The organism is Nocardioides humilatus (genome assembly GCF_008373755.1).
Lineage (GTDB): Bacteria > Actinomycetota > Actinomycetes > Propionibacteriales > Nocardioidaceae > Nocardioides > Nocardioides humilatus.
In genome coordinates this window covers 168157-225490 of the sequence record NZ_VUJV01000001.1, presented here as the reverse complement: position 1 = coordinate 225490, position 57334 = coordinate 168157, and the positions used below count along the sequence as shown (strand labels likewise).

The 57334-nt window shown below is 70.1% G+C and carries 48 protein-coding genes (2 of these 48 running past the window's edge); 22 read left to right on the top strand and 26 right to left on the bottom strand.

Going from position 1 to position 57334, the window contains the following annotated elements:
• Both F0U44_RS22825 and F0U44_RS01040 read left to right on the top strand, forming a co-directional pair.
• Positions 1-903, top strand: the 3' portion of a protein-coding gene (locus F0U44_RS22825) for an Ig-like domain-containing protein (RefSeq protein WP_188113253.1). The gene continues 6897 nt to the left of window position 1, outside the view; only the last 903 of its 7800 coding nucleotides appear in the window; the start codon falls outside the window, past its left edge; the stop codon is at positions 901-903.
• Between the two features lie 15 nt (positions 904-918).
• Entirely contained in the window at positions 919-11556 is a 10638-nt protein-coding gene (locus F0U44_RS01040) for a tandem-95 repeat protein (protein ID WP_149726419.1), read from the top strand.
• Between the two features lie 20 nt (positions 11557-11576).
• On the opposite strand, the gene F0U44_RS01035 is transcribed toward F0U44_RS01040, so the two are convergent.
• From F0U44_RS01035 to F0U44_RS01025, 3 genes are read right to left on the bottom strand one after another with little or no spacing between them, the layout of a single operon-like run.
• Positions 11577-12902, bottom strand: a complete 1326-nt coding sequence (locus F0U44_RS01035) for a hypothetical protein (RefSeq protein ID WP_149726418.1) — start codon at positions 12900-12902, stop codon at positions 11577-11579.
• Positions 12899-13420, bottom strand: a complete 522-nt coding sequence (locus tag F0U44_RS01030) for a SigE family RNA polymerase sigma factor (protein WP_149726417.1) — start codon at positions 13418-13420, stop codon at positions 12899-12901. Before F0U44_RS01030 ends, F0U44_RS01035 begins: the two co-directional genes overlap by 4 nt.
• Before the next feature lie 39 nt (positions 13421-13459).
• The gene (locus F0U44_RS01025) at positions 13460-14089 is read right to left on the bottom strand and encodes a DUF459 domain-containing protein (RefSeq protein WP_149726416.1); all 630 of its coding nucleotides are present in this window, start codon (positions 14087-14089) and stop codon (positions 13460-13462) included.
• Between the two features lie 67 nt (positions 14090-14156).
• On the opposite strand from F0U44_RS01025, the gene F0U44_RS01020 reads away from it, so the two are divergent.
• The gene (locus F0U44_RS01020) at positions 14157-14585 is read left to right on the top strand and encodes a MarR family winged helix-turn-helix transcriptional regulator (RefSeq protein WP_149726415.1); all 429 of its coding nucleotides are present in this window, start codon (positions 14157-14159) and stop codon (positions 14583-14585) included.
• A gap of 163 nt (positions 14586-14748) precedes the next feature.
• On the top strand, positions 14749-15570 hold the full coding sequence (locus F0U44_RS23665) for a calcium-binding protein (protein ID WP_188113252.1): 822 nt from the start codon (positions 14749-14751) through the stop codon (positions 15568-15570).
• Here the strand turns inward: F0U44_RS23665 and F0U44_RS01010 are convergent.
• A complete protein-coding gene (locus F0U44_RS01010; RefSeq protein ID WP_149726414.1) occupies positions 15557-16447 on the bottom strand; it encodes a MerR family transcriptional regulator in 891 nt (296 codons plus the stop codon). The genes F0U44_RS23665 and F0U44_RS01010 overlap by 14 nt on opposite strands.
• A gap of 52 nt (positions 16448-16499) precedes the next feature.
• On the opposite strand from F0U44_RS01010, the gene F0U44_RS01005 reads away from it, so the two are divergent.
• The 3 genes from F0U44_RS01005 to F0U44_RS00995 are packed head-to-tail and all read left to right on the top strand — an operon-like array spanning position 16500 to position 19398.
• Positions 16500-17867: a cryptochrome/photolyase family protein gene (locus tag F0U44_RS01005; protein ID WP_149726413.1), complete on the top strand. Its 1368-nt coding sequence runs from the start codon at positions 16500-16502 to the stop codon at positions 17865-17867.
• Entirely contained in the window at positions 17864-18757 is an 894-nt protein-coding gene (locus F0U44_RS01000; RefSeq protein ID WP_149726412.1) for an NAD(P)H-binding protein, read from the top strand. The genes F0U44_RS01005 and F0U44_RS01000 overlap by 4 nt, the downstream gene beginning before the upstream one ends.
• A 23-nt stretch (positions 18758-18780) precedes the next feature.
• Positions 18781-19398: a CPBP family intramembrane glutamic endopeptidase gene (locus F0U44_RS00995; protein ID WP_149726411.1), complete on the top strand. Its 618-nt coding sequence runs from the start codon at positions 18781-18783 to the stop codon at positions 19396-19398.
• Here F0U44_RS00995 and F0U44_RS00990 read toward each other — a convergent pair.
• Positions 19395-20111, bottom strand: a complete 717-nt coding sequence (locus F0U44_RS00990; protein WP_149726410.1) for an enoyl-CoA hydratase/isomerase family protein — start codon at positions 20109-20111, stop codon at positions 19395-19397. The two genes, F0U44_RS00995 and F0U44_RS00990, sit on opposite strands and share 4 nt — an antisense overlap.
• Positions 20112-20150: 39 nt before the next feature.
• On the bottom strand, positions 20151-21542 hold the full coding sequence (locus tag F0U44_RS00985; protein ID WP_149726409.1) for an amidase: 1392 nt from the start codon (positions 21540-21542) through the stop codon (positions 20151-20153).
• 77 nt (positions 21543-21619) lie between these two features.
• Between F0U44_RS00985 and F0U44_RS00980 the strand changes: the two genes are divergently transcribed.
• The gene (locus F0U44_RS00980) at positions 21620-22279 is read left to right on the top strand and encodes a TetR/AcrR family transcriptional regulator (RefSeq protein ID WP_149726408.1); all 660 of its coding nucleotides are present in this window, start codon (positions 21620-21622) and stop codon (positions 22277-22279) included.
• Here F0U44_RS00980 and F0U44_RS00975 read toward each other — a convergent pair.
• Both F0U44_RS00975 and F0U44_RS00970 read right to left on the bottom strand, forming a co-directional pair.
• Positions 22243-23262: a hypothetical protein gene (locus tag F0U44_RS00975; protein ID WP_149726407.1), complete on the bottom strand. Its 1020-nt coding sequence runs from the start codon at positions 23260-23262 to the stop codon at positions 22243-22245. The genes F0U44_RS00980 and F0U44_RS00975 overlap by 37 nt on opposite strands.
• A 68-nt stretch (positions 23263-23330) precedes the next feature.
• Entirely contained in the window at positions 23331-24377 is a 1047-nt protein-coding gene (locus tag F0U44_RS00970; RefSeq protein WP_223163538.1) for an AraC family transcriptional regulator, read from the bottom strand.
• Positions 24378-24552: 175 nt separating this feature from the next.
• On the opposite strand from F0U44_RS00970, the gene F0U44_RS00965 reads away from it, so the two are divergent.
• Positions 24553-25455 carry a catalase gene (locus F0U44_RS00965; RefSeq protein WP_188113251.1) on the top strand — a complete coding sequence of 301 codons (903 nt, stop codon included), beginning with the start codon at positions 24553-24555 and terminating at the stop codon, positions 25453-25455.
• Here the strand turns inward: F0U44_RS00965 and phaZ are convergent.
• The gene (gene phaZ, locus F0U44_RS00960) at positions 25436-26296 is read right to left on the bottom strand and encodes a poly(3-hydroxyalkanoate) depolymerase (RefSeq protein WP_149726405.1); all 861 of its coding nucleotides are present in this window, start codon (positions 26294-26296) and stop codon (positions 25436-25438) included. The two genes, F0U44_RS00965 and phaZ, sit on opposite strands and share 20 nt — an antisense overlap.
• Positions 26293-27966, bottom strand: a complete 1674-nt coding sequence (locus F0U44_RS00955; protein WP_149726404.1) for a PHA/PHB synthase family protein — start codon at positions 27964-27966, stop codon at positions 26293-26295. Before F0U44_RS00955 ends, phaZ begins: the two co-directional genes overlap by 4 nt.
• A 103-nt stretch (positions 27967-28069) precedes the next feature.
• On the opposite strand from F0U44_RS00955, the gene F0U44_RS00950 reads away from it, so the two are divergent.
• Complete coding sequence (locus F0U44_RS00950) at positions 28070-29254, top strand: PucR family transcriptional regulator (RefSeq protein ID WP_149726403.1); 1185 nt, start codon at positions 28070-28072, stop codon at positions 29252-29254.
• Positions 29255-29266: 12 nt separating this feature from the next.
• Here the strand turns inward: F0U44_RS00950 and F0U44_RS00945 are convergent, their stop codons facing one another.
• On the bottom strand, positions 29267-30451 hold the full coding sequence (locus F0U44_RS00945; protein WP_149726402.1) for a lipase family protein: 1185 nt from the start codon (positions 30449-30451) through the stop codon (positions 29267-29269).
• Positions 30452-30531: 80 nt separating this feature from the next.
• Here F0U44_RS00945 and F0U44_RS00940 point away from each other — a divergent pair, with 80 nt between their 5' ends.
• Entirely contained in the window at positions 30532-31122 is a 591-nt protein-coding gene (locus F0U44_RS00940) for a TetR/AcrR family transcriptional regulator (protein ID WP_149726401.1), read from the top strand.
• Here the strand turns inward: F0U44_RS00940 and F0U44_RS00935 are convergent.
• Positions 31115-32725 carry an AMP-binding protein gene (locus F0U44_RS00935; protein ID WP_149726400.1) on the bottom strand — a complete coding sequence of 537 codons (1611 nt, stop codon included), beginning with the start codon at positions 32723-32725 and terminating at the stop codon, positions 31115-31117. The two genes, F0U44_RS00940 and F0U44_RS00935, sit on opposite strands and share 8 nt — an antisense overlap.
• Positions 32726-32852: 127 nt before the next feature.
• Here F0U44_RS00935 and F0U44_RS00930 point away from each other — a divergent pair, with 127 nt between their 5' ends.
• Entirely contained in the window at positions 32853-33749 is an 897-nt protein-coding gene (locus tag F0U44_RS00930) for an alpha/beta fold hydrolase (RefSeq protein ID WP_223163537.1), read from the top strand.
• 9 nt (positions 33750-33758) lie between these two features.
• Positions 33759-35489, top strand: a complete 1731-nt coding sequence (locus tag F0U44_RS00925) for an acyl-CoA dehydrogenase (protein ID WP_149726399.1) — start codon at positions 33759-33761, stop codon at positions 35487-35489.
• Between the two features lie 19 nt (positions 35490-35508).
• On the opposite strand, the gene F0U44_RS00920 is transcribed toward F0U44_RS00925, so the two are convergent.
• On the bottom strand, positions 35509-36453 hold the full coding sequence (locus tag F0U44_RS00920; RefSeq protein ID WP_149726398.1) for an enoyl-CoA hydratase/isomerase family protein: 945 nt from the start codon (positions 36451-36453) through the stop codon (positions 35509-35511).
• A 105-nt stretch (positions 36454-36558) separates the two neighbouring features.
• Between F0U44_RS00920 and F0U44_RS00915 the strand changes: the two genes are divergently transcribed.
• Positions 36559-38202 (top strand): acyl-CoA synthetase, encoded by a 1644-nt coding sequence (locus tag F0U44_RS00915; RefSeq protein ID WP_223163536.1) that lies wholly within the window; start codon positions 36559-36561, stop codon positions 38200-38202.
• Here the strand turns inward: F0U44_RS00915 and F0U44_RS00910 are convergent.
• Positions 38171-39052 carry a short-chain dehydrogenase/reductase gene (locus F0U44_RS00910; protein ID WP_149726397.1) on the bottom strand — a complete coding sequence of 294 codons (882 nt, stop codon included), beginning with the start codon at positions 39050-39052 and terminating at the stop codon, positions 38171-38173. The two genes, F0U44_RS00915 and F0U44_RS00910, sit on opposite strands and share 32 nt — an antisense overlap.
• Positions 39052-39996 (bottom strand): alpha/beta hydrolase, encoded by a 945-nt coding sequence (locus F0U44_RS00905; protein WP_149726396.1) that lies wholly within the window; start codon positions 39994-39996, stop codon positions 39052-39054. The genes F0U44_RS00910 and F0U44_RS00905 overlap by 1 nt, the downstream gene beginning before the upstream one ends.
• Positions 39997-40097: 101 nt before the next feature.
• Here F0U44_RS00905 and F0U44_RS00900 point away from each other — a divergent pair, with 101 nt between their 5' ends.
• The 4 genes from F0U44_RS00900 (at position 40098) to F0U44_RS00885 (ending at position 44662) form a co-directional block, all read left to right on the top strand.
• Positions 40098-41315 (top strand): PucR family transcriptional regulator, encoded by a 1218-nt coding sequence (locus F0U44_RS00900; RefSeq protein ID WP_223163535.1) that lies wholly within the window; start codon positions 40098-40100, stop codon positions 41313-41315.
• Positions 41316-41394: 79 nt separating this feature from the next.
• Complete coding sequence (locus F0U44_RS00895) at positions 41395-42885, top strand: flavin-containing monooxygenase (RefSeq protein WP_149726395.1); 1491 nt, start codon at positions 41395-41397, stop codon at positions 42883-42885.
• Positions 42886-43003: 118 nt separating this feature from the next.
• Complete coding sequence (locus tag F0U44_RS00890; protein ID WP_149726394.1) at positions 43004-43777, top strand: hypothetical protein; 774 nt, start codon at positions 43004-43006, stop codon at positions 43775-43777.
• A 108-nt stretch (positions 43778-43885) separates the two neighbouring features.
• Entirely contained in the window at positions 43886-44662 is a 777-nt protein-coding gene (locus tag F0U44_RS00885; protein ID WP_149726393.1) for a hypothetical protein, read from the top strand.
• A 27-nt stretch (positions 44663-44689) separates the two neighbouring features.
• Here the strand turns inward: F0U44_RS00885 and F0U44_RS00880 are convergent, their stop codons facing one another.
• Positions 44690-46417: an acyl-CoA dehydrogenase family protein gene (locus F0U44_RS00880; protein WP_149726392.1), complete on the bottom strand. Its 1728-nt coding sequence runs from the start codon at positions 46415-46417 to the stop codon at positions 44690-44692.
• 34 nt (positions 46418-46451) lie between these two features.
• Positions 46452-47630, bottom strand: a complete 1179-nt coding sequence (locus F0U44_RS00875) for a DUF2306 domain-containing protein (protein ID WP_188113250.1) — start codon at positions 47628-47630, stop codon at positions 46452-46454.
• A gap of 55 nt (positions 47631-47685) precedes the next feature.
• Here F0U44_RS00875 and F0U44_RS00870 point away from each other — a divergent pair, with 55 nt between their 5' ends.
• Entirely contained in the window at positions 47686-48336 is a 651-nt protein-coding gene (locus F0U44_RS00870) for a TetR/AcrR family transcriptional regulator (protein ID WP_149726390.1), read from the top strand.
• Here the strand turns inward: F0U44_RS00870 and F0U44_RS00865 are convergent.
• The 5 genes from F0U44_RS00865 to F0U44_RS00845 form a co-directional block, all read right to left on the bottom strand.
• Entirely contained in the window at positions 48326-49495 is a 1170-nt protein-coding gene (locus F0U44_RS00865) for an FAD-dependent monooxygenase (RefSeq protein ID WP_149726389.1), read from the bottom strand. The two genes, F0U44_RS00870 and F0U44_RS00865, sit on opposite strands and share 11 nt — an antisense overlap.
• A 76-nt stretch (positions 49496-49571) precedes the next feature.
• A complete protein-coding gene (locus tag F0U44_RS00860; protein ID WP_149726388.1) occupies positions 49572-49973 on the bottom strand; it encodes an arsenate reductase ArsC in 402 nt (133 codons plus the stop codon).
• Positions 49970-50656 carry an aquaporin gene (locus F0U44_RS00855; RefSeq protein ID WP_149726387.1) on the bottom strand — a complete coding sequence of 229 codons (687 nt, stop codon included), beginning with the start codon at positions 50654-50656 and terminating at the stop codon, positions 49970-49972. Before F0U44_RS00855 ends, F0U44_RS00860 begins: the two co-directional genes overlap by 4 nt.
• Positions 50653-51012, bottom strand: a complete 360-nt coding sequence (locus F0U44_RS00850; RefSeq protein WP_149726386.1) for an ArsR/SmtB family transcription factor — start codon at positions 51010-51012, stop codon at positions 50653-50655. The genes F0U44_RS00855 and F0U44_RS00850 overlap by 4 nt, the downstream gene beginning before the upstream one ends.
• A 58-nt stretch (positions 51013-51070) precedes the next feature.
• Positions 51071-51316 (bottom strand): hypothetical protein, encoded by a 246-nt coding sequence (locus tag F0U44_RS00845; protein ID WP_149726385.1) that lies wholly within the window; start codon positions 51314-51316, stop codon positions 51071-51073.
• Positions 51317-51412: 96 nt separating this feature from the next.
• On the opposite strand from F0U44_RS00845, the gene F0U44_RS00840 reads away from it, so the two are divergent.
• Positions 51413-52039: a histidine phosphatase family protein gene (locus F0U44_RS00840; RefSeq protein ID WP_149726384.1), complete on the top strand. Its 627-nt coding sequence runs from the start codon at positions 51413-51415 to the stop codon at positions 52037-52039.
• A gap of 14 nt (positions 52040-52053) precedes the next feature.
• Here F0U44_RS00840 and F0U44_RS00835 read toward each other — a convergent pair whose 3' ends face one another.
• Together F0U44_RS00835 and F0U44_RS00830 are read right to left on the bottom strand one after the other, a co-directional pair.
• Positions 52054-53562, bottom strand: coding sequence for a cellulase family glycosylhydrolase (locus tag F0U44_RS00835; RefSeq protein ID WP_149726383.1), 1509 nt, complete (start codon positions 53560-53562; stop codon positions 52054-52056).
• 54 nt (positions 53563-53616) lie between these two features.
• Positions 53617-54840: a PucR family transcriptional regulator gene (locus tag F0U44_RS00830; protein WP_149726382.1), complete on the bottom strand. Its 1224-nt coding sequence runs from the start codon at positions 54838-54840 to the stop codon at positions 53617-53619.
• 126 nt (positions 54841-54966) lie between these two features.
• Here F0U44_RS00830 and F0U44_RS00825 point away from each other — a divergent pair, with 126 nt between their 5' ends.
• Both F0U44_RS00825 and F0U44_RS00820 read left to right on the top strand, forming a co-directional pair.
• Entirely contained in the window at positions 54967-55197 is a 231-nt protein-coding gene (locus F0U44_RS00825; protein WP_149726381.1) for a hypothetical protein, read from the top strand.
• Positions 55198-55286: 89 nt separating this feature from the next.
• Positions 55287-56108, top strand: a complete 822-nt coding sequence (locus tag F0U44_RS00820) for an oxygenase MpaB family protein (protein ID WP_223163534.1) — start codon at positions 55287-55289, stop codon at positions 56106-56108.
• Between the two features lie 12 nt (positions 56109-56120).
• Here the strand turns inward: F0U44_RS00820 and F0U44_RS00815 are convergent, their stop codons facing one another.
• Both F0U44_RS00815 and F0U44_RS00810 read right to left on the bottom strand, forming a co-directional pair.
• The gene (locus F0U44_RS00815) at positions 56121-56576 is read right to left on the bottom strand and encodes a PaaI family thioesterase (RefSeq protein WP_149726380.1); all 456 of its coding nucleotides are present in this window, start codon (positions 56574-56576) and stop codon (positions 56121-56123) included.
• A protein-coding gene (locus F0U44_RS00810; protein ID WP_149726379.1) for an alpha/beta hydrolase crosses the window boundary here: on the bottom strand, positions 56573-57334 show its 3' portion. 126 nt of this gene lie beyond the right edge of the window; only the last 762 of its 888 coding nucleotides appear in the window; its start codon lies beyond the right edge, outside the window — the gene reads right to left on this strand; its stop codon occupies positions 56573-56575. Before F0U44_RS00810 ends, F0U44_RS00815 begins: the two co-directional genes overlap by 4 nt.

The following is a 57334-nucleotide window of genomic DNA, read 5'->3' as shown; positions in this document are numbered from 1 at the left end:
AGCCTGACGAAGGCCACGATCGCGACCAACACGATCAGCGGCGTGCCGAGCGGCAACGGCATCCGGTTCGAGGGCGGCAACGGCGCGACCTCGGGCGGCCCCTCCGGCACCTACGGCACACCGGGTGGGGTTGACCTCGTGGCCATCACCGGCAACCTGGTGACCGGTGACCCGGCCAACCGGGCGGGCGGGTCCGCGATCGTGACTCGGATGATCGGTCGGGGCCAGGGCAGGTTCTCGGTCACCAGCAACGGCACGGTGGCCAGCCCGCTCTCCAACACCGCGCTGGTGACGATCCTGCTCGAGAACAAGGGCAGCGGGACCGTCTGGTTCAACGCCAGCGGCAACCGGGTCACTGCCAACAACACCGGTGTCGACCCGGGCATCGGGCTCGCGACCGGCCCGACCACGCAGGGCGACGCCAGCACGCTGGCCGCTCCGGTCACGGTGGCCACCATCAACACCAACACGGTGACCAACACGGCCGGTCCCGGCATCCAGGTGTACCAGGCCGACTCGAACGGCAGCCTGGACCTCCGGGTCCAGGACAACGTGACCAGCAACATCAACAGCGGCCAGTCCTTCGCGGGCATCGTCGTCAACAACGGCAGCAACGGCAGCGGAAGCTTCAACCCGCGGGTGTGCGCGCAGATCACCGGCAACGACGCTGCGAGCGCCAACACCGCCATCAAGCAGGCGGGGATCAACCTCTCGCGGATCAGCACCACCGCGCCGTACGCCTTCGGGCTGGTCGGCCTGGCGCCCTCCCCGGCCACGAACGCCACGACCGAGTCCTACGCGGCCGGCCTGAACCCCCTGAGCGACGCGAACCCCGGCGGCAAGAAGGCCGAGGTTCGTCAAGGCGACAACTACACCAGCTGCACCCTCCCTGCCATGCCCTAAGAGTCCGGACCCCCCATGAACGCTCGGATCAACCTCGCCACCGTCACCTCCATTGCGCTGCTGTTGCAGGGCATCGTCGGTACGGCGGCCGCCACCCCGCCACCGCTCAACAGCGCCTGCACGATCACCGGCACGGTCCGTGACGACACCTTGACCGGTACGGCCGAGAGCGACGTCATCTGTGGTCTGTCCGGCAACGACACGATCTACGGGCTCGGCGGGGACGACCTGATCCTGGGTGGTGTCGGTGCGGACACGATCGAGGGTGGCGACGGCGACGACGACGTGCGTGGCGGCCCGGCCGACGACAACATCCTCGGCGACGCCGGGGCGGACAAGCTCTACGGCGACGGTGACAACGACACGATCGAGGGTGGCGACGACGCCGACGTGCTGGTCGGCAGCGGTGGCAACGATGTGCTGACCGGTGGTCTCGCGAACGACGTGCTCTGGGGGCAGGGCGGCGCCGACCAGGTCAATGGTGGCGACGGCGACGACAAGGCCGTCGGCGGTGGCGGTGACGACGTGGTGCACGGCGACGCGGGCGTGGACCGGGTGTTCGGCGAGCCGGGCGACGACCAGCTGTACGGCGACGACGACGGCGACACGCTTCGCGGTGGCCGAGGAAGCGACACCCACTCCGGTGGCGTGGGTGACGACACGGTGCACGACCGCGACGGGGCCCCGTTCATCGACACCGTGTCGTGCAACGAGGGTCTGGCCGACCGGGTCTTCGTCGACTTCCGCGACCTGGTGGGAGGCGACTGCGAGCAGGTCGAGGTGCTGGACGCCGAGGACCCCGTGGCGGTGGCCGACGCCAAGACGGTGGTGGAGGACGCGGCGGCGCGCGCGATCGACGTGTTGGCCAACGACACCGACGCTGACGGCGGCCCGAAGAAGGTCGCATCGGTGACCCAGCCGACCAACGGAGCCGTGACGGTCGCCGGCAACGGGTCGCGGGTGTACTACCAACCTGACGCTGACTACTGCAACGCGCCCGGTCGAGCCGCGGACACGTTCGACTACACCCTCGCTCCGGGCGGCTCGACCGCGACGGTGTCGGTGAAGGTGGCCTGTCGCGACGACGCCCCGGTGGCGGAGGACGACACGAAGACCGTCGTCGAGCGCGACCCGGCGACCACGATCGACGTACTCGCGAACGACTCCGACGTCGACGGCGACTCCTTCACCGTCGACCAGGTGACCCAGCCGGCCAACGGCACCGTGGTGATCACCAACGCCGGAGCAGACCTGACCTACGAGCCGGACAACGGCTATTGCAACAGCGACCCCGTGGGCAGCCCGACGGACGACTTCACCTACACGCTCGCGCCCGGTGGCGACACTGCGACCGTCGCGGTCACCGTGACCTGTGGCGATGAGCCCGCGGTCGCCGCGGACGACACGAAGACCGTCGACGAGGACGACCCGGCGACCACCATCGACGTGCTCGCCAACGACGACCCGGGCGACCACGCGCCGATCACGATCGACTCGGTGACCCAGCCGGCCCACGGCACGGTGGTGATCACCAACGCGGGCGCGGACCTGACCTACGAGCCGGATGCGGACTACTGCAATGACGGCACCCCGACCGACGACTTCACCTACACCCTGACCCCCGACGGCGACACCGCGACCGTCGCGGTCACGGTCACCTGCGTCGAGGACGACCCTGAGGCGGTCGACGACACCAAGACGGTCGACGAGGACGACCCCGCGACGACGATCGACGTGCTCGGCAACGACTCCGACGCCGAGGGCGACGGCTTCACGATCGACTCGGTGACCCAGCCGGCTCACGGCACGGTCGTGATCACCAACGCGGGTGCCGACCTGACCTACGAGCCGAATGCGGACTACTGCAATGACGGCACGCCGACCGACGACTTCACCTACACCCTGACGCCGGGTGGCGACACCGCCACGGTCGCGGTCACGGTCAGCTGCGTCGACGACGACCCGACCGCGCTCGCCGACTCGGCGAACCTCGTCGAGGACGACCCGGCGACCACGATCGACGTGCTCGCCAACGACACCGATCCGGAGAACGACCCGTTCACGATCGACCAGACCACCCAGCCCCTCAACGGCACCGTGGTGGTCACCAACGCCGGCGCCGATCTGACCTACGAGCCGGACCCGGACTACTGCAACGACCCGCCGGGCCTGGCGCTGGACACCTTCACCTACACGCTCGCGCCGGGCGGCGACACCGCGACCGTGACGGTGACCGTGGCGTGCTCGGGCAACGACGCCCCCGTGCTCGCAGGCATCGAGGGCAGCACGTTGGCCTATGTCGAGAACGACCCGGCGACCCAGATCACGGCGACGGTGACGGTCTTCGACGTCGACTCGGCGGACTTCGACGGTGGCACGCTGAGCGTCTTCTATCCCACCAGCGGCTCGGCCAACGACCGGACCGAGATCCGCAACGAGGGCACGGGCGCCGGTCAGATCGGTGTGTCCGGGGCAGACGTGACCTTCGGCGGGACCGTCATCGGGAGCTTCACCGGCGGCACGACGTCGTTGACGGTCACCTTCACGAACGCCGCGACCCCGGCTGCCGTCCAGGCGTTGATCCGCGCCGTCACCTACCGCAACGTCTCCGATGCTCCGTTCACCGCCAACCGGAAGGTGCGGTTCGTCGTGACCGACGGCGACGGTGGCACGAGCAACGCCGTGGACCGGACCGTGTCGGTCACGCCCGTCAACGACGCTCCGGTGATCGGCAGTGTCGAGTCGTCGGCGCTCGCGTATGCCGAGAATGCTGCGGCCACCGTGATCACGGCAGCCGGCACTGTTGCCGATGTCGACTCGGTCGACTTCGCCGGGGGCACGCTCACGGTCGACTTCTCGGCCGGTGGCCTGGCCGAGGACCGGCTCGAGATCCGCAACCAGGGCACCGGTGCCGGTCAGATCGGCGTCTCGGGATCGAACGTCACCTACGCCGGCTCGACGGTCGGATCCTTCACCGGCGGCAGCGGCACCACGCCCTTGGTCATCACCCTGTCGTCCAACTCCAACCCGACCGTCGGTCAGGCGCTGCTGCGCAACATCACCTACCGCAACGTCTCCGACACCCCCTCGACGACCAACCGCACGGTGCGGTTCGTGCTGACCGACGGCGACGGCGGCACGAGCAACGCGGCGACCCGGGTCGTGATGGTGGCGTCGGTCAACGACGCCCCGGTCGTGACCCTGGACAGCGGTGCCGTCACCTACACCGAGGACGGTGCACCGGCGATCATCAGCCCGAACCTGACGATCACCGATCTCGACAACGCCAACCTCACCCAGGCGGTGATCACCTTCAGCGCCTCGGTGCCCGGGGACCACGTCACGTTCACCGGGGCAGGCACCCTGTTCACCTCGTCGTTCAATTCCACGACCGGGGTGGCGACGATCAACCCGATCGGCACCCGCACCGTCGCCGAATGGCAGACCATGCTGCGCACGTTCGCGTTCTACAGCGACCTCGACCTGTTGGCGAGCCCGAGCACGACCGCGACGTTCACCGTCAACGACGGCGCCACCACCTCGGCGCCGCAGTCGCGTGTCATCAACCTGACCAACGTCAACGACGCTCCGGTCGTCGCGAACATCGAGGGAGCGACGCTCTCCTACACCGAGAACGCAGCGGCGCTGCCGATCACCGCCACCGGCACGGTCGCTGACGTCGACTCGACCAACTTCGGGTTCGGCAACCTGACTGTCGACTTCTCGGCCGGAGGCCTGGCCGAGGACCGGCTCGAGATCCGCAACCAGGGCACCGGTGCCGGCCAGATCGGCGTATCCGGCACCGACGTCACCTACGGCGGCGTCGTCTTCGCCAGCTTCTCGGGCGGCACCAACGGCAGCACCCCACTGGTGATCAGCCTCCGGGGCGCGGCGATCCCGTCGTGGACCGAGGCTCTGCTCCGCAACATCACCTACCGGGACATCGCGGACAAGCCCACCACGGCCAACCGCACCATCCGGATCGTCCTCGTCGACGGCGACGGCGGCACCAGCGCGGCGGTCACGCGCACCGCGGCCGTGGTTGCCGTCAACGACCCCCCGGTGGTCAACAACTTCGAGTCGACCGCTCTCGCCTACGTCGAGAACTCCCCGGCGACGGTCATCACCGCCACCGGCCAGGTCGTCGAGGTCGACTCGACGGACCTCCTCGGCGGCAGCCTCACGGTCGACTTCTCCGCCGGTGGTCTCGCCGAGGACCGCCTCGAGATCCGCAACCAGGGCGTCGGGGCCGGACAGATCGGCGTCACAGGCGCCAACGTCACCTACGGCGGCATCACCATCGGGAACTTCTCCGGCGGCACCGGGACCACGCCGCTGGTGGTCAACCTCCTGGCGACCTCCAACCAGCAGAACGTCTCGGCGCTGATGCGCAACATCACCTACCGCAACGTCTCCGCCAACCCCTCCACCGCCAACCGCACGGTCCGGTTCGTCGTCAACGACGGCGACGGCGGCACCAGCGGACCCGGCACCCGCGTGATCACCGTCGCCGCCGTCAACGCCGCACCGGTGATCGCGGCGATCGAGAGTGCGTCGCTGAGCTACACCGAGAACGCAGCGGGGACCGTCATCACCGCAACGAGCACCGTGTCGGACGTCGACTCGGCCAACTTCGACACCGGCGCCCTGACCGTGGACTTCTCTGCGGGTGGCAAGACCGAGGACCGCCTGGAGGTCCGCAACCAGGGCACGGCAGCAGGCCAGATCGGGGTCTCCGGATCCAACGTCACCTTCGGTGGCGTGACGATCGGCACGTTCACGGGTGGCAGCGGTACGACGCCCCTGGTGATCACGTTCAACGCGAGCACCACGCCGGCGGCTGCTCAGGCGCTGGTTCGCAACATCACCTATCGCAACGTCTCCGACAACCCGGCGACGACCGACCGCACCGCTCGATTCGTCGTCACCGACGGTGATGGTGGGACGAGCGCAGGGGTGACTCGGGTGATCACCGTCACCGCGGTCAACGACGCGCCGTCGCTCTCGTTCCAGGACGTCGGGCCCGCCGCGTTCACCGAGAACTTGTGGGTCTTCGTCAGCAACGTCCCGACCGTGGCCGACGTCGACTCCACGAACTTCGACACGGGCACGCTCACCGTGGACATCACCGCAGGTGGCAACACGAGCCAGGACGTGCTCCGCATCCAGACCCCGAACAGCACCGGGATCACCGTGGTGGGCTCCGACGTGCGTTACAACGCCACCTCGATCGGCACCGTCGCCGGAGGTACGGGCGGCGCCCCCCTGGTTATCACCTTGAACGCGAACGCCCTCAGTTCGAACCTGGCGGTCTACGCCCTGGTCCGTTCGATCGCGTACGCGAACAGCTCCGACAACCCGTCGACGACGGACCGCACGGTGCGCGCCGTGCTCAAGGACGGCGACGGTGGGACCAGCGCCCCGGCGACGCGGACGGTCACGATCACGGCCGTCAACGACCCGCCGATCCCGACCTACGACGCGGGTTCGCTGACCTACACCGAGAACGCATCGGCGGTCCTGGTGGCGCCGAACGGCACCGTCACGGACCCCGACTCGGCGGACTTCGCGGGCGGCAGCATGACCGTGAGCACGTCCACCGGCGCGCAGACGGCCGACCGCTACGAGGTGCGTAACCAGGGCACCGGCGCCGGCCAGATCGGCGTCTCGGGCACCACAGTGACCTACGGCGGAGTCACCATCGGCACCATCACCGATGACAGCCCCCTGGTGGTCAGCTTCAACGGCTCCGTGACTCCGGCAGTGGCTCAGGCGCTGTTCCGCAACCTGACCTACCGCCACGAGGGCGACAACCCGGTGAGCAGCAAGGTCGTGGTGACCGCGTTCAACGACGGCGACGGTGCTGCCTCGGGCAGTCGCACGCGCACCCTCACGGTGACCCCGATCAACGACGCGCCCGTGCTCGACAACATCGAGAGCAGCGCTCTGGACACCGGGGCCAACGGCGCGGGCGTGCTCATCACCGCGAGCACGACCGTTTTCGACGTCGACTCGACGAGCTTCGCGCTCGGTGAGCTGACCGTCGACTTCGCCTCGGGCGGGCAGCCGGAGGACCGGATCGAGATCCGCAACCAGGGCACCGGGGCCGGTCAGTTCGACCTGATCAACCGGAGCCTGCGCTACCAGGGTTCGCCGATCGGCTCGATCAACGTGAACGGCGGCGTCGGCACCACGCCGCTGATCGTCTCCTTCGGCAACGTCACCCCCGCCATCGCGCAGGCGCTGATCCGCAACATCACCTACCGCAATGTGGTCCCCAACCCCTCCACCGTGGACCGGACGGTGCGGTTCGTCGTCAAGGACGGCGCCGGCGGGACGAGTGGGCCCGAGACCCGTGTCATCCACCTGGTCGGGGTCAACGCGGCGCCCGTCGTGGGCAGCATCGAGGGCACCCCCCTCAGCTACGTCGAGAATGCGCTCGCGTCGCCGATCACGTCGACCGGCACCGTGGCGGACGCCGACTCGGCCAACTTCGACACCGGCTCACTCACCGTCGACTACTCCGCCGGCGCGCAGGCGGAGGACCGGCTCGAGATCCGCAACCAGGGCACCGGAGCCGGCCAGATCGGCGTCAGCGGTGCCAACGTCACCTTCGGCGGCGTGACGATCGGCACCTTCGCCGGCGGCAGCGGTACGACGGCCCTGGTGATCACGTTCAACGCCAGCGCCACGCCCGCCGCCGGCCAGGCGCTGTTGAGGAACGTCACCTACCGCAACGTCTCGGAGGCTCCGAACACTGGCGCGCGCACGGTGCGGTTCATCGTCTCCGACGGCGACGGCGCGTCGAGCGCCGCCGTGACGCGGCAGGTCACGCCGACCGCGGTCAACGACGTACCGACTCTCAGCGATCCGTCGTCGCCGACGGCCTTCGTCGAGAACAGCACCGCGGTCAGGGTGTCGAACGGCCTCCTGGTGGCAGATGTCGACAACGCCAACCTGGCCAGCGCCACGCTCACGATCAACAGCCCGGTCTCGGCCGACCTGCTCTCGTTCACCAACCAGAGCGGGATCACGGGTTCGTTCGCGTCCGGCGTGCTGACCCTGACGGGCTCAGCCTCGGTCGCGACCTACCAGGCGGCACTGAGGACGATCACCTTCAGCAACCCGACCAGCAACACCCCGGGCACCAGCCGCACGATCACCATCGTTGTCAACGACGGCACGGCCTCCTCGGCGGGTCTCAACCGAGTCATCCCGATCACGTTGGTCAACGACCCGCCGGTGATCTCCGACGTGACCGCGGGCACGGGCTACACGGAGAACAGCCCTACGCCCGCGCTCGTGAGCCCGGCCCTGAATGCGTCGGATCCCGACGATGCCAACCTGGCCAGCGCCAGTTACACCATCAGTAGTCCGGTCGCTGGTGACCAGCTCCTCTTCACCAACCAGGCAGGAATCACGGGCAGTTACGCGTCGGGGGTACTCACCCTGACGGGCACGGCCCCTGTCGCCACCTATCAGGCAGCGCTGCGGACGGTCGGCTTCACGAACACCTCGGATGCTCCCGGGCCCAACAGCCGAACGATCGTCGTGCGGGTCAACGACGGCAGCGGTGGTTCGGCGCAGATCAACCGCACGGTCAGCGTCGCCAACGTCAACGACGCGCCGACCCTCACCGGGATCGAGTCCGCGCCGCTCGGCTACACCCAGGGCGATCCCGCCACGCCAGTCACCACCGCGGTGACGGTGACCGACCCCGATTCCGCCAACTTCGACAGCGGCGCGTTCGCGGCCGAATTCTCTGCCGGCGGCATGGCCGAGGATCGACTCGACATCCGCAACCAGGGCACGGGCGCCGGTCAGATCGGCGTCTCCGGCGCCACCGTCACCTACGGCGGCACATCGATCGGGACCTACTCCGCGGGCAACGGGTCGCTCCCGCTGACGGTGTCCTTCAACGCGAGCGCCACGCCCGCCGCAGCGCAGGCACTGGTCCGCAACGTCACCTACCGCAACATCGGCAGCCCGCCGTCGACCGCGACGCGCACGGTTCGTTTCGTGCTGACCGACGACGTCGGCGATTCCAGCGCTCCGGCGACCCGCAACGTCACCGTGACGAGGTCCGGCGCCACGCCGGTCGCCGTGGCCGACACCTACTCGGTGACCGGTAATACCGCCCTCTACGTCGGCACCACGAAGCCGGCCACCCAGGCCGGCAAGGTCGTCACGGGGTCGCTCCTCGACAACGACACCGATGCGGACACCGCGCACGCCAGTCTGGTCGCCGAGCCGGTCACCAATGCCGCGACCACCCAGGGCGGCTCGATCACGATCGAGGCCGACGGCAACTTCACCTACGTGCCCGACGACGGCGACACCGGCATCACCGACACCTTCACCTACCGGGTGTGCGACGCCACGCCCTGCAACAGCAGCACGAGCCACACCGCGACCGGCACCGCGTCCTTCTCGATCACCGGCCGGGTCTGGTACGTCAACAACGCCCTGCCCACGAACGGTGACGGGCGCTCGAGCTCGCCGTACAACACCTCGGTGGGGCTGGGAGCCGGCGGCATCGACCCCGACGCCGCTGGCGACACGATCTTCCTGTTCCAGGGATCGGGGAGCTACGCCGGTGTGATGGCGCTCGAGGCGAGCCAGCGGCTCATCGGTCAGCCCGAAGGCCTCGTGGTGGGCGGCACGACCCTGTTCCCGGCCTCCGGCACCAACCCGACCATCACCAACCCCTCGGGCTATGGCATCTACCTCGCCAACGACGTGGTCGTCCGCCGGGTCAACGTGGCGAACACCAGTGACGCCGGGATCATCGGCTTCGGCGTGACGAACGCCGACATCGGGCCCAACCTCTCGATCACCGGCACAGGAGACTCGAGCCTCTACCTGACCGGGGGATCGGGGACGATCACGATGGCCGGAAGCATCAACCATTCCTCTGCAGCGGCGAATGTAGTGCTCATCCAGGGCCGTGGCCCGGGTTCGTCAGCCGTCTTCAGCGGCCCGATCGCCAGCACCGGGGGTGGCGTCCAGATCTTCAGCAGTCCTACGACGACGACGAGCTTCACCGGAGGTCTCACCCTGTCGACGGGGTCGGCCCAGGGTTTCGGCCTCGACAACGGGGGCACGGTCACGGTGACGGGCGCGAACAACGTGATCGCGACCACGACCAGCGTCGGCGTCTTCGTCAGGAACACCGAGATCGGCGCTGCCGGCATGACGTTCAAGAGCGTCTCGGTCAACGGTGCCGGTCAGGGCATCGTCCTGGACAACACGGGTTCGAGCGGCTTCTTCACGGTCACCGGTAGCGGCACCGCGGACAGCGGCGGCACGATCCAGAACACCCTCGACACCGGGATCTCCCTGGACAACGTGGCCCACGTCTCCTTCAACTACATGAGGATCAGTGGGACCGACCGCAGCGGGGTGAGAGGCGCCGGCGTCACGGACTTCACCTTCACTCACGGATCGATCATCAACGCCGGGGATTTGCACCAGGTCGACACGGACTCGGCGTTCGAGTTCAGCTATGACACCGGTGGGGACAACAACATCGACGGTGCTGTCACGATCACCGACAACACCATCACCAACCCGTACGGCTCGGGCATCGCGATCAGCAACTACGCCGGCACCATCACCGACGCGAACATCTCGAACAACACGATCACCAGTTCCGACGACTCGAGCCTGTCGCAACACAGCGGCATCGCGCTCCAGCTCCTCGGGTCGTCCACGACGGTCGCCAGCCTCACCAAGGCCACCATCAGCGGCAACGTGATCACCGGCTTCCCGTCCGCCGACGCCATCGCGGTGCAGGGCGGCAACAAGTCGACGTCGACCGCTCCGGCCGGGACCTACGGGGTGCCGGGGTCGGCGACCGACAAGATCACGATCTCGTCCAACCGGATCCTGGGCCACACGACCAACCCCACCACCGGCTCTGCCATCGCGGCTGGCGTGATCGGGCGAGGGCAGGGCAACTTCGACATCGCGAACAACGGGTCGACAGCGAACCCGATCGCGTTCTTCAGGGGTACGGTGATCGCCCTCACGGCCACGGGGAGCGCGACCGTGGACTTCCGCGTCTACCGCAACACGATCCTCGCCCTCACCCCGTCGCCGGGGAGTCCTGGGATCTCGCTGGTCACCGACAAGAGCGTCCAGACGAACGCCACGACGCTCGCGACGCCGACGGTGCACGCGACGATCGAGTCCAATTGGGTCCGGCAGACCGGCGCTTCGAGCCTGCTGGTGCTGCAACGCGACTCCAACGGCGCCGCCGCGATCAATGTCGATAGCAACATCTTCAACGAGATCGGAGGCGACACCCTCTCGGGGATCATCGTGCAGAACGGCAGCACAGGAAGCGGGTCCTTCAACCCGACGATGTGCGCGCGCATCGTCACGAACACCTCCGGCAGTTCGAACCCGTCGGTCGGCAGCACCCGGAACGCGGGGATCAACCTCTACAAGGCGACAACCTCGTCGTCGACGTACCGGTTCGGGATCGTCGGTCTCGCCCCGTCGCCTTCGACGGCGGCGCAGACCGAGACCTACGTCGGGGGCCTCAACCCGTCGAGCATCACCGGGGTGGGGTCGATCTTCGACGGCAAGCGGGCCGTGGTGCGCCAAGGCGACCAGTTCACCAGTTGCACGCTGCCGACCATGCCCTGAGCCGGAGGCCAGGCGATTCCTCAACGCCGGCGGCGCCGGATGGTCAGGACGAGTCCGCAGGTGAGAAGGAGCGCGCCGAGAACGTTCGAGATCGTCACCTCGCGCCAGTGCCAGGAGAGCCAGGACTCGCTCGTGCCGAAGAGTCGGCCACCGATGCCCCGGTGCTCGGGCCCCTCGAGGGCAGTGCGGGCCCAGAACGAGCAGGAGATGTCGAGACGAGGGTCGGCGAGGATCGGTGTACCGCCGTTGGCGCGGGTCAGGATCGCGCTCGCCCCGGTGTCACGATCCGTGGCCGTGGGCACGTAGAGATCTGTCCCCGTCCAGGTCAAGGGACAGGAGCCTGCGAAAGTCGCCGGGGTGGTCATCGATCCGCGGAGACGTCCCTGGCGAGGTCCTTGCAGCGAGTAGTAGCGGATCCGCCGGTCGCTCACGGTCGCGAGCACCTCGCCGTCAGTGGAGATGGTCCCGAACCACTGGCTGACCCTGGAGTAGTCCACCTTGCTCAGGAGTCGCACCTCGCGAACCGGAAATGTGGTCCGGATGTCGACGACGTAGACCCGTAGGTCGTTGGTGGTGTCGCTCTGCCCGATGACCGCGATGTGGCGGTCATCGATCCATCCCAGGGGGAACGAGCTGGAGCCGGCAGTGTCGGGTGTCGTGATCGCGGAGAACGAGCCGTCGACGCCGAGGACCGCCGCCGTCGGCTCAGGGTCCTCGTCGGGATCCATCGCGCCGATGTTGACCAGGACCGCCGAGCCGTCGGGCGACCAGTACGACGGGGACTGCGCGGCTTGGAAGTAGCGGCGATCCAGGTCGGAGTCGACGCCTGTCCCGATCTCGGGGAACGTCACCTCGGTGCCGTCCACCTGGTCGGAGACCACCCACTCCGCGTCCTTGTAGCCGCCGCGCATGTAGGCCAGGTGGGAGCCGTCCGGGGACAGTGACGGCAAGACGTCGACATCGGTGTCGACCAGCCATAGGTGTCCCTCGGGTGAAGCGGCGTACCACCCGTAGATGTCAGGGCCGCTCCGCTCGACGAGGCCGGCCAGCGGACCCGTCCTGCTCGGCAGGTCGTCGTCCCAGTAGAGGTAGTCGAGCCGGAGCGGATGCGAGCTCGCCACCGGGTCCGTGCTCGCGGGGTCGAGCGGCCGCGGTGGGTCGGTGATGACCGCGACCGAGGTCGCGACGATCCCGATCGCCGCCACCGCGGCTGCTGCTACCGCCACGCGGCGTCGGAGCCGCCGCCGGCGACCTTGCTGCCACGCCGCCGAGGCATCGACGTGGATCGCCGCGGCCTCTTCTCGTACGACGACGTCCAGTGCGTCGCGGAGCTCGGATCCGGTCATCGGGTGCTCGCCTCCTCAGGGTCGCCGAGCTCGGCGAGGACGTCGGGGGCCAGCGCTCGGAGTCGGGCGAGCGCCGTACGGACTTGGGTCTTCACCGTGTTGGGGGAGCACCCCATGGCCGCGGCGGTCTGGGTCTCGGTGAGGTCCTCGTAGTAGCGCAGCACCAGCACCGCCCGCTGCTTGGGTGTCAATCGCGCCAGGGCTTCACGGAGGAGGAGTCGCCGATCGGGGTCGGCGTCCGGGTGCATCGGTGCGTCGGGAGAAGCGTCCACGCCGCTCACCTCGCGCGGCCTGCGTTCGCGCCGGCGCCAGGCGTCGATGGCTGCGTTGTGCAGCGCGCGATGGGCGTAGGCGTCAGGATCTCCGCGACGAACCAGTCGCGGCCAGTGCTGAGCGACCCGGGTGAGGGTCTCCTGGACCAGGTCCTCGGCGTGGTGGACGTCGCCGGCCAGCAGCAGCGCGGACCGGGCGAGGCTGCCAGCGCGAGCACGAGCCCACGCCTCGAATTCCTGGTCCACACCCGTATTCACGCACGGCACCCGTTCAGCGGGTGGGGGTCAGGCGAGATCGGCCAGCAGCGGGCGCAGCACCTCGGCCCAGGCGAGGTAACCGGTCGGGGTGAAGTGGAGCCCGTCGCGGGAGTACTCGGGCTTGATGACGCCCGACTCGTCGGCGAAGGTCGGCCAGAGGTCGACGTACGTCGCACCGTGTCGCGCTGCGGCTGCCTGGGTGAGCCGGTTGATGTCGATCAGCCGGTCGCGGAAGTGCTCGGTGCGCGGCGGGATGCTGTGGACCAGGAGGAGGGCGTCGGGCGCCTTGGCCCGGATCCGGGCGATGATCTCCTCGGTCCGTTCGGCGATCTGGGTGATGCCGCGCAGCTCGCGCGGACCGTGCAGGTCGTTGGTGCCGATCAGCAGCGAGACGGCGAGCGGGTCGTTGATCGCTCCGTCGATGCGCTCGAGCAGGTCGTAGGTCGCCTCACCGCCGATGCCGCGGTTGGTGGTAGGCAGCTCGGGCAGCAGGTCGGTCCAGAGGCCACCTTCGGTGAGGCTGTCACCGATGAAGAGCACCCGTCGCGGTGGCACCGCGACGATCTCGAAGTGGCGTCGGCGGTGGGCGCCCATGCGCCCCTTCACCAGGGGTCGGAGCATCGGGATCAGGACGCTGTAGACCTTGTCGGAGTTCATTGGGCGTCGCCCTCACGTGAGTGTTGCCTTGCTGGCATCTCGTCCGACTTGGACGAATGATGGTCCTATGTCCGGGAACCGCATCGAGCAGCTGCCCACGCGCCTCCTGGCGCGGGCCTACGCCCGATCACAATCTATTCGCATCGAGGCCTACGCGGAGGCCGGCACGACCGGCTACCAGGCGAGGTTGTTGGCGTCGCTCGCCGACGAGGGGAGTGCGTCGCAGGCCGAGCTCGGGCGGCGGACGGCCATCGACCCGTCCGATGTCGTCGCGGCCGTCAACCAGCTGACCGACCGCGGGTTCGCGCTGCGGGCACGCGACCCGCAGGACGCGCGCTGCAACATCATCTCGGTGACCCGCGCCGGCGAGCAGGAGCTCGCGCGCCTGGAGAAGATCGCGAGCGCGGTGCAGGACCGGGTCCTTGCTCCGCTGACGGCCGCTCAGCGCACCCAGCTCTCGGGCTTGCTGAGCAAGCTCGCCGAGCAGCCACGATGACGCTGCCGAGGTGAGGGGCAGGGACTTGGGTCCCAGGGGTCCTAGGACGTCGGTGACCGAGCGGCGGTGGCCGGCTAGCGCGACCTGACCACCTGCCCGAGGAGGTCGGTCAGACCCTCGGCGAAGTGCCCCGCAGGCGCCCCCGGCGACGCAGCCTGGGCCGATGTCCTACCGTCTCGGGCTCGTCCTCGCCGCCGCACTCGTCGTCGCAGCCGTCGCTGCCCCCGGCTCGGCAGTCGCCGACGACGTGCCGCCCGACGGCCCGGGGACGGCGGGCCCGCCGTACGACTACGAGACGGCGCTGATGGGGCAGTACTCCCTCATCCCGCTGCCCGACCAGGCGATGATCAGCAAGACCGAGCACGGCTACGTCTACCGGGCCGGCCAGCAGGACAGCCACCTCGAGATCACCCTGACCGCCGACGGCCTGGAGTACGCCGACACGGGCACCGAGCGCTTCAAGAAGCTCGCGCGGCGCTGCCACCGGGTCGACGCCGAGGTCGGCGTCGCGGCCGTGTGCCGGGTGCCGCGTTGGGTGACCACCGAGCAGCCCCTCCTGCTGGAGGTGTGGCCGCGGCTGGGCGACGACTACGTCGACGGATCGACCCTGCCGGACAGCGTGGCGATGACCGTCCTCGGCGACGCGGGTGACGACATCGCGATGTTCGGCTCGGGTCCGGACTTCTTCAACGGTTTCACCGGACGCGACCAGGTCTGGGGTGGTGACGGCAACGACTGGATCCGCACCGGTCCCGACAACGACCTCGTCTTCGGTGGCGGGGGTGAGGACCAGCTCGTCGGCACCGACGGTCGCGACGTCTTCTACGGGCAGGACGGCGACGACCGGCTCGGCGGGGGCGCCGGCAACGACCGGCTCGAGGGCGGCCCGGGCACGGACCGGGTCCTGTGCGAGGCCGGGCGCGACACGGTGCTGACGGACCTGCTCGACCTCCTCCGTGCCTGCGAGGACGTCAGCTCGGGGTGAGGCGCTGCTCCATCGCGTGTGCGAGCAGGGCGGCGGCCGTCCCGATCCGGTGGCCCAGCCGCAGGCAGCCGTCGGGGGCGAGGTCCTGCGCCGAGCCACCGACCGCGATCAGCAGCTCGGGATCGACCTCGCGGATCGCCGCGACCGTCGCCGCGGTCGCCTCGACGTCGTCGGCCATCGGTACGGCGAGCACGACGCAAGCCGGTGACTGCGCGCCGACGGCGGCCTGCCAGGCCGCCACGGGGACGTCGGCACCGAGATAGGTCGTCGGCAGGCCGGCCCGTCGGGCGGCTGTCGAGAAGGCGAGCAGCCCGATGTCGTGGCGAGCGCCCGGGGGGAGGCCGAGCAGCGCTCGCCGCGCGGACGAGGTGGAGGCCGCGGCGTCATGGACCAGCGCGACGCGGTGGGCAGCCGCCGTGGCAGCCAGGTGCTCGGCGGCCACGCTCACACGGTCCGACGCCCAGCCCTCGCCGAGCGCCACGAGCGCGGGCATCAACCAGCCGTCGACCACGGTCTCGAAGCTCGCCGCGCTGAAGCGCGTGTCGAGGACGTCGCCGACCGCCCGGGCGTCGTAGTCGGCCGCGGCCGCGACGAAACGCTCGATGTCGTCCTCGGGCGCACTCCTGCTGATGTCTGCGGGGGAGGCCGACGGTCCGCGCGCACTGCGACGGAGCACCTCGGTCGCCGCTGCCCGCACCGACCAGCCGGCGTCCACCAGCTCGCGCATCGCCCGCAGGGTGCGGATCGCCTCGTCGTCATAGACCCGGTAGCCGGACTCGGTCCGCAGCGAGCTGCCGACGCCGTACCTCGTCTCCCAGGCGCGCAAGGTCGCGGCATTGACGCCGATCACCTCGGCGGCCCGCTTGATCGTGTACATGACCTTCACCGAACCTTTGACAGACCTTTGACAAAGACTCTACCGTCAAGAGATGCGGACGGCGATCCTCTGGCTCCGACGCGACCTGCGTGTCGGTGACCACCCGGCGCTGGTCGCGGCAGCCGAGGACGGCGCCGTGTTACCGCTCTTCGTGCGCGATCCTCGCCTCGCCCGGGCAGGCGAGGCTCGCAGCGCACGGCTCGAAGCATCACTCGCGGCGTGGGACGCCGCGAGTGACGGGGCACTGGTGGTCCGCGCCGGTGACCCCGTGGCGGTCGTGGCCCAGGTGGCTGCGGAGGTCGGAGCAGGCAGCGTGCACGTGTCCAGGGAGTTCACGCCGCACGCCAGCTCGCGGGACAACAGAGTCGCGCGGAGCCTCGACCAGTACGGCGTGTCGCTCGTCGCAGGCGGCACGCCGTACGCCGTCGCACCAGGCACGGTGCTGACCGGCGGTGGCACTTCTTATCGCGTCTTCACGCCCTTCGCCCGCGCCTGGCGTGAGCAGCTGATCGAGCCGCCCTTCGCGCGACCGGCCTCTCTGCGTTGGCGCCGCACCGTCGACAGCGATGGTCTGGACGCCGGCCTCGTCGAGCGCGGCCGGTCCTTCGGCCCCGTCGGTGAGGAAGCCGCGCTCGAGCAGTGGCACCGCTTCCTCGACGAGGGCCTGCACGACTACGCCGACCACCGCGACCGGCCCGACCTCGACGGCACCAGCCGCCTCTCGATCCACCTCAAGCACGGGGAGATCCATCCGCGCACCCTGCTGGCCGACCTGCGTCGCGGACGACGCGGGCAGACCGAAGGTGCGCGCCGGTTCATCGACGAGATCGCCTGGCGGGAGTTCTACGCCGATGTCCTGTGGCACCGCCCGGACTCCGCGTGGGGTGACCTGCGGGGCGAGCTCGCCACCATGCGCTACGACGGCGGCCGCTCGACCGAGGAGCTGGTCGACGCCTGGCGTGAGGGACGCACCGGCTTCCCCCTCGTCGACGCCGGGATGCGTCAGCTGCTGGAGACCGGCTGGATGCACAACCGGGTGCGCATGGTGACGGCGAGCTTCTTGGTCAAGGACCTGCACGTGTGGTGGCCGGTCGGCGCCCGCCACTTCCTCGACCACCTCGCCGATGGCGACCTCGCCTCCAACAACCACGGGTGGCAGTGGGTCGCCGGCACCGGTACCGACGCGTCGCCGTACTTCCGGGTCTTCAACCCGGTCAGCCAGGGCAAGCGCTTCGACCCCGACGGCGACTACGTGCGCCGGTGGGTGCCCGAGCTGCGCCACCTGCCGGGTTCGGCGGTCCACGAGCCGTGGCGCCACGACGAGGGCTACGCCCACGACTACCCGAAGCCGATCGTCGACCACGACGAGGAGCGCCGCGAGGCGCTCGACCGCTACCAGCAGGCAAGGGGCACCTCGTGAGCGCCGACGTGCTCGTCGCGGGCGGCACCGGCTTCGTCGGGAGCCGGCTCGTGCCGGCCCTCGTCGAGAGCGGCAATGCCGTGCGCGTGATGACCCGTCGACCGGTCGCCTACGACGGTCCGGCGCTCGCCGTGGGTGGCGACGTGTCGGCGCCCGAGACCCTCGGCGACGCCCTGGAGGGCGTCGCCGCGGCCTACTACCTGGTCCACTCGCTGGGGTCCGACGACTTCGAGGAGCGCGACGCCGGCGCGGCGAAGTCCTTCGGCGCGGCCGCGGCTGAAGCGGGAGTGCAGCAGATCATCTACCTGGGCGGGCTCGGCGACGACGGCGACGCCCTGTCGAAGCACCTGCGCAGCCGGCGGCAGGTCGAGTCGCTGCTCGGCGAGGCGGGAGTGCCGGTCACCGTGCTCCGCGCCGGGATCGTCGTCGGTCACGGCGGGCTGTCCTGGGAGATCACTCGCCAGCTCGTCGAGCACCTGCCCGCGATGGTGGCCCCGCGCTGGGTGAAGACCCGCACCCAGCCGATCGCGATCGCGGACGTCGTGCGTTATCTCGTGGGGGTCCTCGACCATCCCGAGGCGGTCGGCCGGACGTTCGAGATCGGTGGGCCCGACGTGCTCGCCTACGTCGACATGATGAAGCGGGTGGCTGCGATCGAGGGGCGGGTGCTGCCCATCCTGCCCGTGCCGTTGCTGACGCCGGGGCTGTCCTCGCGCTGGCTGTCCCTGGTCACCGACGTCGACGTGCGCGCCGGGCGCACGCTGATCGACTCGATGGTCAACGAGGTCGTCGTCCGCGACCCGGCGATCCGCGAGGTGGTGCCGTTCGAGCCGATGAGCTACGACGACGCCGTACGAACTGCTCTCGAGGAGCGGCTGGAGATCTGGTGACGCCTGCTGTCAGGAAGGGCGTCGTGGCTGCGACCTGGTGTGCCGGGACGGCACTGCTGCGCCGGTCGCTCGCGACCGAGCCCGGATCGCGTGAGTTCTACGTCTCCACCGCCGTCGTGGCCGGGGTCTGGGGGACCGGTCACGCGGTGGCGGGGGGCGAAGCGCGACCGGGCGGTGGGCTCCGGCACTCGGTCGTCACGCCGCTGGCGGTCTCGGCCGGCGCGTTCGCGACCTTCTACGGAGGTGCCCTCGTGGCCCGCCGGATCCCGCCGCTCGACGCCGCGATCGGTCGTGTGCTGGCCTACGCCGTCGAGGGCGACACGCGGCTGGTCCTGGTGACGACCCTGGCCAACGGCGTGGGGGAGGAGCTCTTCTTCCGCGGTGCCTGGTACGACGCCCTCGGCGGACGCCACCCCGTGCTCTCCTCGACGCTCGCCCACGCGGCCTCGACCTCGGCGACCGGCAACCCGGCGCTGACCCTGGCCGCCGTCGTGATGGGTGGTCTGTTCGGGCTGCAGCGCCGCTCCTCGGGCGGCGTGGTCGCTCCGGCGATCACCCACCTGACCTGGTCGGCACTCATGGTGCGCTTCGTGACGCCGCTCTACCGGCGCCGTGGCCGGGGCGAGCTCGCTGCCGGCTAGCCCTGGGGCAGTCCGGTGCCGTGCCGCTGGAAGTCGATCAGGTGCTCGTTCTCGTAGGAGATCCGCTGCTCGGAGCTCTCCAGCTCACGGAACATCCCCTTGATCCGTCGTACGCCGGCCGGCGACTGCCGCACGATCGCTGCGGCCAGGTCCAGGGCGGCCGCCTCCGCGTCGTCGGCGGTGGCCGTGCGCTGGAAGAGGTCGTAGGAGGCGGCCTCCTCGAGACCGATCGCCCGCCCGGTGTAGATGAGGTCCTTGGCCCGCGAGAGGCCGATCAGCTGGGTCAGCCGGGCCGGGCCGACGGGCACGCCGAGGCGCGCGCCGGCCCACGCGAGCTTGAGGTTGTCGCCACCGACGCGCAGGTCGACGCCCGCGACGATCTCGGCGCCGGCGCCCACGCAGTTGCCGACGCAGACCGCGATGGTCGGCACCGGCACCTCGTCGATGCGCCGGTACATCTCGGCGAACGCCTCCATCCGGGCCACCCCGCCCGCGGCGTCGAGCTCCTCGCCCACGTCGGCACCCGCGCAGAGCGCGGTCGTCGAGGTCGTCGAGATGACGACGACGCGGACGTCGTCGTCGGACGCGAGCTCGGCCAACGCCGCGTTGATCAGGTGCAGGGTCGCGGTGTCGAGCGCGTTGCGCTTGTCCGGACGGTTGATCCGGAGCACCTCGATGCCGTCGGGCAGGCGTTCACGCAGCAGAGCAGTCACGGACCGCGATCGTAGTGCTTCCCGCCGATCGCTCCGGGCTCAGTCCTGGATGCGTGCGAACGGCTGCTCGGCCTCCAGTAGGTAGGCCAGCTCGAGCAGGGTGCGCTCGTCACCGTGCGCGGCCGACAGGTGGATGCCGACCGGCAGGCCCTCGGGGGAGAGCCCTGCCGGCACCGAGATCGCCGGCGCGCCCGCCACGTTGTGGAGCGGCGTGAACGACACGTAGTTGGTGAGCCGCTCCATCAGGTCCTCGAACGGCTGGGCCGGGGTGAGGTGGCCGAGCCGCGGCGCGGTGTGCGCGAGCACGGGGGAGAGCACGACGTCGTACTCCGTGAGCCAACCGGCGTAGCGGCGCCGGACCTGGCGGAGCCGGACGAGGGCGGCCGGCGTGCGGTGCGCGGAGCGCCGATGCAGTGCCTTCAGGCCCAGGGTGAGGCCGTCGGCCCGGGTGGTGTCCCAAGACCGGTCGAGGTGGATCCGGCCGGTGGTCGTCACGAGGTCGGCGAGCATCGCCCAGTACTGCAGGAAGTCGGCGGCGAACTGCTCCCCGACCGGCACGGTCGCCGGCTCGATGGAGTGGCCCGCCTTCTCGAGGATCGACGCGGTGCGCTCGACGGCCGCCGTGGTCGCCTCGTCGATCGGGGCGCCCGTCGGGCTCTCCAGGAGTACGCCGACCCGCAGTCGCCGCTGCGCAGGACCGATCACCTGCCCGACCGCCGGCAGGCGCGGGTTGCGCTGGTGGCTCTCGGCCGCGGCGAAGAAGGCCGCGGTGTCGCGGACCGTGCGGGTGACGACGCCTTCGCCGATGATGTTGATCGGCAGGGTGCGGGTGTCCTCGCTGTCGATGAAGCGGCCGACGGTCGGCTTGAGGCCGACCAGGCCGGCGCAGGCTGCGGGGATACGGATCGAGCCGCCGCCGTCGTTGGCGTGGGCGATCGGCACGACGCCGGCGGCGACGAGCGCGGCGGACCCGCCGGAGGAGGCGCCGACGGAGTGGTCGGTGTGCCACGGGTTGTGGACCGGCTCGTCGACCATGTATTCGGTGCTGGCGTTGAAGCCGAACTCCGGCAGCCGTGACTTGCCGATGACGGTCACGCCCGTCGACAGGAGCTGCTGGGTGAAGCGGCCGTCCTTCTTGGCGGGAGCGCCGACGTAGGCGGTGCTCCCGTTCTGCGTGGGCAGGCCGGCCAGGGCGATGTTGTCCTTGATGTAGGCCGGCACGCCAGCCAGAGCGCCGCTCCCGGTGGGGGCGTGGCGGGGCTGGTCATAGGTCGCCACCACGGCGTTGAGCTCGGTGACCCGGCTCGCCCGCTCGGCTGCGGCGAGCGCGAGCTCGGCGGCGCTGACCTCGCCGGCAGCGACCTGGCGCGCCAGCTCGACGGCGTCGTGGTCGGCGAGGGCGTCGTCGGTGAAGGCGTGGACTCGGGTCATCGTGGCTCCTGCGGAAGTCTGGAAGAACTTCCAGAGACTGTAGAAGATCTTCCAGACCTTGTCTAGGATGAGGTCCCATGAGTGCTCGGCGTCACGGACCCAGTGCCCAAGCGCGCCGCGAGGCGCTGCTCCGGGCGACCGTCGAGGTGACCGCGGAGCAGGGCGTCGCGGGCGTGACCCACCGAGCGGTCACCGAGCGCGCCGGCCTGCCCCTGGCGACGGTCAGCTACTTCTTCTCCTCCATCGACGAGCTCGCGGGGGAGGCGCTGCGCACGTTCATGACCGAGGAGCGGGAGACGCAAGCGGCTCTGGCCGAGGGCCTGGTCGCCGCGGAGATGACGACCGACGAGGCCGGCCGCGCCTTCGCGCTCGCCGCTGCTCCACGGCTGCCGGAGACGCTGGCGCTGTTCGAGGCCTTGCTGCACGCGGCACGCCACGCAGAGCTCCGTGCGCCGGTGGCCGATGCGCTGGAGGCGGCTCGGTCGGTCGCGAGCGCAGGTCTCACGGCGCTCGGCACCCCCGATCCCGAGATGCTCGCCCCGGCGATGACCGCGCTGGCGCACGGCCTGGCACTCCACCGGCTCGCCGAGCCGGGTTGCATCGACGAGGAGGGCACCTACCGCGCGCTGCGCGCGCTGCTCCTCGGCCACCTTCTCGACAACGGCCACGAGGAGCTGGCCCTCGAGCTCGCCCGCGAGGCTCAGCCGAGCAGCGCGGCGACCTCGGCCGAGGAGTAGAACGGCTCGAGCCGGGCCCGCAGGATCCGCTCGAGGTCGCCGCTCTCGTCGAGGAGGCCGATGATGCCGGGTGCCGCCTTGACGACGTCGTCGCGCAGGTCGGCCTTGTCGATCTCGAGCTGCTCGAGGAGCTCGGCGCCGGTGTAACCGCCGAAGTGGTCGAAGAAGGCGTCGACGAGGACGCCGGCGAGCACGCGGGCGTGCTCGCTCTCGAGCGCGGCGGCAGCGAGCTCGTGAACCGCGTCGACGACCTCGCCGATCTCCTCCCGGCTCACGTGCCGGTCGAGGCCGGAGACGGGCTCGGCGGCCACGACGTCCCAGGCCTGCAGGATCGCGTCGCGGGTCGTCGGGTCCTGCATCGTCTCGGTGATGATCCGGCTCAGTCGCTTGACGGCGAAGGCGCCGCTCTTGCCGACGGTGTCGCCGAGGATTCCCTCGAACTGACGGTCGGCCGCGCCCACCACCTTCGAGGCGGCGCTGGTGCCGAAGGACATCAGCGTCCCGAGCCCGGGCACCTTGTCGGCCACGGCCTTGTTGGCCTGGAGGACCTCGCCGACGATCCGGCCCATGAAACGGGTCGCGACCGTGCCGATCAGCGGGCTGTCGGCGAGCTGGGTGAGCGCGCGGTCGAGGACCGGGCTCAGGGCGAGCAGCGCGTCGACCAGCTCGGCCACCCGGTCGCGGTCGACGAGCTCGCCGAGCGGGTAGGGCTGCTCGGGGCCGGCCTGGACGACGTCGAGGACGAGGTCGATGACGCCGGCGACGGCGGGGCTGCGCGGCACGGTCGTCAGCACCCGGCCGATGACGTCCTTGGCCAGCTCGCGGTCCACCAGGTCGGCGATCTGGTGCTTGCCGACGGCGTCGATGATCTCGTCGGCGATGGTCGCGGCGTTGTCGGTCAGCAGGTCGCCGCGCAGCTGGTTGAGGTGGAAGGCCACCTGGGCGTCGAGGAGCTGCTGGGCGAGTTTCGAGGGGGCGGGCACACAGGGGAGCGTATTGGTACGCGACCGTCGTGGCTGTAGCAGCGGTTGTGGCGTCGGTTACGCAGCCATCAGGGGGCGTGCTCGGCCAGGTAGGTCCGCGCGCTCACCCCGTGCCAGCGACGGAAGGCCTGGGAGAAGCTGGAGACCTCGACGTAGCCGAGGCGGTCGGCGATCTCGGCGACGGTCAGGCTGCGCGAGACGAGCAGCTCGGCGGCCAGCCCGGCCCGCACCTCGTCGGTGAGGATCCGCACCGACGTCTCCTCGGCCGCCAACCGGCGGCGCAGGGTGCGCTCGCTCAGGTTGAGGGCGGCGGCGACCTCGAGCACCGACGGTGGTCGGCGCAGCCGGGCGATGATCAGGTCGCGCACCTGGCCGGCCAGGCCCGCCCGCTGCTGGCGCCGGTCGAGCAGGTCGCGGCACTGCGCCTGGGCCAGCGCTGAGGTGTGCTCGTCGGCCTGGGGCAGCCGCTCGCCGAGCAGGCTCGGGTCGAAGACCACCGACGTGCGCTCGGCACCGAACTCCGGCTCCACCCCGAACGCCTCGGCGTAGCGCGCCGCGGTGCCCGGCGTGGGGTGGTGACTGAAGGTCACCTGTTTGAAGCGGGCGCCGCGCCCGACCACCTCCTCGAGGATCGTCTGTACGGCGGTCACGTCGCGCTGCACGATGAACCGCGCCACGTCGTCGGGCTCAGCCGGGTCGTGGAAGACCATGCGCAGGTCGCCGTCCTCGTCGACGTCGGCGTAGGGCGCGGTCAGGGCCGAGGTGAGGTCGATGAACCGCAGGCCCACGTCGACGGCCTCCTGCACGGTCGCCGCGCTCACGAGGGCGAAGCCCCAGATCCCGAAGGTCGTCAGGTGGTAGCGCCGGCCGGCGTCGAGGCCCCAGGTGGTGCCCGGAGGAGCGGCGGCGACCAGGTTGCGGATCACCTGCTGCTCGGCGGCCGTCGTGGACTCGCTCCGCCCTGACTCCAGGTCGTCCATCCCGAGCCGCGCACCGGTGAGCACCTCGTCGGCGGTCAACCCGTGCTCGACGCCCAGCCGGACCAGCAGCAACGTGCCCATCGCCGGTCGCGGCGAGTCCGGATCAGGGAGGTACGGGCCCTCGTCGACGGTCACGTGGCCGAATCTAGTAACTCTGTGGCCATTGGTCACCTGTGGGACACCGTGTCCCGGGTTCTACGTTCGCGACGTGCCCCGTCTCTACCTCGCCTCGGTCCGCGACCTCGTCGTCACCGTCCTGAGTCGCCGGCAATCGCCCCGCGCGCTCGGCTGACCCCCTATCGTCTCCGAGGTGAGCGCCCTCTCTCCCTCCAAGGCGATCGATCGGATCCGCGCGTCCTTCGGGCGACCCGCTGAGCACGACTCGAACCATCGCTCCCTCCATGCCAAGGGGGCCTTCTACTCGGGCACCTTCACCGCGAGCGCGCGTTCGAAGGAGCTGAGCCGCGCCGGACACCTCCAGGGCGACGCGGTGCCGGTCGTGCTGCGCTGGTCCAACGGCGGCGGCAACCCGCGGGTGCCCGACAAGGCGCCCGACGTGCGGGGCATGTCGGTGTCGTTCAAGCTCGCCGACGGCACCTCCACCGACATCCTCGGCCAGACGGCACCGCGCTTCGTCGTACGTTCGCCGGAGGCCTTCGTCGAGTTCACCGAGGCCGCGCGCAATCCCAAGAAGATGCCCGCGTTCCTGCTGCGGCACCGCGACGCCGTCGTACCGCTGCTGGCCAACGGCAAGGCCGGCGCGCTCGCCTCGCCGAAGTCCTACGCCGTCGCGACCTACTACGCGGTCCACGCCTACAAGTGGGTCGCCGCCGACGGCAAGGAGAGCTGGGTGCGCTACACGCTGCGCCCGGCCTCGTCCACGGAGCCGGCCGGCACCTTCGCAGGCAAGGACCGGCTCTTCGAGGAGATCACGGCTCGGCTCGGCGCCGGCCCGGTGACCTTCACCCTCGAGGTCCAGGTCGCGGCCGAGGGCGACGACCCGCACGACCCGATGTCGGTGTGGAAGTCCAAGGACGTCTTCGACGCCGGCACCTTCACCTTCACGTCCGTGGCCGAGGACCCTGAGGCCGACGGGGGCGTCGTGGTCTTCGACCCGACCCGCATCGTCGACGGCATCGAGCTGTCCGAGGACCCGATCCTGCTCTACCGGCCCAAGGCCTACTCGGAGTCGGTCAAGCGCCGGATGGGCTGACCCGCTCCTCGTTTCTCAGCAGGAACCGGGAGACCTCCGGGCCGAGCGTGTCGGCGGAGGTCACCAGCCCGAGGTGCCCGTCGTCGTAGACGCGGAGCCGCGCGCGCGGGATGAGCCGCTGCATGATCCGCGCGTTGACCAGCGGGATGATCGGGTCGTCGAGCCCGGCCAGCACCAGCGTCTCCTGGCGGAGGAAGGGCAGCGCCGGGAGGCTGGACCAGCCGGCGCCCGCGAGCAGCTGCAGCAGGTAGCCGCGGCGCGAGCCGACGCGTGAGCGGTCGTGCATCAGCTCCCGGACCCGCGCCGGGTCCTCGCGGAGGCGGCCGCCGTACAGCTCAGCAGCCACCCGTACGGCGTAGTCCGGGTCGCGGTAGCGCTTGGGCGTCACCATCTTGCGCAGCACCCGGGGCGAGGCCGGCACCATGAGCGAGCCGGTCGCTGTGCTCACCAGGACCAGGCGCCGGCAGCGCCGCGGGTTGTGGAAGGCGAGCTGTTGCGCGAGTCCGCCGCCCCACGAGATGCCCAGGACGTCGTACGTGTCGTGGCCGAGGCGGTCGAGCAGCTTGCCGACGAACCAGGCGAGGGCGGCGAAGTTGTAGGGCACCAGCGGGTCCGGTGAACCGCCGACCCCGGGCACGTCGAACGAGATCACCTCGATGCGCGGGTCGACCTCGTCGACGAAGGGCTGCAGCAGGTCGAGGCTGGCGCCGATCCCGTTGCACAGCAGCAACGGGATCCCGGGCTCGGTGCCCGGTTCTCGAACGGCGGGCCGGACCGAGACCCGGACGTCGTGGCCGACGACGCGGACCTGCCGCACCTGGGGGCTCGCAGCGGTCGTCACTTGTCGAACACGTAGGTGCCAGGGGCCTCGGCGAGGACCGGGTGGGTGAGCGTGCCGAGCTCCTTGGGGGCCGGGACGAGCTCGCCGCAGCGCTCGTCGAGCCAGGCCGCGACGTCGGGCCACCAGCTGCCCTGGTGGGTCTCGGCTCCCTTGAGCCAGGCCTTCGGGTCGCTGGTCGGGTCGTCATTGGAGTGGAAGGTCGCCTTCGGGTTGCCCGGCGGGTTGACCAGGGCGGCGATGTGGCCACTCGTCGAGAGCACGAAGCGGGTCGTGCCGCCGAAGAGGCTCGTCGTCTTGAAGCAGGCCTCCCACGGCGTGATGTGGTCGGCGATCCCGGCCGCGACGTAGGAGTCGACGGTGATCTTGCCGAGGTCGATCGGTACGCCGAGGACGGTGATCGCGCCCGCACGGGTCAGCGAGTTGCCGACCGCCATGTCGACGAAATCGGCGTGCAGACCGGCGGTCATCCGCGTGGTGTCGGCGTTCCAGAAGAGGATGTCGAAGGCCGGGGGCCGCTTGCCGAGGAGGTAGTTGTTGACCCAGTAGTTCCAGATCAGGTCGCCGGGTCGCAGCCAGGCGAAGACCTCGGCGAGCGAGCGGCCGTCGAGATAGCCCTTGCGGGCCGACCGCTGCTTGGCCAGGGTCGCCAGGCGCGGGTCGGTGATCGCCGAGACCGTGCCGGCGTCGTGGTTGTCGATGACGGTCACGGCCAGGCACACTGCCGCGAGCCGGTCCTCGCGACCGATGCCCGCGAGGTAGGCCGCCGTCATGCTGGCGAGGATGCCGCCCGAGCAGATGCCGGCGAGGACCGTCCGGTCGGTGCCGGTCACCTCCTCGACAGCGGCGAGCGCGTCCAGGATCGCGCCGACGTAGGTGTCGAAGTCCCAGCCCGCGTGCCGGGCGTCGGGGTTGCGCCAGGAGATGACGAACATCTGGCGACCCTGCCGCACGCTGAACTCCACCAGGCTCCGCTCCGGCGCCAGGTCGATCGCGTAGAACTTGTTGATTGTGGGCGGCACGATCAGCACCGGCACCTCGTAGACCTCGTCGGCCTGCGGTGCGTACTGGATCAGCTCGAGCAGCTCGTTGCGGAAGACGACGGCGCCGGGCGTCGCCGCGACGTTGGAGCCCAGCTCGAAGCCGCTGGCGTCGACCATCTCCGGCACGCGCGGTGAGGCCGCGAGGTCCTTCACCAGCTGGGTGCCGCCCCGGACCAGGCTGAGCCCGGCGGTGTCGATGACCGCCTTGGCCGACGCCGGGTTCACCAGCGGCACGTTGCTCGGGGAGAACGCCTCGACGAGGTTCTCGAGCAGGAAGCGGACCCGCTTGCGGTCGCGCGGGTCGAGCTCGGCATCAGCCACCAGTTGCTCGACCGTCCGGCCGCCGGCGAGGTAGAGCTGCACCAGGCGCTTGAGCAACGGGTTGTCGGTCCAGCCGTCGTCGGCGAACCGACGGTCACCGCGTCGGGGCTCGAGGGTCGAGCTCCCGGCGACGATCCGTCCGGCCTCGGCGCCCAGGTCGGTGAGCCGCCGCGCGGTCTGCCGCGGCTTGCGGGCCAGCGACACCGCCCACTTGGCCGTGGACAGGTCGGGGAGGAAGCGGCGGACCGGGCCGAGGGCAGCGTCCACGAGGAGGGAGTCGAGCGGTGCGGCGAGCTGGGCGGGGTTCATACCCCTACGGTCGCCGCTGACGGGGCTCGCGGGCATCGGCCAGCGGCACCGAACTGCGTGGTCCCTGGCTGTGCGCGCGCACAAATGCCGCTACCTTCGGCGCATGGCTGCTGCTGAGGTCGCACCCGAGGTCCGTGAGCTGAGCCGGGCGCTCCTTCCCGATAGTGACGCGCTCGGAGCGCGGATGGCCGAACGCGTCGCGGCGGCGGTGCCGTCGTACGCTCGGGAGCAGTTCATCACCCGCGACGAGCTCATCGCTTCGTGCGCGAGCAACATGCGCTACGTGCTCGGACAGCTCTCGGGGGAGCCGGGAGCCAACGCCGAGGGGCCGCGGACGACCGGGATCTCGCGCGCCGAGCAGGGCGTGCCCTACGCCGCCGTGCTCGAGGCGTTTCGCGTGGGCGGGCGCTTCATCTGGGAGGTGCTGGTGGAGAAGGCGTCGTCGGACTCCCGCGACGTCCTGCTGCTCGCCGCCGCCGACATCTGGGCCGTCAGCGACGACCTCGCGGCGCAGGTGACCGATGCCTACCGGTCCTCGCTCGCCGACCAAGCCCGCCGCGACGGCCAGCGCCGCGCGGTGCTCGTCGGCACCATCCTCGACGGCGACTTCGAGCGGGCCGAGGAGCTGTGGCAGTCGGCCGGGGCCTTGAACCTGCAGGGCGACGGCGCTTACGTCGTCGTGTCGGCTGAGTGCGAGTCGGCGGGCGCGGAAGGACTGAACGACATCGAGCGCGTGCTGCGCAAGCACAACGTCGCCTCGGCCTGGCGCCTCGACCACGACCGGCAGGACGGCCTGGTCGCGCTCCGCTTCGGCTTCGACGTCGACCGACTGGTCGAGTCGCTCGCCGCGGCCGCGACCGGCCGCGTCGGCGTCAGCGCGCCCTTCGAGCGGATCACCGGTGCGGACGGCGCGCTCCGCGCCGCGCGGACCGCCTGCCTCGCCGCGACCCCGGCCAGCACCGAGGTCGTCCGCTTCGACGACCGACCCCTCCCTGTCCTCGTCGCCACCGCGCCCGAGCAGGCGCGATCCCTGGCGATCACCGTGCTCGGCGGCGTGCTCGACCTGCCGGCCGAGGACCGTCGGCTGCTGGTGCAGACCGCCCGGGTCTGGCTCGACGCCGCCGGTTCCAGCTCGGCCGCCGCGCGCGACCTGCACGTCCACCGCAACACCGTGCGCTACCGGCTGCGCCGGCTCGAGGAGCTGAGCGGGCGCGACCTGGCCCACCCGGTGCAGGCCGCCGAGGTCCACGTCGCGCTGGAGTGCGCCCGGATCCTCGACCTCGTCTGATCGGTCGGCGACTCAGCCTGCGAAGAGCTTGCGGACGAAGGGCAGTGTGTCGGGGAGCGAGGCCTTCATCGTGCCGCTGTGCGTCGTCGGATAGGTCTTCCAGGTCAGCGGCTGGTGGTTGCGCCGCAGTGCGGACACGTAGGGCTGGGTGAGCACCAGCGGCACGTCGGTGTCCAGCAGGCCGTGGCCCATGAAGAAGGGTCGGTCGAAACCGGACTCCGGCATCGCGAGGTAGTCGAAGAGCGCGTCCCGGAAGCCGGGGAGCGAGCTGAGGCGCTTGCTGAAGAACGTGCCGATCGGCGCTGCGGCGGTCCTGGTGATCATCCCGGCGAGGCATTCGGTCTCGGCCAGGGCGAGGTAGCGCTCGCCCGCGGGCGTCAGCAGGCTGTCGACGTCGACCTCGGGGTGCGCCCAGCGGAAGCCGGCCAGGATGTAGATGACGTAGGCGTTGAGGGCGCCCGGCAGCGGGACGGGCGGCACGTTGGCGCCGATGCGCTGCACCAGCCGCTCGATCCGGGCCGGGGTGCCGGTCGCGACGGCGCCGCGGAAGTCCAGAGCCGCGCCGCCGTCCTCGGTCGCGTAGCGCGCAGCCTGGATGGCGGCGCCCGCGCCCTGTGACTGCCCGATCACGACCCACTCGTCGTCGAGGCGTGCCTGCGGCGGGAGCCCGGCCGCTGTCGAGCGGGCGGCGAGCACGAGGTCGGTGATGTTGGCCGCGGTGGATCGCCCGTCGAGGTAGGCCATCAGTCCCGGGGTGCCGAGTCCGGCGTAGTCACTGGCGAGGACGGCATGGCCCTCGTGCATCCAGGTGGCGAGGTAGGTGGCGTCGCGATCGCTGCGAGGATGCGCCGAGGGCGCGCACTCGTCGCCGAGGCCGACGGTCCCGTGGGCCCAGGCGACGACCGGCCACCCGTCGGCGGGCGGGTCTCCCTGCGGGACGAAGAGGGCGCCGGTGCTGAGCGCCGACTGCCCGTGGGCGTCGACGGTCCGATAGGTCAGGCGATAGGCCGAACCGGTGGCGTCGGGGATCCAGAGCGACTCGTCCAGAGGCTCGACGGCGACCACGTCGCCTGCCGTGTCGAGGGTCGTCGCGACTTGTAACGCCTGGGCGTCGCGAGCCGTCGTGGTGACCACAGTCAGCGCGAGGCAGAGCGCGAGCGCTGAGGGAAGGGTGCGGCGGGTGCGGAGCGGGAGCATGGCGGACCTCAGGTCTTGTACGAGTGTGCAAGTCGCAGTATCGCCAGCGGTTGTACAGTTGTGCAAGTGAGGGAGATGCGATGACGGTGGATCCGGCGATCCGGTCGCGCCGTGACGAGCTGCTCGACGCGGCCGTCGAGCACGTGGTCGAGCACGGCTACGCCGACCTCTCCTTCCGGACGTTGGCCGCCGGCCTCGGGGTGGCACACAACTCACTGACCCACCACTTCGGCACCCGGGCACAGCTGATCGACGCCATCGCGCGGCGGATGCGGGAGCAGACGCAGGCCGCCCTTGCCATCGACGATCCCGAGCTGACCCCTGCCGGACTGCTCCGGGCCTACTGGGCCCAGGCGACGGCATCGGACCGGCTGAGCCTGTGGATCTCCTTCTTCGAGTTCTACGCGCGTGCTCTCCGTGACCAGCAGACCCACGCCGACTACCTCGGCGAGGTCACCGCAGCGTGGATCCGGCCGATCGCGGCGCGCGCCGAGGCTGCCGGTCTGGACGTCGATCGCGCGCTCTCCCTGGCCACGCTGGTGACCGGCGCCGTGCGTGGCTTGCTGCTCGATCGCCTTGCCGCCTCCGACCCGGCGCGGGTCGACGCGGCGTTCGAGCTGCTCGTCGATTCGCTCGAGGCGATCGCCCTGAGCGTTCCCGCGACTACGTGACGTCCGCCGCCAACGCGCGCTTGAGGATCTTCCCCGTCGGGTTGCGGGGGATCTCCTCCACGAACACGACGTCGCGCGGCACCTTGTAGCGCGCGAGGTTCGCCTTGACGAAGTCCTGGAGTGCGGGAGCGTCGACGGCCTCCCGGACGACCACGAACGCGCGCAGCCGCTGGCCGAAGTCGGGGTCGTCGACGCCGATCACCGCCGCGTCGGTCACGGCCGGATGGGTCAGGAGGAGGCCTTCGACCTCGGCGGGGAAGACGTTCTCGCCGCCCGACACGATCATGTCGTCGTCGCGGCCATCGATGTGGAGCCGCCCCTGCTCGTCGAAGTGGCCGACGTCGCCGGTGCTCAGCAGGCCGTCGATGACCTCCTTGCCGCCGCCACCGGTGTAGCCCTCGAACGGCGTGGTGGTGCCCACGAAGATGCGGCCCCGCTCGCCCTTCGCGGCCGGGTGGCCGGCGTCGTCGTAGAGCCGGACGCGGGAGCCCAACGCGGCGCGACCGACGCTCGTCGGCGCGGCCCGCAGGTCTGCGGGGGTGGCCAGCGTCGCGACGGAGACCTCCGTCGACCCGTAGAGGTTGTAGATCACCTCGCCCATCAGGTCCATCGTCCGCAGGGCGACATCGGCCGGGAGTTGTGAGCCGGCGCAGAAGGCGACGCTGAGGCTGGAGAGGTCGCGCCGGCGTACGTCCTCCTCGCCGAGGGCGAGGACCCGCTGCAGCATCACCGGCACCACACAGACGGTCGTCGCCCGGTGCTGCTCGACGTCGTCGAGGAACTGCGCAGCGTCGAACTCACGGCGCAGCACGAGCGTCGAGCCCAGTCCGACGGAGAGCAGGGCGAGGATCAGCCCGGTTCCGTGGAAGAGCGGCGGTCCGATCACCGTGACGCCCTCGGACCGCATCGGCATCCGGTCGAGCAGTGCCCCCGGCAGGATGAAGCCGCGCGGCTCCGGGCGCGGTGCGCCCTTGGGCGTGCCGGTCGTGCCGCTGGTGAGGAGGATGATCCGCCCGGGCTTGGCGGGAGCGGGCGGGAGGGTCGGCTCGGCGGTCGCAAGGAGCGCGTCCAGGTCGTCGGTCGGCGCGTCGATCGCACAGACGATGCGCCCGTACGGCGGCGCGACGCCTGCCACCACCTCAGTGAGGTCGGCGTCGTGGATCAGCAGGTCGACGCCCTCCCGCGCGCTGACCTCCTCGGCCTGCGGACGCGAGAAGGCGGTGTTGAGCCAGACGACGTTGAGCCCGGCGCGGGACGCGGCGAACGCGGTCAGCAGCGGCTGGCGGTGGTTACGGCACAGCACGCCGACCGTGGCGCCGGGCTCGAGGCCGAGGCCCCGCAGCGCGTTGGCCAGCCGGTTGACGCTGTCCTCGAGCTCGCCGAAGGTGATCGACCCGCGCTCGTCGATGATCGCCGCGCGGTCCGGGTGGCGCAGCGCGGCGATACGGACGGCCGACCCGAACGGGCCGTAGTCACCCATCGCTCGCATTACCGCGAGCAGTCGAGCAGGGTGGTCGAGCCGGACCATGCCGGCACGGGTCAGCGCCGCCAGCGCCTGTCCCTCCAACGCAATCCGTCGAGCCAGCTCGGCGCTGCGTTTCATGGATCCTCCGTCGTCGTCGCAAAGTGCGGAGCAAACCTAGGACCTGCGGCGGCGAGACGGAATGACGCAAACGGTCCGGTCGGGTTGACCGGACCGCTCGTCGTTTCAGATGGCTCCGTCGGCGGAGATGGACGTCGCTGTCGTCCTTTCCTGGATCTGGTGGGATGGCCCGGTGATGCGACTACTCCGCGAAGCGCGGCCCGCCATCGGGACCTTCGTCGATGTCGCGGCGGGAAGGATCCACGTCCGCGACGACGGGCCGACCGACGGTCCGGTCATCGTGTTGGTGCACGGGTTCGCCGGGTCGCTGCACTGGTTCGACCTGTTGGTGCCGTTGCTGAGCACCCACTACCGGGTCATCCGGCCCGACCTCCTCGGGTGCGGCTGCTCGCCACGCGACGGCGGCGAGTTCGATGACGCTGCCCAGACCTCGATGGTGCTGTCGGTGCTCGACGCGCTCGGTGTCGAGGACTTCGTGGCGGTCGGCCACTCCTTCGGCGCCGATGTCGCGATCGGCCTGGCCGAGCGCTCGGGCCGGGCCAGCGCCGTGGTGGTCGTCGGCCAAGCACCGGACTACTCGACGGCGACCTTCCCGCCGGGTCATCAGCTCGGCGCCAACGTGCTCGTGGCTCGCAGCCTCCAGTCGCTCTCGCGCCTCAGCCCGCCCCGTCGCGGAGGCGTCGGCTTCGCTCCCAGGTTCCGGCCCGATCGGGCCTTCGGCAACCCGGCGCAGGCCGGTGCCGACCTCCGCGCCGCCGACCCGAGGACGTTCGGCACGGTGTTGTCGCAGCGTCGTCGAGCGCTCGAGGTCCGGCCCCTGGACCAGCGCCTGCGCGACCTCGACCTGCCCGCGATGGTGATCCTCGGCGGGCGCGACCAGTTCTACCCGCTGGCGCCGACCCGGGCGCGTTACGACGCCGTACCCGGCGTGCGCGTCGAGGTGATCGCAGAGAGCGGTCACAGTCCCAACGTGGAGACGCCCGAGACGATGGCCGGGCTGCTGCTCGACTTCCTCCAGGCCTAGGTTGGTCCCATGTCGGTCCTGATGTCGCGCCGTGACCTGGAGTTCCTCCTCTACGAGTGGCTCGACGTCGAGCAGCTGACCTTGCGTGAGCGCTACACCGACCACTCGCGCGACACCTTCGACGCGGCGCTCGAGCTCGCCGCGAGCATCGCGACGGAGCACTTCGCCCCGCACAACAAGCTGGCCGACGCCAACGAGCCGACGTTCGACGGGGAGCGGGTGCACCTGATCCCGGAGGTCGCCAAGGCGCTTGACGTCTACTGGGGCTCGGGACTGATGACTGCGACCATGGACGAGGCGGTCGGTGGCGGGCAGCTGCCGCACGTGGTCGCGAGCGCGCTCATGTCGTGGTTCCAGGCAGCCAACGTCGGTACGTCGGGCTACCCGTTCCTCACGATGGCCAACGCCAACCTGCTCCTTGCGCACGGATCGCCGGAGCAGGTCGAGACCTGGGTCCGGCCGATGTTGGAGGGGCGCTACTTCGGCACGATGTGCCTCTCCGAGCCCGGTGCGGGTTCCTCGCTCGCCGACGTCGCCACCCGGGCCGAACCGCAGCCCGACGGGACCTATCGGCTGTTCGGCAACAAGATGTGGATCTCCGGCGGCGAGCACGACCTCTCCGACAACATCGTGCACCTCGTCCTCGCCCGGGTCTCCGGGGCGCCGGAGGGTGTGAAGGGTCTGAGCCTCTTCATCGTGCCGAAGGTGCTCGCCGACGGCACGCGCAACGACGTCACCCTGGCCGGGCTCAACCACAAGATGGGCTACCGCGGCACGGTCAACACGCTGCTCAACTTCGGCGAGAAGAGCGGAGCGGTCGGCGACCTCGTGGGGGAGGAGGGCCGCGGCCTCGCCTGCATGTTCCACATGATGAACGAGGCCCGGATCGGTGTCGGGCTCGGCGCGGTTGCGCTCGGCTACACGGGCTACCTGAAGTCGCTGCAGTACGCCAAGGAACGCGTCCAGGGCAGGCCGGCGGGATCAGCGGATCCGGTCGCGATCGTCGAGCACGCTGACGTGAAGCGGATGCTGCTGGCGCAGAAGTCCTACGTCGAGGGCGCTCTCGCGCTGCTGCTCTTCTGCAGCCGCTTGGTCGACGAGGAGAAGACCGCCGACACCCCGGAGGCGCGCGATGCCGCGCACCTGCTGCTCGACGTACTGACCCCGATCGCGAAGAGCTGGCCGTCGCAATGGTGCCTGGCTGCCAACGACCTGGCGATCCAGGTGCACGGCGGCTACGGCTACACCCGCGACTACGACGTCGAGCAGCACTACCGCGACAACCGGCTCAACCCGATCCACGAGGGCACCCACGGCATCCAGGGCCAGGACCTGCTGGGACGCAAGGTGATCATGCAGGGCGGTGCCGGTCTGATGGCGCTCGTCGCTGCGATCGAGCAGACCCTGGCCCGCGCCGACGATCACGAGCACGCCGTGGCGTTGCGGGCCACGGTCGAGCGCATCGTCGAGGTGACCCAGGCGATCTGGGCACCGGCCGACCCCGCGCTCGGGCTGGCCAACGCCTCGCTCTACCTCGAGGCGGTCGGCCACGCGGTCATCGCCTGGATGTGGCTCGAGCAGGTCCTCGCGGCCGAGGGCAAGGTCGGCGACTTCTACGACGGCAAGCGGGCCGCGTCGTCGTACTTCTTCCGCTACGAGCTGCCGCGCACAGGTCCACAGCTGGACCTGCTCGCGGCTCTCGACCGCACGACCCTCGACACGTGGGCCGAGTGGCTCTGACGTTTCGGCACGCGCCCGCCTACCGGTCGGGATAGAACGGCGAAAAGCTGCCGTCCTGGAGCCGCTCCCGCGCCTCCGGGTCGACCGCCGGCAGTTCGCCCGTGCGATCGAGGTGATCGACGTAAGCCTGCATCGAGGCCCGCACCCGCTCCTCGCCGAACATGGAGATCAGTCCCGACTTCTCGTTCTGGAGTCCGGCCTCGAGCTTGTCCGATGCGCCCTCGAGGACGGCGTTCTTGATGACAGCGACTGCAGGCTTGAACCTGGTCGCCATCCGAGCGGCGACATCGAGAACGTTCTCGAGGAACTCGTCCTCGGGGAAGACCCCGGTAACGAGCCCGATCTGCAGGGCTTCCTCGGCGCTCACCGGTCGGCCCGAGAGCATGATCTCCAGCGCCGCCGCCCGCCCGATCAGGCGCGCCATCCGCTGCGTCCCGCCACCGCCCGGCGGGAAGCCGAGCAGGATCTCCGGCTGGGCGAGCTCACCACCTTCAGTGACGAACCGCAGGTCGCAGGCGAGGGCGAGCTCCATGCCTCCACCTGCGGTGCTCTTGTTGATCGCGGCGATGTAGACCACCCCGCTGCGACCCATCCGCAGCAACACGTTGTGGAAGCGCTGCAAGTCGACCAAGCCGCCGGCCGGTGTATGCCCGAGCAGTCGTTCACCACCCGGCACCGCCGAGGTGCGGGCCGCCACCTTGAGCGCGACCCCCGCCTGGGCCTTGGTCAGGGAAGGAGACGCCTTGGCGCTGGCGAGCAGTTCGCCGACGTCGTAGTGAGCGAGGAAACGGTCGGGGTGCGCGCCGGTCAGGACGACGGCGCCGACGGAGTCGTCCTTGTCGACCGAGCTCACCAGGTCATCGAGCTCGGCGACCATCTGCGCCGTCATCAGCGCATGGGGCGGGTTGTCCAGTCGGGCGACGACGACCCGTCCGGCCTGCTCGGTAGTGATCTGTCGTGCCATGGGGACCTCCTGAGACGTGCCGCGAGCCTCGCGAAGCGGTCAGCATCACAGATCCTCACCCCGAGACGGCGACGCGTCCGAGCTCGGAGGTCGTAGCGTGTCGCCGTGCTGAAGCCTGTAATCACCCTGCCGATGCAGCTGGCCCATCGTGCGTCCCAGGAGGCGATCTACGCGTCCTGGGCCTTCCGCCGAGGCGTGATTGGTCTCGATCCGCCGTGGGTCGTCGCTCAGATCGGCGCTGCGATGTGGCGTCACGGCATGCTCGGGGGCATCCCGGCGATCGCCGCGCTGCGGCACGGTCGTGACCAGGCCGCGATCATCGACGAGCTCGGGACGATGACCTACGGCGAGCTCAACGACGCCGTCAACGCGCTCGCCAACCACTGGAAGTCCAAGGGCCTCGGCCCCGGTGACGGCGTCTCGATCCTCGCGCGCAACCACCGTTGGTTCCTGGTGGCGACCTACGCCGCTGCGCGCTGCGGCACGCGCATCGTGCTGCTCAACACCGACTTCGCCGGCCCGCAGATCCGCGACGTCGCGGCGCGGGAAGGCACCGACTTCCTCGTCCACGACGACGAGTACGGCGACCTGCTCGCCGGCGTCGAGACCCGACTCGGCCGGCTCCGGGCGTGGACCGACGACGCCGAGACCGGTGACGACACCGTCGCCGGCATCGTCGCGCGCGGCGACACCTCGCCCGCACCGCGGGCCGGTCAGGACCCGAAGGTCGTGCTGCTCACCAGCGGCACCACCGGCACGCCGAAGGGTGCGCCGCGTGCCGAGCCTCGCTCGCTGGCGCCCATCGGCGCGTTGCTGTCGAAGGTGCCGTTCGAAGCCAAGGGCACGATGGTGCTGCCCGCGCCGATGTTCCACACCCTCGGCTTCGCTCAGGCGCTCCTCAACGGGTCACTCGGCGCGACCCTGGTCATCCGGCGCCGTTTCGATCCCGCTTCGGTCTTGCAGGACCTGTCCGAGCACCAGGCCACCGGCATGGTGTGCGTGCCGGTGATGCTGCAGAAGATGGTCGAGCTGGGGGAGGACGCCTTCGCTGAGGCCGACCTCTCCCACCTGACCGCGATCTTCGTCGCCGGCTCCCAACTGGGCGCCGAGCTGGCGGTGCGCTCGACCGCGCTCTTCGGTCCCGTCCTGCACAACATGTACGGCTCGACCGAGGTCGCCTACGCGACCATCGCGACGCCCGAGGACCTCGGGGCCGAGCCCGGCTGCGTCGGCCGTCCGGTCATGGGCGCGACCGTTGTGATCTACGACAACGACGCCAACGAGGTCCCCGCCGGCACCACGGGACGGATCTTCGTCGGCAACGACTTCCAGTTCGAGGGCTACACCGGAGGCGGTGACAAGGACCGCATCAACGGCCTGATGTCCACCGGGGACGTCGGCCACTTCGACGCTGCGGGCCGCCTCTTCATCGACGGCCGCGACGACGACATGATCGTGTCCGGCGGCGAGAACGTCTTCCCCGGCGAGATCGAGGAGCTCCTCTTCGGCCACGACGCCGTCCGCGAGGTCGCGTGCATCGGCGTGGCGGACGAGCGCTTCGGGCAGCGGCTGCGCGCGTTCGTCGTACTCAATGATGGCGCGGAGCTGACCGCCGACGAGGTGAAGTCCTACGTCGGCAGCAACCTCGCGCGCTACAAGACACCGCGCGACGTGGTCTTCCTCGACGAGCTGCCGCGCAACCCCACCGGCAAGGTGCTCAAGCGGAAGCTGGCTGAGCTGCCCGTGTGAGCGCATCGACAGGCGTCCGGGGCTGCTTCTCGGCGTCACTCAGGATGCGCTGGACCTCCGCGTTGCGCTCGGTGCGGCGGTCCGCGATCGGGTTCACCAGACCGCGCAGCGCCGAGTAGGCGGTCCAGCGGCGCGGCGCGATGATGCGCGGCGCGCGACTCTCGATGCCGGCGACGACCGCCGCGGCAGCCACGGAGGGCTGGAGCTTCCTCAGCAAGAAGGCCGGGAAGGTGGCGATGAAGCGCTCCGCGATCGAGTCCGCGAAGGCGTCCTGGGTCATCGCGGTGTCGATGAAGCCGAAGTAGGCGACGCTGGCCGATGCTCCGTGCTGGGCCAGTTCGCCGCGCAGCGCTCGGCCGAACTGCTCGACGCCGGCCTTGGACATCGCGTAAGGGGCCATCAGCACGCCGTTGATGAACGCGTAGATCGATGCCGTAACCACCACGTGCCCGCCGTTGGCGATGACGTGCGGAAGGGCGGGGCGGACGGTGCGGTAGACGCCGAGGAGGTTGACGTTGATGACACGCTCGAACTCGGCGGGGTCCATGGTGCGCGTGGTCGCGACCCGCGGCGCGATGCCGGCATTGGCGACCACGATGTCGAGCCGACCGAACCGCTCGACGACCTCCGCGACGACCGACTCCATCGCGGCTGTGTCGGTGACGTCGGCGCCCAGTCCGATGGCGCGGCCCCCGAGCTCGGCTGCCGCCCGTTCGGTGGCCTCGGGGTCGAGGTCGACGAGGGCCACCCGCGCGCCGCGCTCGCAGAGCTGACGTGCGGTCTCGAGACCGATGCCGCGGGCGGCTCCGGTGACCAGGGCGACCCTGTCGTTGATCTCGTAGGTGGTCATCAGCCGACCTGCCTCTCGTTGTTGCTGTGGGCGCCGGCGAGGGTCCGGGCGAGGAAGTCGACCTGGTCAGCGAGGGCGCGCTGCTGCCACTCGCCGGCGTAGACGTCGAAGTGGTCGACGGGGTAGGTGAGCGTTTCGGCGTAGGTGCCCGCCCTCTCGGCTGCCCGACGGGCGGCGGCAGGTGGTGCAACGCCGTCGCGCTCGCCGATCTGGACGAGGAGGGGCGTGCGGAGGCGAGTGGCGAACCGGGTCGGACGGTTGAGCGAGACTTCGAGGGCGGCGCGCGCGCAGACCTCGTTGCGCCACGTCGGGCCCGCGACCGCGGTGTAGCCCGTGAGCGCTCCGGGCGCGGTGATCATCGCGGTCGAACCGGGCTCACCGACCACGGGCAGGAGGTGCGGCTTGCGCCCGAGCACCGACCTGGCGGCGTCGCGCACGCCGTGGACCACGAGCCTGGCGAGGGTGATCGGGTGGTGCTTCGCGACGGCCAGCAGCGCGGCCAGGCCGTCCATCGCCGGGGTCAACGACAGGAGAGCGGCGATGCGCCCGTCGGCGACCGCCACCGGCACGATGTGCCCGCCGGAGTAGGACGTGCCCCAGAGCACGATCCGCTCGGGGTCAACGCCGTCGAGCTGTCGGGCGGCGCTGATCGCCTCGTGGTAGTCCGTGCGCTGGCGCCGGTAGGAGACCCGCTGACGGGGAGTGCCGTCGGAGTCCGCGAAACCGCGGTAGTCGAAGAGCAGTACGTCGAGCCCGGCCGCGGCGAAGCCCTCGGCGTAACCGAGGAGGCCGGTGTCCCGGGTGCCGCCGAATCCGTGGGCCATGACCACGCACGGTCGGCCGTCCGGGCTGCCGAAGGCGGCGCTGTCGCTGGTCGCGGGCAGGTGCCAGGCCGCGCAGCGGACGCCCTTGCTGGTGAAGCTGAGCTCGCGTCGTTCGGTCATGGGGCGACGGTATGCCTGCGTCAGCAATGGTGAATACGTGCGGGCGCCAACTCTTCCCTTCTCATCATGGGCGTGGGCACACTGGCGCTGTGGATTCGGAGATGGCTCAGTTGATGAGCGCGGTCGCGGAGCGAATGTCGCTCGACGAGGACGCGATCGTTCGCGAGATGGACGAGAAGATGCTCGAGCTGGTGCCGGAGTTCGCCGCTGACGCCGCGATCTCGGCCGAGATGAGCGCGAGCAACCGAGCCAACCTGCACCGTTTCCTGACGGTCGCACGCCACGCAGACTCCCCGCCGCCACCGGACGTGCCGCCGGAGGCGCTCGACATCGCGCGGACCGTCGTACGTCGTGGCATCGAGCTGGATGCGATCTTCCAGGCCTACCGGTCCGGTCAGCAGATCGGGTGGCGTCGGTGGCTCGAGTACGCCGCGATCGTCGTCGGACCGGGTCCCCGGTTCGCGGAGGTCCTGGATGCCTCGCTCGCTCTGCTCTTCCAGTACGTCGACGACGTCCTCGGTCGCGTGATCGCCGAGGCCCAGCGGGAACGCGAGGCGGTCCTGGGCGGTGCGCTCGCGCGACGTACGGAGACCGTTCGTCTCGTCCTCGACCAGGCGCCGATGGACCAACGCACCGTAAGTGACCGCCTCGGCTACGACTTGTCGCGACGGCACACGGCGCTCGTCCTCTGGGCCGACTCCCGCGCTCAGCAGGGTGCGCTCGAGTCGGCCGCCGAACTCCTCGCCCGAGCGGCCGGGACCCGCCGGCCCTTGATCATGGTCGCGGGCGCCTCGACGCTGTGGGTCTGGATGGGCACCGACGTCGAACCGTCGACCGCCGACCTACGGAGTGCGTTTGCGGCCACGCCCGCCGACCTCCGTGCTGCGATGGGGCCGAGTGAACGCGGCATCGAAGGTTTCCGGCACTCCCACGAGGCGGCCGTCGGCGTGCACCGGCTCCTCGCCGGCCAGGTCGACGGAGAGCGGTTCGCGACCTTCGCCGAGTTGGAGGTCGTCGCCCTCGCGGCGCAGGACGAGCGCCGGGCGGCCGAGTTCGTCGGCGCGACGCTGGGTCCGCTCGCGGTCGACGACGCCAACGCGGCCCGGCTCCGCGAGTCGTTGCGGGTGTTCCTGGAGGAGGCGGACAACGCGCCGCGGGCGGCGGCCCGCCTGCACACCCACCGCAACACCGTCCTACAGCGGATCGCTCGTGCAACCGACCTGCTCGGCCATGACGTGGGGGAGCGCCGTCTCGCGCTCGCGCTTGCGCTCGAGCTCGCGCACCGCCTCGGTCCGCGGGTGCTGACTCGACCTACGTAAGGGCGGTCGCACATAGCCATAGCCGATTGCTAGGCCGAAGCACATTGGCCTCCGGCGCCGTTGCACCCACGCTTCTTGCATGACCACATCGCACTTCGACGTCCTGATCATCGGCGCGGGCCTGTCGGGCATCGGCACCGCCTGCCAGCTCTCCAGCGAGTTCCCCGACAAGACGCTCGCCGTGCTCGAGCGCCGCGAGCGGCTCGGCGGCACCTGGGACCTCTTCACCTATCCCGGCATCCGCTCCGACTCCGACATGTTCACGTTCGGCTACAAGTTCCGCCCGTGGCACGACACGAAGGTGCTCGCCCCGGGCGCCTCAATCCGTGAGTACATCGCAGACACGGCGCGCGAGTTCGGCATCGACGAGAAGATCCACTACGGGGTGAAGATCGTCGGGGCCGACTGGTCGAGCGCCGAGAACCTCTGGACGGTGACGGCCCTCCACGAGGCGACGGGGGAGACGCGCACCTACACCTGCGGCTTCCTGATCAGCTGCACCGGCTACTACAACTACGACGCCGGCTACCTCCCGTCCTTCCCGGGCGAGGAGCAGTACGAAGGTCAGCGCATCCACCCGCAGCACTGGCCCGAGGACCTCGACTACGCCGGCAAGAAGGTCGTCGTCATCGGGAGCGGCGCCACGGCGGTCACCTTGGTGCCGTCGATGGCCGGCACGGCCGAGCACGTCACGATGCTGCAGCGCTCGCCGTCGTACGTCTTCTCGGTGCCGGGCACGGACAAGATCTCCCAGGTGCTCGAGAAGGTGCTGCCCGACAGGCTGGTCTACAAGTTCGCGCGGCAGCGCAACATCGCGATCCAGCGGGGCCTCTACCTGGCCTGCCGGCGCTGGCCCAAGGCGATGCGGCGGTTCCTCCTGTCCCAGGTGCGCCGCAAGGTCGGTCCCGCCGTCGACATGCGCCACTTCACGCCGAGCTACATGCCGTGGGACGAGCGGCTCTGCGCGGTCCCGGACGGCGACCTGTTCCGCGTGCTGAAGTCCGGCGAGGCGTCGGTCGCGACCGGCCACATCGAGACGTTCACCAAGAACGGCATCCTGCTGAAGTCGGGCGAGCACCTGGAGGCGGACATCATCGTCACGGCCACCGGTCTCGACGTCCAGATGCTCGGGGGGCTCGACCTCACGGTCGACGGCGAGGCGCGGGCGCTGAGCAGCCAGCTGACCTACAAGGCGGTGCTCGTCGAGGACATCCCCAACCTGGCCTGGATCTTCGGCTACACGAACGCACCGTGGACCCTGAAGTCCGACATCGCGGGTGAATACCTGATCCGGCTCTTCCGGCACATGGAGCGCAACGGACATGCGGTCGTCACGCCTCGCGACGCCGACGGCTCGCGGCTGGACAGCGGCATGGTCGACGGGCTGCAGTCCGGCTACGTGCAGCGTGCCAAGGACACCTTCCCGCGGCAGGGATCGACGAGCCCGTGGAAGGTGCTCATGCACTACGGCAAGGACTCGAAGATGCTCGTCGAGGACCCGGTCGACGACGGCCTCCTGGAGTTCGCGACGCCCGCCGTCGTTGCGGGCGCGGCGGTCCTCGCACACTGACACTCGTCGGTCGACGTGGTGCACGACACACGCGGATCCCCTGATCGGAGCATGTCGGTCAGGGGTAAAGCGTCCTACCGTCGGTCCAGGACTCTCGGGCTGACCATGGGGACGACCGATGAACCTTCAGCTCACCTCAACCCTTCGCCGCAGTTCCACCGCGGCCATTGCTGTGTTGGCAGCCGCGGCCGGCCTCGTGGCCACGCCGTCACCTGCCGAGGCCAAGGCCTACACGTCGATGACCGTCACCTGCTCTCCGTCGATCAAGGAGGGGCAGACGGGTATCTGCGCGTTCAACGTCACCAGCAGCATCGGCGTCGCGCCGACCGGCGTCGTGAAGGTCTCAGCACCCAAGGGTGAGCTGACGCCGGAGGAGTGCACGCTGCAGCAGATCACCACCGACGAGAGCACCTGCCAGGTGGCCTACACCCCGAAGGGGAACGGGTCGGACACGCGTCAGGACAAGGTCACCGGCAAGTACAAGGGTGACGACCTCCATGCGCCGCCGAGCTACCGTCCGAGCACGTCCACCTCCATCAGCGTGACGCCCCGACGAGAAGCGAGCCTCGTCGGCCTGAGCTGCGGCGACGCCATCACGGCCGGCGGCGAGGGCATCTGCAGCATCGTGATGGATTCGGAGTCCTTCGAGGTCCCGACGCCGAGCGGCACGGTCCAGTTCAAGACATCGCGGCAGGTCGGTCTGGTCGAGTCCGAGTGCTACCTCTTCCCCTCCTTCCCTGGTGTGGTTGCCTGCTCGGTCGGTTACTCGCCCGTCGGAGGCGGATCGCCCGGACGGCGCGACAAGATCACCGCGACCTACCTCGGCGATGAGAACTATCGCCCGTTCAAGGCGTCGGTGCGCGTCCGCGTGCCGAAGAACTCCGACGGCTGAGGATGCGTGGCGCAGAACACATCGGGATCATCCGGATGGGTCATGCCGGTTGAAGTAAAGCGTCCTACCGTCGATCCAGGACTCTCGGGCTGACCATGGGGATGACCGATGAACCTTCAGTTGGCACCAACGCTTCGCCGCAGCTCCGTCCTGGCCGTTTCGCTGATCGCGGCGGCAGCCGGCCTCGCCGTGACGGCGGCGCCGGCCCAGGCGGCCAAGGAGTTCACGACGATCACCGTCACGTGTTCGGAGTCGATCCAGGAGGGTCACTCGGGGCTGTGCGCGTTCAACGTGTTCGGCGACACCGCACCGACCGGCACCGTGAAGATCTCATCGTCCAAGCCAGGCGGGCTGAGCTGGTCGACGTGCGAGCTGCAGGTGATCACGCCGACCGAGAGCACTTGTGGCGTCGTCTACACCCCGCAGGGTGAGGGCTCGGCCACCCGGAGGGACAAGATCACCGGCAAGTACACCGGTGACAGCACCCACCGGCCGACGAGCTACACCTCGTTCAACTACGCCTACATCAACGTGCCGCCCCGACGGGAGACGCACCTCTACCTCCTGACGTGCGGCTACTCGGTCCCTGCCGGAGGCGAGACCCTGTGCACGATGATCCTGTCCGTCGACGGTGACGACCCCGGCCACCCGACCGGGACGGTCAAGTTCAAGTTCCCGCGGCAATTCGGTTTGCCGGGCCCGACCTGCGACGTCGTCACCGTCCCTGATCCGAGCATCGTCGGTTGCACCGTCCACTACACGCCCTTCGGCAACGGCTCGAACTCTCGTCAGGACACGATCACCGCGTACTACAGCGGCGATCCCGACCACCGGCCGCTCAAGGCATCGGTCAAGGTCAAGGTGATCGGCAACCCTGACGACTGACGCGCTCGCGCTCCGGCCGGTGCGGGATCAGGGGTTCATCGCGTAGGCGTCCGCCAGCGAGACGATCTCGTCCCACACCCGGCCGAAGCGCTCGGCGTCGACCACCGGCTTGCGGATCGCCGACATCGCCCACTCCTGCTGGGCGAGCGTCGAGGAGTCCTTGCCGTGCATCGTGATGCAGCCGCGGGAGAAGTCCTTGATGAGGACACCGAAGATCGCGTCGATGATGTCGGGCTCGATGTCGCGGAGCTTCGCCTGCTCGAGGATGCCCTGGCCGTAGACGATGAGCGCGAAGATGTCGCCGAGGGCGAGCAGGAAGTCCATGTCCTGCTGTTGCTCCGCGTCGGGAGCGGCGGTCATCAGCAGCTGGGTGAAGAGCTCGGCCTGCTCGGTGAAGACGGCAACGTTGGGGATGTCCTGGGCCGCCGCGTAGGCCGCACGCCAGTCGTGGAAGCGGACCTTGCCGAGGCCGCGCGTCGGGCCCTGGCGGAAGAGGAAGTCGTCGTCCTTCGCGCCCTGCACGGTCGGCACCTCGGGCATCTCCTCGGGCAGGAAGAGGTAGGCCGGCATGAACTTCATGACCAGCCCGAGGTTGATCGCGACCGTGCCCTCGAGCCGGGGGAGGCAGGTGGTGTCGTATTTGGCGATCGCGATGAAGTTGTCCTTCTCGAAGCCCTTCGCCGCGACGATGTTGCCGAGCTGGACCATCACCTTCTCGCCCTCGTCGGTCACCTTCATCTTGGTGACGGGCACGTAGAGCAGGTAGCGGCGGTCGTCCGGGCTCGCCGTACGGAAGTAGTCGATGGCGCGGTCGCCGAACAGCTTCATCGCGATGAGGCGGCAGTAGGAGTCGACGAACGTCTCGCGGATGTGGGCCATCGCGGTGACCGGCTTGCCGTAGAGCACCCGGTTGTGGGCGTGCTTGATCGAGTCGTAGAGGCCGTGCGTGCACAGGCCGATCGCCCCGAAGCCGAGGTTGAACTTGCCGACATTGACGGTGTTGAGCGCCGCGCTGAAGGCGTCGTCGCCGCGGTGCAGGATGTCGGCCTCGCTGACCGGGTAGTCCTCGAGCCGGAACTCGGAGACGTAGTTCTGGTTGGGCACCACGTTCTGGACGAGGTGGTACGCCGGGTGGCTGCTGTCGGCGTAGAAGAAGACGTACTGGTCCTGGCCCTCGACGCCGTCGATGCGGCCGAAGACCGACACGGTGGAGGCGACGTTGCCGTTGCCGATGTAGTACTTGCCGCCGGTGGCCAGGAAGGTGCCGTCGGCCTGCGGGGCCAGCACCATGTCGCTGGAGTAGATGTCGGCGCCGTGGTCGCGCTCGGACAGACCGAAGGCCGCGACGCCACCGGCGTCGAGAGCGGCCGCGGCGCGCGCCCGGGCGCCGTCGTTGCCGCTCTGCCAGACCGGTCCGAGGCCGAGGCAGGTGACCTGCCACGGGTACCAGTAGGAGAGGCCGTAGAACCCGAGCAGCTCCGACATCGCCGCGACCCGAGCGGTGTCCCATCGCTTGTCGGCGTCACCGTCGGCGTCGCGCGCCGGGGTCATGAAGGTGGCGAAGACCTTCTCCTTGGCGACGAAGTCGAGGAAGTCGTCGTACCAGGCCTTCGAGTGATAGTCGTCGACGAGCTTGGCCAGGCCGCGGGTCTCGAAGTGCTCAACCGTCGCGGTCAGCAGCCTCCGGGTCTCGGCATCGAACTGCGGGTCGTAGGTGCGGGGGTTGATCAGCAGGTCCTTGGCTGAGAGCGCCATCGTGTGTCTCCTCGGTCGGCTTCGGCCCACCTTCCTACACCGGTGCAGCAACCTCATCCGTGGGCGGGTGAAAATCCCAGTCCGTGGTCGGCTCTGGGCGGCGGACCCGGCGCCGCCGCCACGTCACGACCAGGAAGCCCAAGCTCACCGGGACCGCCGGACCGGTCAGCAGAGCGCCTCCGAACGCATCGGCGTCGCTGAATGAGATGGCGTAGACCTGCCAGAGGATCAACGTGGCCAGGGGCGCAGCGGCGAGCGCGAGGAGCATGGTGCGCCACTCGTCGGCAGCCGCGGGTCGACCGAGCCTGCGCGCGGCGAGGAGGTTCGTCGACGCAACGGCGACGGCGGCGACGAGTGCGACGATGCTCGTCGTGGTGACCCGGTCGAGCGAACCGAAGGCAGAACGGTACGACGCGCCGAGTCCTGCCGTTGCGACGGCTGCCGTCACCGCCATCGCGATGTCGAGACGTCGCCCGGGCAGCGGGCGGATGCCCGCGCTGCGGCGCTCCGTGTGGTCCATCCCGCGTGCAGCGAGGAAGGCGCCGAACGGCGCCCAGGTCGCGAGGAAGGCGGCGCCCGCGAGGTTGGTCTCGAGCTGGGTGCTGTCGGGCCAGGCGCTGCCGAGGACCAGGTAGGCGACCCGGAGCAGGGGTGCGGTCAGCAGCAGCGCGAAGGCGTAGGCCATCAGCGCTTGGTGCATAGCGATCTGACGCTGTCGTACGGCGGCGAAGCCGAGCACGATCGCGATGGTCGTGCCGATCGCGAGTGCCCAGAGCTGGAGATGGAACGCCGGCCCGTCGAAGGTGCCGTGCGGTCCGACGGCGAGCAGGTAGACCATCGCGCCCAGCATCCCGATCAGCGCGACGCTCAGCGCCACCCTGCCGAGGATCCGGTGGCGACGCAGGTTGCGGCGGAGCCGTGAGGAGAACTGGGCCGCGAAGAGCAGGATCGCCACGCCGCCCGTCGTCGTGTGGAAGAGCAGGGTCCATCGGTTGTCGGCGTAGCGCGTCGCCTCGACGGCATGGATCGAGCCGCTCCCGTAGGCCTCGTCGTGGTCGACGATTCCGGCGTAGGCGTGGTTCCAGAGCTCGGGGGATCCGGGGTGGAACAGGCGCCAGGTGTATTCGATCGCCATCGGTGCGTAGAACACGGCCAACGCGGTGATCGCCGCCCAGCCGACGAGGGCCGCGCGGTTCTTCATCGTGGTGCTCACGCTCAAGACCTCCGAATAACAGTTGTAATAACGAGTGTCATGGATACTTGGTCCCATGTCGAGTTCTGTGGGCGACGTCACCGCGGTCGGCGGCATGCGCGAGCGCCTCACCGAGGCAGCGGCCGCCCTGATTGCTACGGGTGGAGCAGCGAGCCTGAGCGCGCGCAAGGTCGCAGCGCGAGCCGGCACCTCGACGATGTCGGTCTACACGCACTTCGGATCGATGGAGGCGTTGGTGCTGGCGGTGGTCGAGGAGGGCTTCGCACGCCTCGCCCGTCGCTTCGCCGATCTTTCGGACCCGGATCCGGCCACGCACCTGGCGCTGCAGACCGTGGCCTACGTCGAGAACGCGAGGGACAACCCCGAGCTCTATGCCGTCATGTTCGGCGTGGCGCCGATGGGCGTCTATCGACCGGGCGCACCCGAACGCTTCGACCTGGGCCGCCGCGACACGCTGGACAGGGTCGCAGACGTGCTCGGCCGCGCTGTCGCCGAGGGGCGCGTGCGCGACGCCGGTGGCTCGGCCCTCGCCGTGCGGTGGTGGACGATCGTCCACGGCTACGTGCTGCTCGAGAGCGCCGGTTACCTCGAGCCGGTCCGCAGTGCGGAGCGGGTGCTCGGTCCGCTCCTCGTCGACCTCCTCGTGGGCGAGGGCGACGACCCGGGGCGCGCCGCCGAGTCGGTGCGCCGCGCGCTCACGCCCTGAGGCCTTCGTAGCTAGGTAGCTCCGGGCCTCCGACGGCGCGTTCGATGAGGGCGGTGAGGGCGTCCATGTCGGGCTCGGGCGGTTCGGATCCCGTGGCGGTGAGCATCTCTACGTGGAGGCGGCCCATCTCCTGGTTGGCCTCGACGTAGGAGCGCATCCGTTCCCGGTAGCCGGCGAAGCCGATCTCGGGGTCCCAGTCGGCTCCGGCGAGCTCGCCGGCCAGCAGGTAGGCGCCGACCAGGGCGAGCCCGGTGCCTGCGCCGGACATCGGGGACGCGCAGAACGCCGCGTCGCCGAGCAGGCCCACCCTGCCGACGTGCCAGTGGTCCATCACCACCTGGGCGACCTGGTCCAGGTAGAAGTCGGGAGTGTCGTCCAGGTGCGCCAGGATCTCGGACGTCCGCCACCCGAAGCCGGCCATCTCTTCACGCAGCAGCGCCTTCTGGGCGTCGATGTCGCGGTGGTCGATGTCGAAGGCGGGGGAGGGGAAGGACAGCATGGCGATCGCTCGATCGGTGTCACCGGCGGGTCGCAGGCCGGCCCAGCGTCCTTCTGCCTGGTAGTCGTACATCCAGCGGTCGATCCCGAACTCGTTGGGCACGGTGTAGAAGGCAAGCACGAGACCGAGGTGCCGGACGAACTGCTCGCGCCGCCCGAAGACCATCGACCGGAGCGGGGAGTGCAGCCCGTCGGCGCCGATGACGAGGTCGAAGCGCCGTCGACCGCCACTCGCGAAGGTCACGTCGACCCCGTCGGCGTCCTGGGTGAGCTCGCTGATGCGGTCGCCGAAGCCGTAGTCGACGCTGTCGCGGGTGTCGTCGTACAGGACCTGGGACAGGTCGCCGCGCAGGATCTCGATCTCGGAGATGTAGCCGTCGCCGCCGTCGTCCTCCGCCCGGAACGTCTCGAGCACGTTGCCGTCGGCATCGACGGAGTAGGCGCCGGCGGTGTCGGTGCAGGCCGCCCGCACCTCTGCGTCGAGGCCCATCCGCCGGATGACTTCCTTGGCCACCCCGCGCGCATCGACGGCCTGGCCGCCCGGTCGCAGCTCTGGTGCCTGCTCGACCACGGTGACCGTGGCACCTCGTCGCTGCAGCCAGTGCGCCAGCGCGGGGCCGGCGATGCTCGCGCCCGTCACGAGCACCTTGATGTCGCTCATCGTGTCTCCCGTTCGTCGATCGACCGTCGCGTGCTTCGACCGCCCGCGCGGGCGCTTCTCATCGGTCGACGTCGGTTCAGGCCAGCTCGGACAGGAGGGCCTCGACGCGCTTCTTGATCTCGTCGCGGATCGGGCGGACCGATTCGATGCCCTGCCCGGCGGGGTCGTCAAGCTTCCAGTCCTCGTAGCGCTTGCCGGGGAAGTAGGGGCAGGCGTCGCCGCAGCCCATCGTGATCACGACGTCGGAGTCCTGCACGGCCTCGGTAGTCAGCACCTTGGGCTGCGCGGTGGTGATGTCGATGCCTTCCTCGCGCATCGCCTCGACCGCCACCGGGTTGATCTGGTCGGCGGGCTGCGAGCCGGCGGAGAGGACCTCGATGCGGTCACCGCCCAGGTGTTGGAGGTAGCCCGCGGCCATCTGGGAGCGGCCGGCGTTGTGGACGCAGACGAACAGGACGGTCGGCTTGGTGGTGGTCATCGAGATTCCTCGGGGATGGGGTTGGCGGACGGGAAGAGCAGTCGTACGGCCGCGAGGGCGAGTGCGCCGCCCACGAGCTGCATGACGATGAACATCGGGACAGACGCCGGCTCGATGCCGGCGAAGGTGTCGGAGAACATCCGGGCGACGGTCACCGCCGGATTGGCGAAGCTGGTGCTGCTGGTGAACCAGTAGGCCGCGGTGATGTAGCCGCCGACGGCGAACGCGACGGTGTCGCTGCGCTGGGACCGCACGCACCCGAAGATGACAAGCACGAGGCCGAAGGTGGCGACGACCTCGCCCAGCCAGTGACCGCTGCTGGATCGGTCGGTCGAGGCGATAGAGATCGCGTCGAGCTCGAACATGAGGTTGGCGACGACCGCTCCGAGGAACCCGCCAGCGACCTGCGCGGTCACCAGAGCGACTGCGTCGCGGGTGCCGATCAGCCCCAGCGAACGCTCGACCAGGGTGACCACCGGGTTGAAGGCGGCTGAGACCGGCTGGAGAGCGAGGATCAGCGCGACCAGGGCGGCGCCGGTGATGAGGCTGTTCTCGAGCAGCTGGAGGCCGACGTCGTCGGGGGAGAGCCGCGTGGCGGCGATGCCGGAGCCGATGACGGCCATCACGAGGAACGCCGTACCGACGAGTTCGGCTGCGAACTTGCGTGCGACATCCGTGCTCATCGGGCGACGCCACCGATCAGCGCACCGAGATCGGCCAGGGCCTCGCTCTTGATCGAGTAGTAGACCCACACCCCGCGCTTGGTGCGGTCGAGCAGGCCGACCTCGTGGAGAACCTTGAGGTGGTGACTGATGGTCGGCTGCGACAGGTCGAAGGCGTCGTTGAGGTCGCACACGCACGCCTCGCCGTCGACGTGCGAGGCGACGAGCGACAGCAGCCGCAGCCGGACCGGGTCGGCCAGTGCCTTCAGGAGGGGCGCGATCCGCTCAGCCGCATCGCTCGACAGCGGCTGCTTCATCAGCGGCGAGGAGCACGCGACGGTCTCGACCGGCGTGAGCTCCAGCAAAGACTTCGACATGTGTCTATGTTGACAGTCGTCTATGTCTGCTGCCAACCGGGGGCCGCTCGTGGTTCGGTCAGCGCCGGTTCTCGTCGTGCAGATCCAGCCCCCATGCGACGCCCCACGCCACCGCGCCGACGATCAGCATGGCCAGGCCGATGGCGAAGAACGCCCACCCCGTCGCCAACGGACCGTTGTCCGTCACCATCCAGAGCCCGGCGAACAAGAGCACGACGCCGGGCAGGAGTACGGCCATGGGTGACGCCGGCGCCCAGCGGGCCTCCGTGTCAGAGGTGGTGGGGTTGGACGCGGGATCGGACATGGCCGAAGTTTGTCATCGGTCGACGAGCGAAAGTCGGCAGCCCCGCGTACCTCGAGCGGCAGTAGCCGGCGCCTGGCCTGGTGCTTTGATGTGCGCATGGCTCGGACCGCCACACGCTTGCTGTACCTGGCGCGCCACGCCGAGCCCGAGGAAGACGGTGCGGGACTGACGTCGAGCGGCGCGCGGCAGGCCGAGCATCTGGGCCGTCGCCTCGCATCCCTGCCGGTGGACCAAATCACGCACGGACCGCTCCCGCGTGCGGCCGTGACCGCGCGAGTCGTGGCGGCACAGTTCGAGCAGGGTCCCTCGCTGGTGGAGGAGGAAACTGCTGGCGACTACGTGCCTCACCTGCCGAGTCGTGACGAGGTACCCGATGCCTGGAGAGACCTGGTCGCGTCGTTCCTGGCGGACGTCTCCCCGGACGAGGGGTCCGCGGGCGCGCGTCTCGGAGCGCGGGCGATCGACCTGCTGGCCGGTCCGGCGGTGGATGGACGGCCGCCCGTTGATGTCGTCATCACCCACGCCTTCACGATCGGGTGGTTGGTGCGACACGCGCTGGACGCCCCTGCCTGGCGCTGGTTTCCCCCCAGCCAGTGCCACGCGGGACTGACGGTGATCCGCTATGAACTCGGAGCGCCCCCATCGGTGGTCGTTGCCAACGACATGACCCACCTGCCGGCGGATCTCCGGTGGACGGGGTTTCCGGACCGCCTCCGCCTGTGAGCAGCCTGCTCGACTCAGCGAGGTGTGACGGTGACTGCGATCGATGAGGCGCCGGCCTGCTGGCGTACGACGAGCACCGGCGCGTCCGCGACGGAGACGACCTGCCCGCCGGTGACGGTGACGTCGTAGCCGGCGTCGTAGACACGTGTCGGCAGGGCGATCCGGGTGAGTGAGCCGGCGGCGAAGCTGCCCAGTCCGCGGACCTTCTTCGTCGTCCACGAGGTCGTGAACTCTCCGGTCGCGCGGTCGAAGTGCCAGGCGGTCGGGGTGCCGGAGACCACCAGCGGGTGCGGCGTGACGATCGCGTCGAGCTTGGCCTCGTCGAGGTTGTCGCCGGTCGGCGGCTGGCTCGGGTCGCGGACCAGGGACTGCTCGTCGCCGGGGCCGGTCGTGGTGGGGTCGAAGCCGGTGTAGGCCCAGTACTGCCAGCCCCAGCGGTGCTCAGCGGCGCGGTCGACCATCTCGGTCAGCACCTTGGTGTCGGTGGTCGCGCCGAACTCGGTCAGCAGGGGAGTGTCGCCGGTGCGCTTGAGCTGCGCCTCGGTGTTGGCCCACACCAGGTTGTCGAAGACGTTGCAGCTGATGTCCTGCACTGGCGTGCCCTCGAGGCCGAGATCCGCGGTCAGGCAGTAGTCGTGGAACGAGAAGCCGAGGCGGGGACCGCGCGGTGTCAGCGAGGTCCGCACGCCGTTGTTGAAGAGCACGTGGGGCTCGTAGAAGATCGGCGTCCGCGCATCGACGGTCCGGATCTGGTCGATCACCCGCTGCGAGAAGGCCTGCAGCTTCTTGTCGAAGCCGCGGCAGCCCAGCGGGTTGACGCACTTCGGGAAGGACGTGCCCGGCCACGGCTCGTTGAAGAGGTCGAATCCCATGACGCCCGGCGTCGCGAGGAAGTACGACGCCACGTGGGCCCACGCCGCTGCGTAGTGGTCCTGCAGGCCGATGCCGTCAGGTGCGGGGGAGTTGGCCCAGAAGTGGTCGAAGGCTCGGTTCAGCGCGAGCTGTCCGAAGTAGTTGTAGGGGAAGCCGAGCTGCGGCTCCGCGGGCAGGCCGTCGTCCTGGACCGCCCAGTCGGGTGCGCCCTCGCCCTGGAAGCGCTCGTGGAAGAGGTCCTGGTGGAAGTCGAGCAGCACCCAGATGCCGTGGGCGGCCAGGAGCTCGGTCGTGGCGCGGATGCGGGAGAGGTAGGCGTCGTCGTACTGACCCGGCTCGGGCTCGACGGCCTTCCAGATCAGGCCCAGCCGCACCGTCGTGAAGCCCTGGTCGACGAGGAACTGCGCGTCGTCGGCGTCGAAGCCGATCTCGTCGGGGGCGTAGGGAGGGAGCTTGTAGACCATGTTGACGCCGTGCAGCACCAGCGCCCGGCCCTGCGGGTCCAGCAGGAATCGCCCGGAGGGGGTCGGGCGGGGATCGGGTGCTGCAACGGCGTCGGAAATGTGCGTCGGCGCCGCCGCGGTCGCCGCTGTGCTCCCGGAAGCTCCGGGCGCGGCAGCGAGCGCGGTCAGGAGAACAGCAGAGATCACAGCGGGGAGCAGTCGCACAGCAGGACAAACGACCTATTGGCCGTTGCGTCACGCCTACTCGGTCGCGAGGAACGCCTCGTAGTAGCGGAGCGCGAGCTCGGTCTCGGTCGGCGCGTCGTAGGCGCGCCGACCGAGCAGCTCCTCGGCCTGGTTGACCCGGTAGCGCACGGTGTTCTTGTGCACCGTCAGTCGGGTCGATGCCTCGTCGACGCTGCCGGAGGTGAGCAGGGCGCTCAGTGTCTGCCGCAGCCGGGACGTCGTCTCGCCGGGGTCGGCGAGCGGCCCGAGGGTGCGCAACACGAAACGTCGTGATGCTTCGGGGGAAGCCGACATCACCGCCAGCACCTCGACGTCGGCGAAGAGGGTCAGTGCCGCGGGCGACACCATCGCGAAGGCGACCCGCTGTGCCTCCTGCGCCTCCTGGTGGCTCTGCCGGAAGCCGGCGAGCCCTTCGCTCGGCGAGCCGACCGTGGCGGACAGGCCACGCTCGGCGAGCCAGGGCGCCGAGTCGCGCAGCTCGGCGACGTCGGGCGCCTGCCGGGTGCCGAACCAGCACCACAGGTCGCGTCCACCCGGGTGTGCGATGAGGGGCCGGGTGCCGATGACGCGCGCCAGCTCGTTGGCGGCGACCGTGAGGTCGGGGACCGCCTCGAAGTCCTCGGTGTGCAGCAGCAGCGCGGTGTTGAAGCCGGACAGCGGGTGGCCGCCGAGCCGAGCCGACAGCTCCTTGGGGTCGCTGCCATCGCCGCTGAGGATGTCGCGCACCGCATCGATGCGCTGCGCATCGGCGCCTTGGCGCACCCGGTCCTGCTCGCCCTGGAAGATCTCGACCGAGGCCTCGACCGACGCGTCGAGCCAGGTGCTGGCCCGGCCCCAGAACAGCACCAGCACGTCGGCCGGATCGACGTCGTGACCCTGGGCCGACTCGGTGACGGTCGTGACGTAGTCCCACACCGCCTGCTGGGCCACGCGGTAGACCCGGAAGAGCACCGGGAGCGGGTAGCGCCGCCGGGCGAGCTCGGCCGCGATCTCCGCGGCGGGCCGCACCATCCGGTGGGTGGGCTCGGGGTTGCTCAGGCTGTCGAGGAACGCCAGCCACTGGGTCCGCACGGTCTCGGCGACCAGGCGCGACAGTGCCGGGTCGTCAGCGACCTCCGGGTTCTCCGCGAGGGTCGGCTTCGCGACCCGCTCGACCCAGCCCTCGAGCGCAGCGGGCAGGGACTCGCGAGCGACGAACGCGGCGATCCATGCCTCCATGGCGGACCGGTCGGACGGCATCGTTCCCCTCTCGTTGGGAGCAAGGTAGCGGTTAGGCGGGCCGTTGTGCGGCTGCCCAAATCACTCCCGGGATGTTGGTTCTGAGGCACGAGTCACGATGGCGCCCGCTCTTCCAGACTTGTCGACATGAACCAGGCGCTCTCCACCTTCGTCCCGCTCTTCGCTTTCATGCTGCTCCCCGTGTGGATCCCGATGCTCGCGATCTCCCTCGGCTGGGTGGTCGACCAGTTCTCGCGCAAGGACGGCGACACCGTCACCGCTCGGGTCGTGGCCGCCAAGGAGCACTCGCGCACCCGCCACGCCCTGCACGTGCCCGAGGTCGGACCGTCCGGCGCCGTGCTCGCCGACGCTGCCTGATCGACCCGCTGACCAACCTGCTGATCGAACCATCCGCCGGCCCCGCCGGCGACTAGTTGACAACGCACGTGCTCAGTTAGTCTGAGCGGGTGCGCGACGCTCCCGACTTCGACATTCGTGACCACATCCCGGGTCCCGCAGGCTTCCTCGGCTCCGCGGCCAACGTGATCATGCAGTTGGGCTGGCCCGAGGTCGGCTACGGCGTCGTCGAGAGCAAGGTCGACCACGGCAACGTGATGCTGCACCCGTGGAAGCGGCTGCGCACCACGATCAGCTACCTCGTCGTCGCTCTCTTCGGCAACGACGCCGACCGGGCGGCGTACCGGGAAGCCGTCAACCGCTCGCACGTGCCGGTGCGCTCGGGCCCCGACAGCCCGGTGAAGTACAACGCGTTCGACCCGGCCCTCCAGCTGTGGGTGGCCGCCTGCCTCTACGTCGGCGTGCGCGACATGCGGCTGGCCTTCCTCGGTCCGCTGACGGACTTCGAGGAGGAGGCCCTCTACTCCTACTGCAGCCGGCTCGGCACCTCCCTGCAGGTGCAGGAGGACCAGTGGCCCGCGGACCGCGAGGCGTTCGAGAAGTACTGGGCCGAGGGCCTGGCCCGGGTGCAGTACGACGAGCCGGTGCGCCAGCACCTCCTCGCCATCGTCGACCTCAAGATGATCCCCCGCTGGATGCGCTGGGGGAACGCCTCGATCAACCGCCTGGGCACCGCCGGCTTCCTGCCGCCGGAGTTCCGCGAGGCCATCGGCATCGACTGGACCGACAAGGACCAGCGCCGCTTCGACCGGCTGATCAAGCTCGGTCGTTTCGGCTCGCGGCTGCTCCCGCGCTGGGCGCGGATGCTGCCGGTGCGACTCCAGCTCGCCGAGGTCCGGTTCCGGATCAAGCGCGGCTGGCGGCTGACCTGACCTTGGTGGAGATCAGACCATCTTGCGGAGCTGGTTGGTCGCCCGCATCGTCGCGATGACCGTCCCCTGACCGTCGACGATCTCGGTCTCCATCACGAAGTTGGACTTGCCGGTCTCCAGCGCCTCGGCGCGGACCCGGTCGATCTCCTCGGGCGTGATCGTGCCCCGCGCCTGCACGTCGCCGAGGCCGGGACGCAGGTAGTTGATCTCCGCGGTCTTCACCAGCGGCACGTAACCGGCCAGCTCGCCCTCGAGGTCGAACGAGGCCCGCGGCACGATCCCGCCGAGCACCTCGCAGGCGGTGAAGAGCGAGCCGGCGTAGAGCACGCCGAAGTGGTTGCCGTTGGGCGCCGCGGGGAGCTCGACCGTCGCGTGGCCGGGGCCGGCGTCGACGACGCGGATGCCCATGTGGCCGAGGATCGGGATGAGCTGGTGCATGGCCTGGGTCTCGGCCTCGAAGTTCGTCATCGATCTTCCTTCTGTGCTCGGAGGGCGTGGTCGGTGATCTCGCCGATGAAGGCGGGCCACAGGGGTTGGGGGAAGTCGTGGCCCATGCCGGGGTAGGTGACCAGGCGCGCGCCGGGCACGGCTGCGGCGGTCTGGTGGCCGCCGTCGACCTGGATCAGCGGGTCCTCCTCGCCGTGGAGCACGAGGGTCGGGATCGCCAGCTCGCGCAGGCCGGGGCGTCGGTCACGGGAGGCGATGACGGCGGCGAACTGCCGCACGACGCCCTTCGGATCATTGCTGCGCCGGTAGGACTCCTCGGCGGTCGCGCGGAGCCAGGCCTCGTCGGTCGGGTAGCCAGGCGACCCGACGACGGCGTAGGTCTCGACCGCGCGATCCGAGGCCTCCACAACGGTCTTGGCCGACGGAGACAAGAGGGCGGCGATCGCCTCGGGCGTCGGCTCGCCCACGTTGGCCGACGGCGTCGACATGATCGACGTCAGGCTGATGACCCGCTCGGGGTGCCGCAGCGCGACCTCCTGGGCGATCATCCCGCCCATCGAGAAGCCGACGACGTGGACGCGGTCGAGGTCGAGTGCGTCCAGCAGCGCGGCGACGTCGTCGGCCATGTCGCCGAGGAGGTACGGCGCCGTCCGGGTCGCGCCCGGCGTCAGGTCGACCTGCGGCAGCTCGGCATCGTGGAAGTGCGTCGACAGCCCGACGTCACGGTTGTCGAACCGGAGCACCTGGAAGCCCTCGTCGGCGAGGCCCTGGCAGAAGCC

Bases quoted from the DNA above. Each gene is read 5' to 3' on its own strand.
- F0U44_RS01040 (WP_149726419.1), top strand. From the start codon at position 919: ATGAACGCTCGGATCAACCTCGCCACCGTCACCTCCATTGCGCTGCTG.
- F0U44_RS01035 (WP_149726418.1), bottom strand. From the start codon at position 12,902: ATGACCGGATCCGAGCTCCGCGACGCACTGGACGTCGTCGTACGAGAA.
- F0U44_RS01025 (WP_149726416.1), bottom strand. From the start codon at position 14,089: ATGAACTCCGACAAGGTCTACAGCGTCCTGATCCCGATGCTCCGACCC.
- F0U44_RS01020 (WP_149726415.1), top strand. From the start codon at position 14,157: ATGTCCGGGAACCGCATCGAGCAGCTGCCCACGCGCCTCCTGGCGCGG.
- F0U44_RS23665 (WP_188113252.1), top strand. From the start codon at position 14,749: ATGTCCTACCGTCTCGGGCTCGTCCTCGCCGCCGCACTCGTCGTCGCA.
- F0U44_RS01010 (WP_149726414.1), bottom strand. From the start codon at position 16,447: ATGTACACGATCAAGCGGGCCGCCGAGGTGATCGGCGTCAATGCCGCG.
- F0U44_RS01005 (WP_149726413.1), top strand. From the start codon at position 16,500: ATGCGGACGGCGATCCTCTGGCTCCGACGCGACCTGCGTGTCGGTGAC.
- F0U44_RS00985 (WP_149726409.1), bottom strand. From the start codon at position 21,542: ATGACCCGAGTCCACGCCTTCACCGACGACGCCCTCGCCGACCACGAC.
- F0U44_RS00980 (WP_149726408.1), top strand. From the start codon at position 21,620: ATGAGTGCTCGGCGTCACGGACCCAGTGCCCAAGCGCGCCGCGAGGCG.
- F0U44_RS00955 (WP_149726404.1), bottom strand. From the start codon at position 27,966: ATGAACCCCGCCCAGCTCGCCGCACCGCTCGACTCCCTCCTCGTGGAC.
- F0U44_RS00950 (WP_149726403.1), top strand. From the start codon at position 28,070: ATGGCTGCTGCTGAGGTCGCACCCGAGGTCCGTGAGCTGAGCCGGGCG.
- F0U44_RS00945 (WP_149726402.1), bottom strand. From the start codon at position 30,451: ATGCTCCCGCTCCGCACCCGCCGCACCCTTCCCTCAGCGCTCGCGCTC.
- F0U44_RS00940 (WP_149726401.1), top strand. From the start codon at position 30,532: ATGACGGTGGATCCGGCGATCCGGTCGCGCCGTGACGAGCTGCTCGAC.
- F0U44_RS00935 (WP_149726400.1), bottom strand. From the start codon at position 32,725: ATGAAACGCAGCGCCGAGCTGGCTCGACGGATTGCGTTGGAGGGACAG.
- F0U44_RS00930 (WP_223163537.1), top strand. From the start codon at position 32,853: ATGGACGTCGCTGTCGTCCTTTCCTGGATCTGGTGGGATGGCCCGGTG.
- F0U44_RS00925 (WP_149726399.1), top strand. From the start codon at position 33,759: ATGTCGGTCCTGATGTCGCGCCGTGACCTGGAGTTCCTCCTCTACGAG.
- F0U44_RS00920 (WP_149726398.1), bottom strand. From the start codon at position 36,453: ATGGCACGACAGATCACTACCGAGCAGGCCGGACGGGTCGTCGTCGCC.
- F0U44_RS00910 (WP_149726397.1), bottom strand. From the start codon at position 39,052: ATGACCACCTACGAGATCAACGACAGGGTCGCCCTGGTCACCGGAGCC.
- F0U44_RS00905 (WP_149726396.1), bottom strand. From the start codon at position 39,996: ATGACCGAACGACGCGAGCTCAGCTTCACCAGCAAGGGCGTCCGCTGC.
- F0U44_RS00900 (WP_223163535.1), top strand. From the start codon at position 40,098: ATGGCTCAGTTGATGAGCGCGGTCGCGGAGCGAATGTCGCTCGACGAG.
- F0U44_RS00895 (WP_149726395.1), top strand. From the start codon at position 41,395: ATGACCACATCGCACTTCGACGTCCTGATCATCGGCGCGGGCCTGTCG.
- F0U44_RS00890 (WP_149726394.1), top strand. From the start codon at position 43,004: ATGAACCTTCAGCTCACCTCAACCCTTCGCCGCAGTTCCACCGCGGCC.
- F0U44_RS00885 (WP_149726393.1), top strand. From the start codon at position 43,886: ATGAACCTTCAGTTGGCACCAACGCTTCGCCGCAGCTCCGTCCTGGCC.
- F0U44_RS00880 (WP_149726392.1), bottom strand. From the start codon at position 46,417: ATGGCGCTCTCAGCCAAGGACCTGCTGATCAACCCCCGCACCTACGAC.
- F0U44_RS00870 (WP_149726390.1), top strand. From the start codon at position 47,686: ATGTCGAGTTCTGTGGGCGACGTCACCGCGGTCGGCGGCATGCGCGAG.
- F0U44_RS00865 (WP_149726389.1), bottom strand. From the start codon at position 49,495: ATGAGCGACATCAAGGTGCTCGTGACGGGCGCGAGCATCGCCGGCCCC.
- F0U44_RS00860 (WP_149726388.1), bottom strand. From the start codon at position 49,973: ATGACCACCACCAAGCCGACCGTCCTGTTCGTCTGCGTCCACAACGCC.
- F0U44_RS00855 (WP_149726387.1), bottom strand. From the start codon at position 50,656: ATGAGCACGGATGTCGCACGCAAGTTCGCAGCCGAACTCGTCGGTACG.
- F0U44_RS00850 (WP_149726386.1), bottom strand. From the start codon at position 51,012: ATGTCGAAGTCTTTGCTGGAGCTCACGCCGGTCGAGACCGTCGCGTGC.
- F0U44_RS00845 (WP_149726385.1), bottom strand. From the start codon at position 51,316: ATGTCCGATCCCGCGTCCAACCCCACCACCTCTGACACGGAGGCCCGC.
- F0U44_RS00840 (WP_149726384.1), top strand. From the start codon at position 51,413: ATGGCTCGGACCGCCACACGCTTGCTGTACCTGGCGCGCCACGCCGAG.
- F0U44_RS00830 (WP_149726382.1), bottom strand. From the start codon at position 54,840: ATGCCGTCCGACCGGTCCGCCATGGAGGCATGGATCGCCGCGTTCGTC.
- F0U44_RS00825 (WP_149726381.1), top strand. From the start codon at position 54,967: ATGAACCAGGCGCTCTCCACCTTCGTCCCGCTCTTCGCTTTCATGCTG.
- F0U44_RS00815 (WP_149726380.1), bottom strand. From the start codon at position 56,576: ATGACGAACTTCGAGGCCGAGACCCAGGCCATGCACCAGCTCATCCCG.